Source organism: Mesorhizobium sp. AA23 (assembly GCF_001672435.1).
Classification (GTDB): Bacteria; Pseudomonadota; Alphaproteobacteria; order Rhizobiales; family Rhizobiaceae; genus Mesorhizobium.
This window is the reverse complement of record NZ_LYTP01000030.1, coordinates 106361-164031: the sequence shown is the minus strand read 5'-3', so window position 1 is coordinate 164031 and position 57671 is coordinate 106361. Positions and strand designations below refer to the sequence as shown.

Here is a 57671-nt window from a genome sequence, read left to right as displayed (position 1 = left end):
CCTGCCGCTGCTCGACTTCCCTGCCCTGCAAGGCCTCAATCTCAAGGGTGGCCTGCGCATCCCTCCCGAATTTTCCGCTTTGGCCATCGCGATCGCCATCTATGGCGGCTCCTATATCGCCGAGATCGTGCGTGGCGGCTTCAAGGCCGTCGGGAAGGGCCAGATGGAGGCCGCACTTTCGCTGGGGCTGAGCCCCTGGCGCGTGTTCACGCTGGTGCGGCTGCCGCTGGCGCTGCGTGCCATGCTGCCGATCCTCGCGAACCAATATGTCTGGCTGATGAAGGCGACGACCATGGGCATTGCGGTGGGCTTCACCGACTTCTTCATGATCGTGGCGCTGACCATCAACCACTCCGGCCAGACGCTGGAAGCGATCGGTATCCTGATGGCAGGGTTCCTGGCGATCAATCTCAGCCTGGCCGCCGTGTTCAACCGCATCAACAAAACCATTGCCCTCAAGGGCAATCAGTTGAGGGGGTGAGTGATGGAGATGGTAATTGTCGCTCCCCCTGCCCCTGGCAAGCTCGAAGACGTGAGGCGCCGTTTCTTCGCCACGCCGCTGCAGGCGCTGCTGTCGCTGATATCGCTGGCGATCATGGCTTTCGTTCTCTGGAAGCTGCTGAACTGGGCGGTGTTCGCAGCGGTGTTCACCACCAGCGGCGGGCCCGAGGCCTGCCAGGCGGCGGCAGGAGCCTGCTGGTCGGTCATTGCCGCCAGGTGGCGCATCATCCTCTTCGGCCTCTATCCCTTCGAGGAGCAATGGCGCTCGGCCTTGGCCTGTGTGGCCGTCGTGGTCATGACCGTGCTGAGCTGCATCCCGGCCTTTTGGACCGGTAGCCGCATCGCGCTCGTCTGGGGCGCCGGAACGGCGCTCTACTATGTACTGATGAAAGGCGGCGTGCTCGGCCTTCCCTATGTCGGCGAGGAAGCCTGGGGCGGGCTGGCGCTCACCCTTTTCATCTTCGTCACCACCTGCCTGATCGGCTTCCCGCTGGCGATCTGCCTGGCTCTCTTGCGCCGCTCGGAGCTGCCCTGGATATCCAGGACCACGGGCCTGATCATCGACGGAGTGCGCTCGCTGCCGCTCATCTCTATCCTCTTCACCTTCGCCGTCGTGCTGCCTTTCGCGCTGCCGCAATGGATGGCAGGCGACAAGCTGTACAGAGTCATTCTCGGCTCGGCCCTGTTCTTCTCGGCCTATCAGGCCGAGATCGTGCGCGGCGGCATGCAGGGCGTTCCGAAGGGCCAGGAAGAAGCCGCCATGGCGCTCGGCATGAGCTACTGGCAGCGAATCGGCCGCATCCTCCTGCCGCAGGCCATGCGCAACGCGCTGCCGGCGACGATCAACCAGTTCGTGATCTCGTTCAAGGAAACCTCGCTGGTGGTTATCGTCGGTTTCTTCGAGATCCTCGCTTCCGGCAATGCCGCCTACGGCACCGGCGAATGGCGCTTCGCCTATGTCGAGGTCTATGCCTTCATTGCGTTGATCTATTTCGTCTTCGTCTTCAGCCTGTCCCGCTACGGTGCTTACCTCGAGCGCCGCATGTCGGTCGGCGAACGGTAGGGAGGCGCGCAAAGTGAATTCGACGCAGTCATCTGGCGCCGCGGTTCATATCGAGAACCTGGACAAATACTACGGCTCTTTCCACGCGCTGCGGAACATAAACCTTTCCGTGAAGCGCGGAGAAAAGATCGTCGTCTGCGGCCCCTCGGGCTCCGGCAAGTCGACCATGATCCGCTGCATCAATCGGCTCGAGCAGCACAATGGCGGGCGCATCACCGTGCTCGGCACCGAGCTCAACGACGATGTCGGCAACATTGACGGGATCAGGCGCGAAGTCGGCATGGTGTTCCAGCACTTCAACCTGTTCCCGCACATGACCGTGCTGGAGAACTGCATGATCGCACCGATGATCGTGCGCAAGCGACCGCGCGCCGAGGCCGAGGCGACCGCCCGGCGCTATCTGGAGAAGGTCCGCATTCCCGAGCAGGCGACGAAATTTCCCGGACAGCTCTCCGGCGGCCAGCAGCAGCGGGTGGCGATTGCGCGCGCGCTTTGCATGCAGCCGCAGCTCATGCTGTTCGACGAGCCGACGTCGGCGCTCGATCCGGAAATGATCGCCGAAGTGCTGGACGTCATGGTGACCCTTGCTTCGGACGGCATGACGATGATCTGTGTCACGCACGAGATGGGCTTCGCGCGCCGCGTCGCCGACCGCGTCATTTTCATGGACAGCGGCGAAATCGTCGAGGAGGCGCCGCCGGAGCAGTTCTTCACCTCTTGCCGGAACGAGCGCACCCGGCAATTCCTGTCGCAGGTGCTGGGTCATTGAGCCAGGCGCCGCTGCTGTCTATACGCGGCGTGCCACACATCGCAGGTATCGCAAATGACTGACCCCGTCACCGCTTTGCGCGAGATTCTCGGACCGAAAGGCTGGCTTTCGGGCACCGACGCCGAGCCTTATCAGCGCGACTGGCTGAACCGCTATGGCGTCGCGCCTTTGGGCGTTGCCAGGCCCGCGAACACGGCCGAAGTTGCCGCAGTGGTCAAGGCATGCCGGGTGGGCGGCGTGGCCGTGATTCCGCAAGGCGGAAACACCGGCCTGTGCGGCGGCGCCGTCGCCGATCGGGCGGACGCGATCATCGTCTCGCTTTCGCGCATGACGGGAATAGGCGAACCGGATCCGGAGAGCGGGTCGATTGCGGTTGACGCGGGTGTTGTGCTCGCCGCGTTGCACGACGCGCTGGAGCCGCATGGCCTGATGTTCCCGATGCATCTCGGCGCCGAAGGCAGCGCCAGGATCGGCGGCCTGATCGGCACCAATGCCGGCGGCAGCCAGGCGTTTCGCTATGGCATGATGCAGGACCTCGTGCTCGGCCTCGAAATCGTGACCCCGGACGGCGCGATGTGGGACGGCCTTCGCGCGGTGCAGAAGGACAATGCCGGCTATCAGCTGCGCAAGCTGTTCTGCGGTGCCGAAGGCACGCTCGGCATCGTCACGCGCGCTGTCCTCAGGCTCTATCCCACCCCAAAACAACAGGCGAGCGCGCTTCTGGTGATGTCCGACTTCGCCGCGGCCGTTTCCTTCGGCACCTATCTGCGCGGCGAGGCCGGCGAGTTCCTTGCCGGGCTCGAATTCTTCTCCGATGTCGGCCTGACGCTGGCGCTCAAAAATCTGCCTGATCTCGCCTACCAGCTGGAAACACGAGGCGACGTCTACCTGCTCGTCGAACTGGCGTCAGGTTCGGCGCGCGTTCCGCTGGACGAGATCCTCGATTCGGCACTGGAATGGGGTATGGAGGAAGGTCTGGTCGTGGATGGCGCGCTGGCCAATTCGGGCGCGCAGCGGGCGCAATTCTGGCGGCTGCGCGAGGAACAACCCGAGGGGCAGCGGCTGGAAGGCGAACAGTTGAAGCACGACATCTCGGTGCCGCCGGGCGCCATCGCCCGCTTCATCGAGACCGGCGCCGGGATTTGCGACGACATCCTGCCCGGCGTGCGGATCAACCCATTCGGGCATCTCGGCGACGGCAACATCCACTACAATGTGTCGCCGCCGGAAGGCCGCGCCGATTTCGACGGCAAGGCGGGACAATTTGCCGAGGCGCTGGCTGCGCTCGCTACCGAGATGGGGGGCAGCTTCGCGGCGGAACATGGGCTTGGGCGCGCCAAGATCGCCGTGGCCGAGCGGAATCGCAGTTCAGTGGAGCGGGAACTCATGGCGCGGCTGAAGGGCGCGTTCGACCCGCAGGGCACGATGAATCCCGGCGTCCTGGTTCGAATTGCAGAATAAAGAAAAACTTTCGAATGGACCGCATTTCTTGATTTCGCGTCGGCCCGCCAGAGTGCAGGTATAAGTTCGAAAGGCAGGCTCCGTCTGCTTGCCACCAGCGTAAGAGGATGCCGAAGCATGGTCCGCAATGGCGGTCGCCTTCTTGTCGAGTGCCTGATCTCGCTTGGCGCGACCAAGAGCTTCGGCGTTCCCGGCGAAAGCTATCTCGCCGTTCTCGACGCGCTGCACGACACGCGTGGAAAGCTGGACTACGTGCTCTGCCGCAATGAGGGCGGTGCGGCTTTCATGGCTTCCGCCTACGGCAAGCTGACGGGCACGCCGGGCATCAGCTTTGTGACGCGCGGCCCGGGCGTGACCAATGCCAGCATCGGCGTGCACACCGCCATGCAGGACAGTTCGCCGATGATCCTCTTCGTCGGCCAGGTCGGCACCGACATGAAAGGCCGCGAAGCCTTCCAGGAAATAGACTACCGGGCGGTGTATGGAACCGTCGCAAAATGGGCGGTCGAGATCGATGACGTCGATCGTCTTCCCGAAATCGTGGCGCGGGCCTGGAACACCGCTTTGACCGGACGGCCCGGCCCCGTAGTGGTCGCGCTGCCGGAAGACATGCTGACGGCCATGACCGGAGCCGCGCCGCTCGGCGGACCGGCGTCTGTCTTCGAAGCGGCGCCGGCACAGGAGGCAATTGCGTCGGTATTGAAGATGCTTGCCGCCGCCGAAAATCCGGTGCTGCTGATGGGCGGCACCAACTGGACGGCTGACGGACGCGCGGCGCTTCAGGCTTTCGCTGAGGCCTCCGATATCCCGGTCGTGACAGCCTTCCGGTATCAGGACCAGTTCGACAACCATTCGCCGGTGTTCGTCGGCGAGGCCGGCGTCGGGATGGTGCCGCATGTGAAAAACCTGATCCGCGATGCGGACGTGATCCTCGCCGTCAATGTCCGCTTCGGCGAGATGACGACCGACGGCTACACCCTGCTGGAAGTTCCCGTACCGCGCCAGAAGCTGATCCACGTGCACGGCTCCGATCGCGAGATTGGCAAGATCTATGTGCCCACGGTCGGTATCCATGCCGGTCCGAACGCCTTCGCCAAGGCGCTCACCCCGATCAAGGGTTCTTGGGCCGACTGGCGCACGACGGCACGCAAGGCCTATGAAGGCACGTTCGCTGCGCCCGTGCAGCCCGGCCCGGTCGACATGGTCGCGGTCAGCACCTGGCTGCGCGAGACGCTGCCGCCCGACGTCATCCTCACCAACGGCGCCGGCAATTTCACCGTGTGGCCGAACAAGTTCTTCAAGTTTGGACCGCAAGCGCGCCTGCTTGCGCCGCAATCCGGCGCCATGGGCTATGGCCTGCCGGCCGCGATCGCGGCCAAGGTCGCATACCCGCAACGCACCGTGGTCTGCTTTGCCGGTGACGGCGATTTCCAGATGAACTGCCAGGAACTCGGAACCGCCATGCAGGCCGGCGCGCAGCCGATCGTGCTGATCGTCAACAATGGCATCTACGGCACCATCCGTGCCCATCAGGAGCGCAACTATCCGGCTCGCGTCTCTGGAACCTCGCTCGAGAATCCCGACTTCGTGGCGCTGGCGAAGGCCTATGGCTTTCACGCCGAGCGGGTCGAAACCACGGGGGATTTCGCGGCGGCGTTCGAGCGGGCGCTTAGCTCGACGACCGGCGCCGTCCTCGACATCACCATCTCGCCCGAAGCGATAACGCCCCGGCAGACCCTCTCTCAGATGCGCGACGCCGCGCTCGCTTCCCAGAAGGCCAAGTCATGACCTCCAGAACTGACGACATCCGCCTCGGCGCGGACATCGGCGGCACCTTCACCGACATCGCCCTTGATGTCCGAGGGACGATGTTTTCGACCAAGGTACTGACCAACTATGCGGCTCCCGAGCAGGCGATCCTCGACGGCATCGCCATCGTCATTCGCGACGCCGGAATTTCGCCGTCCGAGATCGGCATCATCATCCACGGCACGACACTCGCCACCAACGCGCTGATTGAGCGCCGTGGCGCGAAGACCGCGCTGGTCACGACGGAAGGGTTCCGCGACGTGATCGAGATGCGAACGGAAAACCGCTTCGAGCAGTATGATCTGAACCTGCAACTGCCGACGCCGCTGATTCCGCGCGAGGATCGCTTCACCGTCAAGGGCCGCATCGGCGCGGAAGGCCAAGAGCTGCAGCCGCTCGACGAAGCCGCCCTGGAGGACATCGCCGAGCGGATCGCGGCCGGCGGCTTCGGCTCGGTGGCGATCGGCTTCATCCATGCCTATGCCAACCCCGACCACGAGCGCCGGGCGCGCGAGATCCTCGCCAGAAAACTCGGCATCCCGATCTCGATCAGCGCCGAAGTCTCGCCGCAGATGCGTGAGTTCGAACGCTTCAACACGGTCTGCGCCAACGCCTATGTGCGGCCGCAGATGGCCGACTATCTCGCCCGCCTGCAGACGCGCCTGAAGGACATGGGCGCCGATTGCCCCGTTTTCATGATCCATTCCGGCGGCGGCCTGATCTCGGTGGAGACCGCTTCGGAATTTCCGGTCCGGCTGGTCGAATCCGGCCCGGCGGGCGGCGCGATCTTCGCCGCAGACATCGCCAGGCGCTTTGGTCTTGAGAAGGTCGTCTCCTACGACATGGGCGGAACCACCGCCAAAATCTGCCTGATCGAGGACTATGCGCCGCGCACGGCGAGAACCTTCGAAGTGGCGCGCACCTACCGCTTCTCGAAGGGCTCGGGCATGCCGATCTCCATCCCGGTTATCGAGATGATCGAGATCGGCGCCGGCGGCGGTTCCATCGCCTGGGTCGACGCCATGGGCCGTATCCAGACCGGGCCGGAGAGTGCCGGCTCGGAGCCGGGGCCGGCCTGCTACGGGCGCGGCGGCAAGCGTCCGGCGATCACGGATGCCGATCTCGTGCTCGGCAAGCTCGACCCCGACAATTTCGCCGGCGGGGCGATCAAGCTGGACAGCACTGCGTCCGAGCAGGCGATTCTGCGCGATGTCGGCGAGCGGCTGTCGCTCGATGCCATGTCGACGGCCTTCGGAATCTGCGAGGTAGTGGACGAGAACATGGCCAATGCTGCCCGCGTCCATGCGGTCGAGAACGGCAAGAACATATCCGACAATCTGATGATCGCCTTCGGCGGCGCCGCCCCGCTTCACGCGGCGAGACTGTGCGAAAAGCTCGGCATCGACCAGTGCATCGTTCCGCGCGGCGCCGGCGTCGGCTCGGCGATCGGCTTCCTCAAGGCGCCGTTCGGCTACGAGGCGCTGGCCTCGAAGCTGACGCGCCTGTCGCGGTTCCAGCCTGCCGAAGTGAATGCCCTGCTCGCCGATCTCAAGGCCTCCGCCGAGGGTTTTGTGCGCGGCGGCGCCAGCGGCAGGATCGTCTGCGAAATCACCGCCTTCATGCGCTATGCCGGCCAGGGCTGGGAAATCCCCGTGCCGGTGGCAGACGAGCCGTTCGGAGACGATGCCGTTGCAGAACTCAAGGCGTTGTTCGAGGAGAATTACCAGCGCTTCTTCGGCCGCGCCATCGAGGGGCTCGACGGACTGGAAATCGAGATCGTCACCTGGTCGGTCAAGGCGACGGATGTTCGTCCCGCCGTCGCCAGGCACGAGCTCACAACTGGCAAGACAACGAGCGAACTCAAAACGACCCGCGAGGTGTTCGATCCGGTCAGCGGCGCACCGCGCAGCTACGGCATCGTCGAGCGCGACTCGCTCCGCCCCGGCGATCGGATCGCGGGCCCCGCGGTCATCGTCGAGCGCGAAACTTCCACCGTCGTCACCACCAGCTTCGACGCCGTCATCCAGAGCGACGGCGCGATCCTACTGAGCCGCAAAGGCAGCCAGGCATGAGCGATATTGGCGAAATCCGCATGCAGGTCATGTGGAACCGATTGATCTCGGTGGTCGAGGAGCAGGCGCTCACCCTGCTGCGCACCGCCTTCTCGACTTCGGTGCGCGAATCCGGCGACCTGTCGGCTGGCGTGTTCGACCCGCGCGGCCAGATGCTTGCGCAGGCAGTCACCGGCACGCCGGGCCACGTCAACACCATGGCCGAGGCGGTGCTGCATTTCATGCACGAAATCCCGCGCGACCAGATGTTCGAAGGCGACACCTACGTCACCAACGATCCCTGGCAGGGCACCGGCCACCTGCACGACATCACCATGGTGTCCCCGTCCTTCCTCAACGGCGAGCTCGTCGCCTTCTTCGCCTGCACGGCACATGTCGTCGATGTCGGCGGGCGCGGCTTCGGCGCCGACGGCAAGTCGGTCTACGAGGAAGGCATCCAGATCCCGATCATGAAGTTCGCGGAAAAGGGCAAGGTCAATCTCGATCTGGTCAGGATCCTGCGCGCCAATGTCCGCGAGCCCAACCAGGTGGTCGGCGATTTCTATTCGCTCGCTGCCTGCAACGAGGTCGGGCACCGGCGCCTCGTCGACATGATGAAGGAGATCGGCCTGACCTCGCTGGATGGGTTAGGCAATTTCATCTTCTCGCGCACCCGCGACGCCATGCTGGAACGCATCGAGGCGCTGCCCAAGGGAAGCTGGTCGAACGAGCTGGTGACCGACGGCTACGACGAGCCGGTGAAACTCGCGGCCAGGGTGTCGGTCCGCGAGGACCATGTCGAGGTCGACTTCACCGGCACCGACCCGATGAGCCGCTGGGGCATCAACTGCCCGATCATCTACAGCAAGGCCTATGCCTGCTATGCGCTGAAATGCATGGTGGCGCCCGACATCCCGAACAATGCCGCCTCGCTCGCCTTCTTCACCGTGTCGTCGCCGGTCAACATCCTGAATGCCGTGCGGCCGGCCCCGGTGGCGTTGAGGCACATCTTCGGCCACATGGTGCCCGATCTGGTACTTGGCGCGTTCTCCAAGGCGTTGCCCGGAAAGATCCTCGCCGAAGGCGCCGGCGCGCTGTGGAACATCCACATTTCGGCGCGGCCCGTCGCCGGCGCGTCCGGCCGCCGCGCCGAAGTGCTGATGTTCAACTCCGGCGGCATGGGCGCGCGGCCTGAGCTCGATGGGCTGTCGGCGACGGCCTTCCCGTCCGGTGTCCATACGATGCCGATCGAGGCGACGGAGCATACCGGTCCGATCGTGATCTGGCGCAAAGAGCTGCGGCCGAATTCCGGCGGCGACGGCGAGTTCCGCGGCGGCCTGGGTCAGATCATCGAGATCGCCGCGACCGACGGCCACGAGTTCGACTTCTCCGCCATGTTCGACCGCGTGAACCATCCCCCGCGCGGACGCAATGGCGGCGAGCCCGGCGTCGCCGGCGTGGTCAAGCTCGACGACGGCACAAAGATGCGCCCCAAGGGCTGGCAGCACGTCCCCGCCGGGCGGCGGCTGATCCTCGAACTGCCGGGCGGCGGCGGCTATGGCGATCCGGCCAAGCGCAGTGCCGCCGCGCGGGCCAACGACCGATCCAAGGGTTACATCTCGGAGAACGACCAATGAGTTACGTTGCCTCGCGCCTCTCGGCGGTGAAGCCTTCGGCTTCCATGGCGGCTTCGCAGGCCGCCAAGGCGCTGCGCGCCAAGGGTGTGGACGTGATCGACCTCGGGTTGGGCGAACCCGATTTCCCGACCCCGCTTCACATCATCGATGCCGCGCATTTTGCCGCCAAGGCCGGACAGACGCTCTACACCGCTGCCGCTGGCACCATCGAAGTGCGCGAAGCCGTGGCCGGCAAGTTCCGCCGTGAGAACAGCCTGGACTACACGGCCGACGACATCGTCGTCGCCAACGGCGCCAAGCAGATCATCTTCAACGCGCTGATGGCGACGCTGGAGCCAGGCGACGAGGCGATCCTGCCGGCGCCCTATTTCGTCTCCTATCCCGAAATGGTGAAGCTGCTCGGCGGCACGCCCGTCGTCGTCGAATGCCCGGAGACCACAGGTTTCCGGCTGACGCCGGCGCTGCTGGAAAAGGCAATCACGTCAAGGACAAAGTGGCTTTTCCTCAACATGCCCGGCAACCCGTCTGGCGCGGTCTATTCCGCGTCCGATCTCAAGGCGCTGGGCGCGGTCCTGGCAAAACACCCGCAGGTGCTGGTCCTTTCCGACGAGATCTACGAGCACATCCTCTTCGACGGACGCGAATTCGTCTCCTTCGACAAGGCCTGCCCCGAGCTCAAGGACCGCACCCTGATCGTCAACGGCGTCTCGAAGTCCTATGCGATGACCGGCTGGCGCGTCGGTTACGCAGCCGGCCCCGCGCCACTCATCAAGGCGATGTCGACGATCCAGAGCCAGTCCTGCACCTCGGTGTGCTCGATCGCACAAGCCGCGACCGTCGCCGCCCTCAGCGGTCCGCAGGATGAAGTCGCGCGCTTCCGGCAGGCCTTCGAGGCGCGCCGCAACCTGGTAGTGGACGGCATCAGGAGGATAAACGGACTGACGTTGTCGCCGCCGGAAGGCGCCTTCTACGCCTACATCGGCTGCGCCAGCCTGATCGGCCGCAAGACGCCCAAGGGCGTCGTCCTGGAGGATGACGCGGCCGTGTCCAACTATCTTCTCAACGAAGGACGCGTGGCGTCGGTGCCGGGTGTCGCTTATGGACTGTCACCCTATTTCCGCATCTCGACGGCGACCGGCGAAGGGGTGCTGGCCGAGGCGATCTCGCGGATCAATGCCGCCGTCGCACAGGTGGAGTAAACGATGCCGCACTACGAACGTATATTGATTACCGGTGCCGCTGGCCGGCTCGGCTCGCAATTGCGCAAGGGACTGGTGCCGCTGGCAAGCAAGATCCGCCTGGCGGGCCGCGGGCCGTTCAGCGATCTTGCGCCTCATGAAGAAGAAGCCGTCTTCGATCTTGCCGACATGGAGGCGACCATCGCGGCCACCAAGGACTGCGATGCGATCGTGCATTTCGGCGGCGCGCCGCTCGAATGCGAGTGGCAGACCATCCTCGATTCCAGCATTCGCGGCTCCTACCACATCTATGAAGGCGCGCGGAAACACGGCGTGAAGCGCGTCGTCTACGCCTCCTCGGTACATGCCATCGGCTATCACGAAATCGAGGCGCATATCGGCGTCGACGCGCCGGTGCGCCCGGACAGTCTTTATGGCGTGTCGAAAAACTTCGTCGAAAGCCTCAGCCGGCTTTATTGGGACAAGTTCGGCATCGAGACGGTGTGCCTGCGCATCTTCTCGTCGTTCCCCGAGCCGGCCGACCGGCGCATGCTGTGGTCGTATCTTTCCTTCGCCGACTGCGTGCGCCTGGTCGAGGCATCGCTGACAGCGCCGCGCGTCGGCCACACCATCTCGTTTGGCCTATCCAACAACAAGCTGAAGATGGTCGACAACAGCGGCGCCGATCATCTCGGATTCATCCCGCAGGACAGCGCCGAGCCGTTCCGGGCCGCCGTCGAGGCGAAGACGCCAATTCCCGACCCAAAGAGGCCGTCGGTGAAATATCTCGGCGGCTGGTTCTGCGAGCTCGGGCATCCGGACGACAAGCCCGAATAACCATGCCTCGCAAGCAGGTCAGTTCGGAAATGCCGACCTGACCGAGCCGACACGGCGCTCCCATGGTGATCGATGGTTCAGCCCTGTGGCCGGACCTGCGGCAGCGCGGCCTCGAGCGACCGTTCGAACGCGTCGACCAAAGCGTCGACCTGAGCCTCGGTAATGATCAGCGGCGGACAGAAAGCGATCGCATCGCCCATGTTGCGCGAGATCACGCCGTTGTGCTGCATGAACCCATTGACCAGCGCACCGAGAGCCGCAGGCTTGCCCCATGGCGCCTTGCTCGCCTTGTCGGCGACCAGCTCGACGGCGGCGATCAGGCCGACGCCACGCACCTCGCCCACCAGTGGATGGGAACCGAGCTTGCGCAGCCTGGCCTGCAAATGCGCGCCGACCGTGCGCGCATTGCCGACAAGGTCGCGCTCCTCGATCAGCTTGAGGTTTTCCAGCGCGACGGCCGCGGCGACAGGATGACCGCCGCCGGTGAAGCCGTGGCCGAAGGTGCCGATGCGATCGCTCTCGTCGGCGATCGGTTCGAAAACCTTGTCGTTGATCAGCAGCGCCGAGATCGGCAGGTAGGACGACGAGATCTGCTTGGACAACACCATGATGTCGGGCTTGATGCCGAAGGTCTGCGAACCGAACATCTCGCCGGTGCGGCCGAAGCCGCAGATGACCTCGTCGGCCACTAAAAGAATGTCGTATTTCGACAGCACCGCCTGGATTTTTCCCCAATAGCCGGCGGGCGGAACGACCACGCCGCCGGCGCCCATGATCGGCTCGCCGATAAAGGCGGCGATGGTTTCCGGCCCCTCTGCGAGGATCAGCTTTTCCAGGTCGTCGGCCAGACGGCTGGAAAACTGCTCCTCGCTTTCGCCGGGCTCGGCATCGCGCCAGTGGTGCGGCGTCGAGGTGTGCAGGATATTGGCGATCGGCAGGTCGAAGGACAGATGATTGTTCGGCAGCCCGGTCAGGCTTGCGGACGCGATGGTGACGCCATGATAGCCGCGCTTGCGGCTGATGATCTTCTTGCGCGTCGGCTGGCCGAGCGCGTTCGACCGGTACCAGATCATCTTGATCGCCGTGTCGTTGGCCTCGGAGCCCGAATTGGTGAAGTAGGCCTTGCTCATCGGCACCGGTGCCATCTGCACCAGCTTCTCGGCCAGATCGATCAGCGGCGAATGCGCCTTCGAGCCGAAATCGTGGTAGAAGGGCAGCTTCGACATCTGCCGCGTGGCCGCCTCGACCAGTCGCTTTTCCGAGAAGCCGACGGCAACGCTCCACAGGCCGGCCATCGCCTCGATATAGCGGTTGCCGGCAATGTCCTCGACATAGACGCCGTCGCCCTTTTCGATGACCAGCGGTCCCGTTTCCTGATGCTTGCGGGCATTGGTGTAGGCGTGCATGTGGTAGCGGATGTCGCGGGCTTCAGGGGAATTCGGTCTGGCGTCCATGATGGCTCCTGTCTGCGAGTGTAGGACCATCTCGCTGGTCGAGAAGTCCGAAATTTGCCCTCGTGTCTGAGCTGTGATGCATCATCGCGGGTTCAAGCCGCAAGAGCCGCCCTGTCACGATCGATAGCGCCATGGGAACCTGGCGCATGGTCGGTCTCGGAAGCGGCGGCGGGCACATCATTGCCCGATAGCAATGGACAACAGCCAGATGATCCTTGAGAAAGGGCTGTGAGGCGCCGCTCGCGCAACCGAATGGACTGGGCATGGAACGGGTTGACTGCGTGATTGCCGGTGCCGGCGTGGTCGGCCTCGCAATCGCGCGCGGCCTTGCCGCGCAAGGTTTCGACACGCTGATCCTCGAAGCGGCGGATGCCATCGGCACCGAGACGAGCTCGCGCAATTCGGAAGTCATCCATGCCGGCATCTATTATCCGCAAGGCTCGCTCAAGGCGCGGCTCTGCGTGGCCGGACGCGAGATGCTCTATCGCTACTGCGCCGAGCGCTCGATTCCGCACCGGCGCTGCGGCAAGCTGATCGTCGCGACCGATGATGCGCAGGAGCCGGTGCTTGCCAATATCCGAGCCAATGCCGCGGCCTGCGGTGTCGGTGACTTGCGTTTCCTCTCTGCCGCCGAGGCTCACAAGCTTGAGCCGGCGCTGCATTGCACCGCTGGCCTGCTTTCGCCCTCCACCGGCATCATCGACAGCCACGCGCTGATGCTCGCCCTGCTCGGCGAAGCCGAGGGAGGCGGTGCGATGCTGTCGCTCAACACCCGCATCGTGTCGGGCCGGATCGAAGCCGACCGCATCGTTCTCCAGACAACCAGCACGGGAAGCGGCGAAGATTTCGAGATCGCCACATCGCGGCTCGTGAACGCGGCGGGGCTCGGCGCTGTCGCGCTTGCCGGCTCGATCACAGGATTCGATCGGCGGTTCCTGCCCGGGCTTCGCTACGCCAAAGGCAACTATTTTTCAGTGGCGACGCGAGCGCCCTTTTCGCACCTCATCTATCCCGTGCCGGAGCCCGGCGGGCTCGGCGTCCATCTGACGCTCGACCTCGGCGGCACGGCGCGCTTTGGGCCTGACGTCGAATGGACCGATGCGCTCGATTACCGCGTCGACCCCGCACGCGGCACCCGCTTCTATGCTGAAATCCGCAAATACTGGCCGGAACTGGCCGACGGCAGCCTGCAGCCGGCGTATAGCGGTATCAGACCAAAGCTTTCCGGTCCCGGCGAAGCCAACAGCGATTTCGTCATCCAGGATACCGGGACGCATGGCATCGCGGGCCTGGTCAATCTATTTGGCATCGAAAGCCCCGGGCTGACCTCGAGCCTGGCCATCGCCGAGCATGTGACGCGCATCTTGCTGGAGCATCGCTAAGGGACATCGGAGCTCGAGCGAAAGCATGACGCTGAGAAGCCGCCTCAGGCCTGCGGACCGCCCTGATCGCACCGGTCGCAGCAAACAATATCCTTGCGGGCCTCGCGGCCGCTGACCATAGTTCGGGTATGAAGTTCCCAGTTAGCTTCCGCAGCACGAAATGAGTTCCGCGAAAGACTCCCTCCTTGTCGTCGAGAGCCGCCCTGTCGAGAAGGTGGGGCTGGTCGAAATCAATCGTCCCGAAGTGCGCAACGCGCTCAACCTCGAAGTGCGGGAGAAGCTGGCCGCCGCCGTGACAAGCTTTTCCGAGGACACGGAAATCCGCTCGATCGTCATTGCTGGGCGCGGCGGCAACTTCGCTGCAGGAGCCGACATAAAAGCGTTCGAAAAGCTCGGCTCGGCCGACATGCTTCTGCAGCGCACCCACCGCTACTGGGACGCGATCGCCAGGTGCCCGAAGCCGGTCATTGCCGCGGTCGAAGGCTTCGCGCTGGGCGGCGGGTGCGAGCTTGCCATGCACGCCGACATCATCGTCGCCGCACGGACAGCCACTTTTGGTCAGCCTGAAGTCAAGCTCGGCTTGATGCCGGGCGCCGGCGGCACCCAGCGCCTGCTCAGGGCAATCGGCAAATACAAGACGCTGATGCTCCTTCTCACCGGCGACATGTTTTCGGCCGAGGATGCCGAGCGTGCCGGCTTGGTCAGCACCCTGACGGATGAGGGCCAGGCCTTGCAGCATGCGCTGCAAATCGCTGAGAGGATCGGCCGTCTTCCGCCGCTGGCCGTCGAGCAGATCAAGGAGGCGGTCGTCAACGGCGAAGACGCTCCGTTGGAAACCGCCTTGAGGCTGGAACGCAAAGCCTTCCAGCTGCTTTTCGATACCGCGGACAAACAGGAGGGCATTGCCGCCTTCCTGGAGAAGCGCGGACCCTCGTTCAAGGGGCGCTGACTTGGCAGGCGCGGGAGGGGAGCCCACCAGTCGGATCGGGAAAGCCGGTGTCGTAGGCGCCGGGGTGATGGGTTCCGGCATAGCGGAGGTCCTGGCGGCGGCAGGCATCGATGTGATGATGGTCGATGATGCCCCCGGAAAGGCGGCGGCGGCCATCGAGCAAATCGCGTCGCGTCAGCGCGCCAGGGCAGCCGCCGGCAAAGTCAGCTCGGAGGTAGTCGAGAAGCTGCTCGCCCATATCGAACCTGCCGAAACACTTGGGCGACTGGCAGGCGCCGATCTGGTGGTGGAAGCTATTGTCGAACGTCTCGAGCCCAAACGTCAGCTCATCGAGGCGCTGGAGACAATCGTCAGGCCGGACGCCATCATCGCGACCAACACCTCTTCGCTGTCCGTCACGGCGATCGCTTCCGCGGCCAAGCGACCTGAGCGGATTGCCGGCTACCATTTCTTCAATCCCGTGCCCGTGATGAAACTGGTCGAGGTCGTCTCAGGAGCTCACACGGCGCCTGAGGTGGAGCACACGCTGGTCGAGCTTGCGGCCCGCTTCGGCCACCGGCCCGTCGTCGCCAGCGACACGCCCGGCTTTATCGTCAATCACGCCGGCCGCGCCTTCGGCACCGAGGCCCTGGCCATGCTGCGGGAGGGCGTGGCCTCGATCGCCGACATCGATGCGATCCTGCGCGACGCCGCCGGCTTCAGGATGGGCCCCTTCGAATTGATGGACCTCACCGGGCTCGATGTCTCCCACCCGGTGATGGAGGGTGTCTACAACCAGTTCTATCAGGATCCGCGTTACCGCCCTTCCGTCATCGCGGCGCAGCGTGTGGCTGCGGGCCTGCTCGGGCGCAAGACCGGACGCGGCTTCTATGCCTACGACGGCAGCCGGCAAGCCGTTCCGCCCGCATCGACACAGCCGGCGGAGACCGCCGGGATTCCGGATCGCGTCACCGTTCTGGCCGACAATGACACCGGCGAAATGCAAAAACTGGTCGCGTCGGCCGGCGCCACTGTTTGCGGTCTCCAGGATCAGGCGCTAGGGCGGGACGGCCTCATCCTCGTAGGGTTGGAGGGGCACGATGTCGCCGGCGCCGCGATGCGTCTTGGCCTCTCATCTTCACTATGCGTCGGGTTCGATCCCTATTTCGGCCTGGACCGTCACGTCACGCTCGTCGCGTCGGCGGCGACATCCGATACGGCCAGGAGCGCCGCCCTCGCGCTTGCCAAAAGCGCCGGCCGCAAGGCGACCCTGGTGAGCGATAGTTGCGGCGCGGTCTGCCAGCGCGTGGTCGCGATGATCGTCAATATCGGCAGCGAGATCGTCGAGCAAAAGATTGCATCGGCGGCGGATGTGGACGCCGCCGTACGGCTGGGGCTCGGCTATCCCCACGGACCTCTGGAGTGGGGCAACAAGCTCGGCCCTGCCCGCATTCTGCGCATCCTGGATACGATCCATGACCGCACCCGGGATCCTCGCTACCGCGCAAGTCTTTGGCTGCGACGGCGCGCCGAATTGGGGCTTGCGCTGGAAGAATAGGCTGCCGGAAGGAGACGATTTGGCCCTAACGGTTTGGGCAGTTCAGCACTTCCGCGCGCTGAACTGCCCGTGCCAGGCGCCTTGCATCAGCTCGAAATGTAGGACCGATCAAATCCGGCTGTTTTGATCAGTCCCGGAAGATCGTGCAACTCGACGACCCCGTAACGGAATGAGGCCAGGGCGGTCTGTCGCAACGTTTTCAACACGCGACTCACATGCACAGCCGAAAGTCCCAATGCATCGGCCAGTTCGCCCTGGGTCAGCGGGCATTCAAAGCGGGCCGGATAGCTCGTTGCCGATCGATGTGAGCGGCAGGCCAGTTCGAGAAGGAAATGGGCCGTGCGCTCAACGGCACCCCTTCTGCTGACGCTTGCTAGGTGTTCCGCAACCCTTGAATATCGATCCGCCTCAGCCCGCAGGATTGCTTCGCAGATGGACTGCGGATAACGCGCAGAACATGTACGGACGGGGCCGGCCAGCTCAATCGCGATAACGTCCGAGAGGGCCGTCACCGTATCGCCCGCTTTTCCGGCGAACTCGATCACCGCAATTTCGCGAGGAAGCGCAAAATCGACGATGAGACGTGAGCCATTCGGCAATGTCTTCGCAAATGCCGCCCAGCCGGCGATCATAATCAGAATAGAGGATTTGGTGTGGTATTCGCCTGCAATAGTCGCGTTGGCCGCATAGGTGCGGCGCACGGCTCCTGGCAGTACAGAGATTCCCCTTTCCCAGCTTGCGTCAGCAAGCGTGGGTCCTTTCACCAATCCAACTTGCTTCGATAAGTTCATTTCCCCGAATCGCCCAAGCCCATGATCCACCCCCCCGGGTCAACCTGAAGCTGCAACTATCGACTAGGCAAAAAGTTCCATCTGTCACCTCATCCGAATTGCAGCGCAGTCTACCACCTTTTGGTACAACCCTACACCCTTGGTATATTAAAGTCGCTCAGGCAGCACAGCTTTGGCTTGCAGCGCACGATGACTTCGGAACAACAACTCGTGCCGCACCGATGCCAAGCAGCATGCCGCGGCGTGCCCGCATGCCGTCGAAATGCAGGCCCCACCGCACCGATCCCGCATACTGCGCCCGACAGTATCGTCTGGACCATCGCAAAGCCCCCGGCGAGAGGCCGGCAGGATCTCGTCGGAGCAAGGACATTACGCGCGACGCCGCGGATGCAGTGAAAAGTTGAACCGCGCTGCTGAGACTCGGTCCGGACAGGCCGCCCGGGAATCTGCCGCCGCAAAACCGATCCTTGTCTTCGAACCTTTGTTGTCAGGGGCTCCCACCCGACGATGAGGCAAAATTGCGCCCTACCGATTGCGTTGACGCCGGAGCCGCGGATTCCGGTCGCGGACCGGGCGCTTGCAGCTCTTGCCAAGGCGGCCCTGGGATATATCGCGTCTCGTTGTCTGGATTGTCCGTCGCGCCGACCGCGACGGTTTGCACCATTGCTCCGGCTTCCGGCCTCCGGCGCGAACGCCTGACGCTGTAGGTCTGTCGCCGCTCCTCGGCGACTTCCAGGCCGTCTATTGCCGACGCGACCAATGCGAGGCGGTCCTCGATTTGCTTCATACGCCTCCAGGTGGAAAGCAAGGCCAATGAAACGAGGACGCAATAGGCGAGAAGGGCGGCGACCGCTCCCGCCCAATTCTCGATACCCAACAAAAGCAACATGACAGTGCCGATAATGACGGCAAGGGTCCCGTAGCCCAGCTGCCGGCCCTTAAGAAGAAGCATCAGCGGCAGGGTTGCCGCCAGCAGAAGAATGACCCCGGGACCGTCGAGCACCCAACCTGCAAAACTCGGAACGACTTCGCTATAAGTGTCCATGTCAACCTCAGAACTGCCGAGGCCGGCCGCTTCTCTCATCGTCAGGAGCATCCTTGACGATCGTAGCGTTGTAGTGGACCTCCCTGAAGGGCGAGAGGAAGGTGTCTCGGCGACTTCTTAAAGCTCGGAGAGGCATACGGGGTAGACCAGATCGACCTTTAGCCGAGTTACTACTCAATAATGGTAATGGCGGCGATGTCCGCGAAGCTGATATGTTTCTGCCTTACCGGTGACGCGATCGGTGAGTGGGCGCAGAAGAGCGATTTGGACATGTCGGCGGGACACCAACCCTTACGATTCATGCGTTTGAGAGCGCATAACAGCTAGCTGCCCGACCCATTTTGAAATGAACGCCATTCAGCCGACGCTGAAGGGCTGGGAGTTGTGCTGTCGATCGTGAGGATTCGGGAAATGGCCAGTCCAACTGATAATCCGAGGATGATTCGGGAATTCCTGCCCCTCGACGTCAGGGAAGTCTTCGATTTCTTTCTTCGTCGGTGGAAGCTGGTGTGCGGAATTGCCATCATCACTTTCACACTGTTTATGGCTGCCGCATATATTCTTCCAACAACATACACCGGCGTCTCTCAGATATTGCTCGACGCTCCGATCGACTATATGACTCCACAGGATTACTCCAATTCCGATTTTTCTGACAACCCAACATTCATTGAAAGTCAGATCGCTGTCTTGAGGTCTGCGTCACTTCTTCAGCAGGTCGTCGACAGCCAAAAGCTGACGGAAGACCCCAAGATAGGACCGGGGGCATTGATATGGCTCCAGAACGCGCTGGGAGTTTCGCGCGTCGGGCTTGGCAACGTCATTGAGCTTGATGTAGGCGCCTACGATCCGGAAAAAGCGGCATCGCTCGCGAACGCGATTGCCCAGGCCTATGTGGCAGATCGAATAAGGTCCCGTTACGAAGGGGTCCAGAAGGCCTCCTCGTGGCTCAGCGATCGGGCCGCCTATCTGCGAGCGGAGCTCAGCCGTTCGGAGCAAGCTGTCCAGAAGTTTCGGATCGATCACAATTTAGTGGCGACGCAGGCGGGCAGCTTGACTGACCAGCAGCTGTCCGAGTTGAACGTCGCCCTAATCAATGCGCGCGCCGAGCTATCCGAGAAACGTTCGCAATATCAGCAAGTTAGCAAGGTACAGGCTGCCGGAGGCGACATCCAGTCGATTCCGGACGTGCTGCAGTCGGTGGTGATTAACGCGCTCAGGGCTCAGCTCTCCGGAGTGACCCGGCGGGAAGCCGACCTCAAATTGAAGTATGGCGAGCGGCATCCCGAGGTCTTGTCCGCTCAGGCCGAGCGCCGCGACATCGAGGGACAGATCGCCGCCGAAGTCCAGCGCCTGATCGGCAATCTCAAGAACGAGGTCGACGCGGCCGAAGCTCGGGAGGCTTCTCTGGCTCGCGCCCTGGACTCGGTATCCAACCGCTCCGAAATCGAAGGTCAGGTTGGCGTCCAGTTACGCGATCTGGAGAGGATCGCGGCCGCGAACAAGGAACTCTTTGAGACGTTCCTGTCGCGCGCCAAGCTCACCGAGGAGAAATCCACCCTCCTCAACAGCGGCGTGCGTGTAATCACCGATGCCAGCGTTCCTGGCGCTCCGAGCTTCCCAAACAGGCCTCTTTTTGCGGCTTTGGGTGTGGTTTTCGGCATCTTCTTCGGGGGCGCCGGCGCCGTTCTGCGTGAACTCTTCGCTTCTGGCTTCATGGCAAAGAAGCAGATCGAGGAAGAATTGGCCGTTCCGGTTCTTGCGTCGATGCCAAGGATGTCAGGCTGGTCGAAAGACGTCCATGCTCAGCCTGTGGCCTATCTCGAGCGCAAACCGCTCTCCAGGTACAGCGAAGCGGTGCGGCGGCTTCGCCTCGGTATCCAGGCCACGCCGGAACTGGACCGTTCGCCGCGCCTGGTGCTCGTGACATCGGCGATGCCCGGCGAAGGCAAGACAACGCTGGCATTGAGCCTGGCTTGCTCGGCGGCTGCCGACGGCGAACGGGTTCTGGTCATCGACGCGGACTTGCGTCTTTCGGCCGCCACGGCCTTCTTCGGCATGGCTGACAAGGTCGGATTGGTCGATCTCCTGACCTTGCCGGTGAAGGCCGCAAACGCGATCCATCTGGACGAACGCTCGGGCATATCCATGCTGCCCGCAGGAGCAAGAACCCGCAACCCGCCTGCCCTTCTTGCTTCGGCGCGAATGCGCTCGCTGCTTGAAGAAGTTCGGGGAAAATTCGACACGGTGATCATTGACGCACCACCCGTCGGACCCGCGGCCGATGCCTCGATCCTGGCCAGGCATGTCGACAAGGTCGTCTTCGTCGTGAGGTGGCGGGAAACCTCGCGCGAGGCCGTTGCCGAAGGAATTCGACATCTTGGCGATCGGTCCAAGCTTGCGGGCATTGCCCTGACGATGGTGGACGAACCAAAGCTGCCCAGATACGGCCGTTACACGTCGCTCGAAAGCAGTGTCTCGGACAGTTACTACCTCAATTAGGGAAAGACACAGTATTGCGTCATGCTGCACACTAACTTCTGCAACAACGGTTTTCCTGACTCGGCGGACAAAAGTCACGGCGGCGAAGCTGCGCGCTGGTGCGTGGTCCAGACGCACCAGCATTCCGAGAGCCTTGCCGAGCGGCACCTGCTATCGCAGAACTTCCGGACCTATCTGCCCAAGCGCATGCGAACCGTCCGGCACGCCCGCAGGGTCAGGACCGTCTCCAGCGCGTATTTCGACTGCTATCTGTTCGTCTCCCTGGCTGTCCATCAGCAGAGCTGGTACCCGATCAACTCGACCGTGGGCGTCCGAAAGCTCGTCATGAGCAAGGGCATGCCGGTACCGGCGCCTTATGGGGTGGTTGAATCCTTGATATCGGCTACCGATGAGGACGGGATTTTGCACCCGGACATCCTGTTGAGGCCGGGCCAGAAAATCAGGATCATAGACGGGCCATTTTCGGACCAGCTCGGGGTACTTGATCATGTCGGAAGCGCCGGAGCGGTCAGAATCCTTCTCGACATCATGAACCGGTCTACTCCTATCACTATTGATCGGGACAAGTTGTCGATAGTGTCTTGAAACTACCCGGTGAGTTTTTACTCACCGCTTTCGTTACACAGATGCCGAAATACTCGGCAGGGAGTGATGAGTTGGCACCCAATTCACCCTCGGTGCGGTAGCCTGCGAAGGTGATGTCAGAACCTGCGGGCCGGCACTGAGACGATTGATCGTTCCACATCCCAGGAACACCAGCCCACCGAGGGGCTTGGACTTACCGCACGCCAGTTCCACGACGTTTCCGGCGACGACGAGCGAGTGACGCTCGCCCGCGACCAATCACGAGAAATCTCTTGCAAACACCACGCAAGTCCAAATCGGCAGCCTTCCCTCCGGCCGCGGCCGGAGACCTTCGGGATCGTCTGCAGCCGCAGCAGTATCGACGCTGGGCTACGGAGGCCAAGGCGGAGATCGTGGCGGAAACGTTGGCGCCGGGAGCGAATGTTTCAGCGTCGGCGAAGACTGTTGGCGCGGGCGCATTGGGCAGCCACTCAGGTGCAGCGCCGTATCAAACTGACGGAGACGCTCCTTTCAGGCCGATCGAAACGGCGCCGGCACTGCCGATTGCCAGCGAACTGTTTCGAGCACTCAATGAAGCTGGCGTGAGGTACGGAATTATTCAGGATCTCGCGTCCGTGCACGACGGATTTGCCGGCCGGGATGATCTGGATGTCCTTTTGGACAAGCATGACTACCCGCTCTTCTGCTCTATCGTCTGTCAATTGCACGGCCGGCGCGGCGTGAGCCTCTCCTGCTACGATAATGTCTGTGCCGGCAGAGAAGACTGGTTCCTGCCTGACTTCACGCATGGCCGCTATCTCCATCTCGACATGCATATCGGTGCCCGCGTCGGCCGGGAATTTCGCAAGCGCTATCCGGCTTTCGATTATGCGGCGATCACGCGATGGGAGGCGATTTGCGTCGACGGAGTATCGGTTCCGGTGGTCTCTCCCGAAGACGAGCTTCGAATAGCGATTGCCCGCTTCGCCTTCCGCGCCTCGGCGCTTCCATGGAGGCAATGGATCACCCTCGACGAGGGTTGGAAGCAGCACTTTGCGCGCCTGCCGTCCACGTCGGACGAGCACGGCTTGCAGGTCGTCGACTGCACGTTTGACGGCGCAAGAACGGTGCGCTGCAGGTTCCTGCAAAGCGCCGACGGCTTGGCCGCCCACCGCGGAGATCTGGCCAGGCTGCGGCGTTCGATCCGGAAAATGTGTGGTTACACGGGACGCCCCCCTATCGCCGATGCGGCGGTGCATCTCGTGCGCAAGACCTGCTATCTCGCCCTGAGATCCCTCCACCGCTTGCTGCCGGGGCGCTTTCCACCGAAGAGACGGCCCGCAGCTGGTGGATTCGTGGTGGCCTTGATAGGTCCCGATGGCATGGGCAAGAGCACTCAGGCTGCCCGGCTGAGGCAGATATTCGGGTGGAAATTCGGGTGTGCCCAAGTCTATGTCGGAACTGGCGATGGCAATGGATGGCGGCTTCGCAAGGCATTGCAGACCGTCGTCTCTCCCCATAGACGGCGCCTGAAGTCCTTGGCCCAGAACGATGGCAGCGATTCCTCCGGCCGGGCTTGGTCGAAGGGAGGACTTGTCGCTGCCGCGTTGGCGTTTTGGGCGGTTTTGATCGCGTTTGAGCGATACGCTGTGGTGAAACGCGCACATCGATGGTCGACGCGCGGCATGATCGTCATTTGCGACCGGTGGCCGCAGGCGCTCGGCAGGGGATATCTGGACGGGCCGACCATTCCCGCTCGCCTGTTCTCCGTCCCAGGCCTGTCAGTTCTCGCCCGGCTTGAGCAGCGACTCTACGAGAAGATGGCGGAACGCCGCCCACACCTCGTTTTGCACCTCGTTTCAGACTTTGCGGTCTCCGAACAGCGAAAGCCCGGGGACATCAGGAAAGAAGCGTTCGACGCGCGGCTATCGCTGATGGCGGAACTGCGGGCGAAGGACAAGGATATCCGGACCGTTGACGCCAGCGCCGGCATAGAGGCCGTCGGCCAAAAGTTGTTCAGGCATATCTGGCTGTCTCTCTGAGAGGCAAATCGGGCGGTCCAACCGCCCCGCATCATCCCCGACGTGCAGCTTTTACGCGATCGCACCGAACCACAGGCGAGCCCGGCCCGTGCCCCGAAAGCCGCGGAAGGCGCCCGGCGATACTCCCGCTCGATCCCCTCGATCTCCCGCCGCTTCGGATTTCATGTCCCTGAGGTACAAGCAAATGAAGATCGTCCATGTGATCACCAGACTGCTTCGAGCCGGCTCCGAGGAGAACACGTTGGCTTGCTGTCTCGCTCAGGCGCGGCACGGCCATGAAGTGCTGTTGGTTCACGGCGCGGAATACGACCCAAGGTTACGGGCATCCCTTGCCGGAGCCCTGCGAGTGGTGACGCTGGAAAAACTCATCAATCCGATCTCGCCATCCCGCGACGTTTCCGCCTTAAGGCAGCTCACCCGCCTTATGCGTGATTGGCGGCCCGACATCGTGCACACCCATCAAAGCAAAGCCGGCATTGTCGGCCGCCTCGCTGCCAAGGAAGCCAATATCCCCGGCATCATACACGGTGTCCACATCTTGCCTTTCGTGCATGTCGGCCGCGGGCAGAGGCTGGTGTTCCTGGCCGCCGAACGCCTGGCCGCGAGGTTCACGCGCGCTTTCATCGATGTCAGTCAGGCTATGCGCGACATCTGCATCGCCAATCATCTGGGCAGCCCCGATCAGCACCATGTCGTCCATTCCGGCTTCGATCTGGCACGCTTCGCGAACGCGCGGTGGCCGCAAGATCCGCATCTGCTCCTGGGGACGGCTGCCGGGGAGCCAAAGCCGCCGGTGGTCCTGATGTTGGCCGCGCTGGAACCGAGAAAACGCCACGTCGAGTTCATTGAGGCATTCGGCAAAGTCGTTGACCGAGTTCCAAACGTGCGACTGCTCCTCGCCGGTGACGGACCGGCGCGTTCGGACGTTGAATCGGCGATTGAACGATCCCGGTTCGCAAACAACATTCGCATGATCGGCTACCATAGCGAGCCCGAACGACTGATCAGTCTGGCGGACGTGTGCGTGCTGACCTCGATGCGAGAGGGATTGCCTCGCGTCATGATGCAGTATTTGGCCGGCGGTCGAGCCAGCGTGGTCTCGCATTTGCCGGGCGTGGAAGAGGTTGTCCGCCATGGCGTGAACGGAATTGTGACCCCGGCCGAGGATGTGGGCGCCGCGGCGGCGGCTGTCGCCGGTCTTCTCGAGAACCAGCAGCACCGCACTCAACTGGCCGACGGCGCGAAACGCACCGACCTGTCGTCCTGGGGGCTGGACGCCATGTGCGAAAGCGTCGAGCAGATTTATCAATCGGTGCTCGAGCCCGCCCCTTCGGCCGCGAGGCCAAACGAGGCGAGAATTCGCGACCGCCTCGCCGGGCAAACCTTCGGGCTGCACGGATTTTGATCAGCCTTCGCTGCTCCGATGGAATTCGGAATGCAGGCTTACTTCTCGAACCATAGGAAGAACCTCTTGTCACGCTCCCGCCGGCGAATGTCGACGGGCCCCGATGGCAGCAGGCTAGACAACCGGAGTACCGACGATGCGTATGCGTATTGACCAGCAATTTCCTCCCAAGCCTCTGCGGATGAAGGGCTGGTGCCGACGGCTAGTTTCCAACTTCGAACCCACGGTCGGCAGCATGCTCGCAATGATCGGTGGACTTGCCGTTGCCATTGTACTGCTCACCGCAAGTGCATCGCGCGCGGATGGATACACCTTCGACACCGGTGACATCCTGCGTGTGTCCGTGATCGGCGAACAATCCTATCCGCTGGAGGTCGTGGTCGATGATCGGGGCTCGATCTCACTGCCAATGTTGGGTGATATCAAAGCGCGCGGCCTGACCACCGTTGCCCTCTCGCAGGCCATCCAGCAAGCATTTCAGCAGCAGAAGCTGATCCTCCAGCCGTTCGTGAAAGTGGAGATCGGACAATACCGGCCATTTTTTATCTCCGGAACGGTGGCCCACCCCGGATCCTATCCGTTTCAACCCGGAATAACGGTTCGCCATGCACTCGCTATAGCAGGCGGGTTTCGCGCCAGCGCTGTGGGCAACACGGAGCCCGCCCTGGAAATAGCTGATCTGCGAAGCGCGCGTTCAAACCTGGCGCTTGAAGAATATCGCCTGAAGGTCCGTCTTGCTCGGCTCCAGGCGGAAAATCGACTGGAAAAGTCCTTCGTCGCTCCTCCCGATTCGCCGGTCGAGTTTGGCGGGCAATTGATTGACGGCATCATCGCGTCTGAACAGCAGCAGTTGGACGCCCGGCTTGCCGCGTATCGGGATGACGTTTCCTACCTGGAGGCCTCGCTGGATCGGGCGAAGAAGGAAGCGGCCATGCTAGCCGCGGCCAGGGAAGAACGTGAAAAGACCGCGAACATCCAACTGCAAGAACTACAGTCTGCCCGGTCTCTGCGGGAAAAGGGTTTGATAACGAACTCGAATGTGTTGACGGCGGAACGAGCACATACCAGCTATCGGGCTGAACTGGCGCAGACGGAATTGCAGCAGGAACAGGCGCAGCAGGCGATGCTGAACGCTGAAAGCGAGCTGCGAAAGAAGCACCAAAGTCACGAAATGGAATTGATCGGCCAGACCCAGGACGCGCAAGTTGAGCTCGGAAAAATCCAAAGTCAAATCAGATACGTGGCCGACAAGCTTCTCTTTATCTTCACTTACGGCGAACAGAGAACCTTCGACGACCTGCAGGGCTCGGTGAGGATTTCCATCTTCAGGCGCGACCAGAAGATCGCCCACGACATCGTCGCCGATCAAAACACGGAAGTGAGAGCTGGCGACGTCATCGAGGTTTCCGTCGTGGCCAACAAGGGGTTCTACGCTCCGGACTCTGGTACCTCTCCCAAAGTGCAAAATCCGGCCGTCCAGCGCAGCATGGTCGGCCAATAGAGCAGCAGATATCTTCGGAATTTTGACGTGATCTTTGGCACAGTATTGACGGCCTTTGGAGCGCGTCCCCGCCGGGCGAATTTCCATGCCAAGACGAAGCAGCGGCCGCCAAAGCGCCCCCGCACAACTGCGCGCCGCAAGAAGTCGAGCAAGGCCCCGCGCCGCCGCCTCATCGTCCGACTTCCCGCTGCAATCCTGCTCCTTCTCGCCGCCGCGCTTGCGGGTGCGGAGTTTCTGCCACGCTTTGTTGATCTCGCCAGGGTTTCGCAGACGCGACCCTGGACGGACCTCGTGGCTGGCTGGCGCTATTTTTCCGATCCGCGGGCCTTGCTAGCCGGTCCGGGTGCCCTCCAGGTTTTCGTGGCGGTCGCGGCCCTTGGTCTGCTCATGGCAGCCGTCCGCAGCGCAAGGCGGAGACGAAGAAACGACTTGCCCGGCGCATTCGCGAACGCCGGCGCCCCGTCCTCGACCAAGGAACCGGCGCCCGGCTCCGAACTGGCCAGTTCGTTGCGCTCCTGCAAGGCAGCCTTCGCGGGCGTTGCAGTTTTCAGCGGCGTGAGCAACATCCTCATGCTGACCGGCGCAATGTTCATGTTGGAGGTCTACGACAGGGTGCTGCCGAGCCGCAGCGTCCCCACTCTGATCGCCATGGCAATACTGGCCGGCGTTCTGTTTGCCGGGCAGGCGGTCATCGACCTCGTGCGCGGCCGCATCATGAACCGGATCGGTGCTGAGTTGGACGAAGCGGTTGGGGGACGCGTATTCACCGCCGTTTCGAAATTGCCCCTGTACATCGGCCAGCAGGGAGATGGATTGCAGCCGCAACGCGATCTCGACAACATCCGTACTTTTCTGTCGAGTGCCGGGCCTGGCACCCTGTTCGATCTTCCCTGGCTGCCCTTCTATCTGGCGATCATCTGGAGCCTTCATCCGACCCTCGGGACAACCGCCGCTTGCGGCGCGTTGGTGCTGGTGACGCTGACGGTCGCGACGGAGATCCTCACGCGCAGACCGATGGGCGCCGCGGTTCAAAGCAGCGTGAGGCGCAACAGCTTGGCCGAGGCCAGCCGCCGCAACGCGGAGGTGCTTCAGGCGATGGGCATGGGCAGGCGCCTGCACGACCACTGGCGCGAAGCGAGCCGCGAACATCTTGCGCTGCAACAGCGTGTCAGCGACATCGTTGGCGGTTTCGGCAGTTTCGCTCGCGCGTTGCGACTGATGCTTCAGTCGGCGATGCTGGGTGTGGGCGCCTGGCTCGTGATCGAGGGCGAGGCGACCTCCGGGATCATCATCGCCGGCTCCATCCTTGTAGGCCGTGCGCTGGCGCCCGTCGATCTTGCCATCGCCCATTGGCGCAACTTCGTCGGGGCGCGACAGAGCTGGAGCAGGCTGAGCAAATTGCTCGCCCGGTTGCCGCAGGACGCTCAACCGATGGCGCTTCCGGTGCCCGGGTCGAAGTTGACTGTGGAGCGCATCGCGATCGGTGCGCCGGGCGCGCAACGCATCATCGTGCAAGGTGTGGAATTCAGCCTGGATGCCGGCTCGGTGCTAGGCATCATAGGACCAAGCGGTTCCGGCAAATCGAGTCTGGTTCGCGGGCTGGTCGGCGCATGGCGACCGTTGGCGGGCCGTATCAAGCTGGACGGTGCCGCTCTCGACCAGTGGTCGTCGGAGCGGCTGGGCCGCTACATAGGCTACCTTCCGCAAGACGTCGAACTGTTCGCGGGAACGGTTGCCGACAATATCGCGCGCTTCGATCCCGGGCCGGACCCGCAGGCCATTGTCGCAGCCGCCCGCGCCGCGGGCGTCCACGAGCTCATCATCGGTCTCCCCAATGGCTACGAGACGCAGATCGGAGAGGGCGGAGCCGCGCTTTCAGCCGGCCAGCGTCAGCGCATTGCGCTGGCGCGCGCGCTCTATGGCGATCCGTTCCTGGTGGTCCTCGACGAACCCAACTCCAATCTCGATGCCGAAGGTGAAATAGCGCTTGCCGCGGCCATCCTCGCAATCAAGGCCCGCGGCGGCATCTTAGCGATCGTGGCGCATCGGCCGAACATTCTCAGCACAGTGGATTTCCTGCTCGTGATGAAAGAAGGCCAGACGCAGATGTTCGGCACCAGGGAAAGCGTTCTGTCGACATTCTTGCCCGCGCCACAGACCGTGACCGCAGGCCTGCAGCCGGTTTTCAAGCTCACTCCGACACCGCGTTGATGGCTGACCCGGATTGGAATGGGGAAATGACAGCTGCCCTTTCGAACGTGTCGCTTTTGAACCGACGGTCGATCCGTCGCAATCTGCTGGGCGGCACGACCATCGTCGCATTGCTCGTCGGCGGAATGGGAGTCTGGGCCGGGACGGTGGATATTTCGGGAGCGGTGATTTCGCACGGCACGGTGGTCGTCGACAGCAGCGAAAAGAAGGTTCAACACCCGACCGGCGGTGTGGTCGGCAAGATTTTTGTGCGCGACGGCGACCACGTCAGGGCCGGAGACGTTCTGGTCCAGCTCAGCGACACCGTTCCGCGTGCCAGCCTGGCCTACGTGACGAAGAACCTGGATGAGCTCTATGCGCGAAAATCCCGGCTCGAGGCCGAGCGTGACGGCAGCGAGCGCATCACGCTTGCTCCGATGCTTGTCGCGAGAATGAACGACCCTGAGATAGCTGCCACGGTGGCGAGCGAACAGCGGCTGTTCGAGCTTCGTCGAACCGAGGTGTCTGGCAACAAGGCGCGCCTGCGCGAACGCATCGAGCAGTTCGGGAAGCAGATCGAAGGCTATTCGGCGCAGGAATCGGCAAAGACGAAGGAGATCAAGCTGATCAACGACGAGCTCGTCGACATACGCAGTCTTGTCGAAATGAAACTCACCCTCAAATCGAAGCTGACCGAATATGAACGTGAGGCAACGCGCATCGAGGGTGAGCGGGCGCAACTTGTGTCGAGCATTGCGCAGGCAAAGGGAGCGATCGCCGAAATCGAGCTGCAGATCCTGCAGCTGGACAAGGAGTTTTCCAGCGAGACCGGGAGCGATCTGCGCGATGTCGAGGCCAAGATCGCCGAGTTCGAGGAGCGCAAGGTCGCCGCCGAGGACCAGCTGTCGCGCATTGATATTCGCGCCCCCGCCAGCGGCACGGTCCATCAATCCGCAGTCCATACCGTTGGCGGCGTGATTGGCGCGGGGGATCCGATCATGCTGATCGTGCCCGACACCGATGCTCTCGCGGTCGAGGTAAAGGCCGCACCTCAGGACATCGATCAGCTCTCGATCGGTCAGCGCGCGCTTCTTCGCTTCACGGCTTTCAACGTCCACACCACGCCCGAAACGGAAGGTATGGTCTCCATGATCGCGGCAGACGTGACGCGCGATCAGCATACCAACGAAATCTACTACACGGTGCGCATCACCCCCGACCCCCACGAGCTGAAGAAGCTTGGAGCGCTCTCGCTGGCGCCCGGCATGCCGGTGGAAGCGTTCGTACGGACTGGCGACCGCAAGGTGCTCTCATACCTGATGAAGCCTTTGACGGACCAGATGATGCGTGCGTTCAGAGACCAGTAGCAGCGCGTTGTCGTGCGCATCCGTGCATCCTGGTTGACCTTTAGCGATAGGGGCTTGTCATGACGACAGCAGAGTTGAAACCTCCGATTTTTCTGATTGGCAACTACCGGTCGGGCACCACCATCACGCAGAAATTGATCGGGCTGCACCCGGATGTCGTCACCTGGTACGAGCCAAAAACATTGTGGCTCTATGCCGATCCGGCGCGCCGGCATGACGAATTTGTCAAAGCCGATGCCAGCGAGAAGGTCGTGCGCTACATTCGCAACCGGTTCCTCGACTATCAGCTGCGGAACGGCAACCGGCAAATCATGGAAAATACGCCCGCCAACGTCTTGCGCGTGCCATTTATCCACCAGATATTCCCAGAAGCTATATTTCTATATATTACAAGGAATCCGTTTTCCTATATAAGCTCCATGGAACTTAAGTGGCAGCGCGCAAAAAGTTTCAAAGGTCTTCTGCGACTATTGAAAGAAACGCCGGCCACACAAGTCCATTACTACGTGGGAGACGTCGTAAAGCAGATAGTCGCCAAGAGGATATTACACAGAAAATACACGTCGATCTACGGACCGCGCTACAAGGGAATAGATCGGGATTTGCAGGAGCATCAAAAATTGACAGTGATCGCGCGCCAGTGGGCGCGCGGCAATCGAATGGCCCGAGAGGATCTCGCCAGGCTGGGCGAAGGCCGCGTGCTGTCGTTTCGCTATGAGGATCTGATACAGGATCCCGAGTTGGTCTTGCGCCGTATCTATGAACATTGCGGGCTGCATTGCTCTGACGACATCCTTCGCGTGGCGAAGGAGATGATCGATCCCGGCCGCCAGCAGAAGTGGCTGCGCCTGGATGCGAACGAACTGGCGGCGATCATCCCCGAGGTGCGGGATGAGATGGGATTCTACCGCTACGAGATCCCCCCGTCCCTTCTCGTCGGGCATGGCTCGCGGCCCACGCGGGCGCCGTTGGCGTTTCAGCATGGCCATCCGAATATCCCCTCCCCCCGCTGAGCGGTTCCGGGGAGATGCATGGCCGCCCTTCTTTGGTCGGTCGAGTAAGCAAGGCGGCATGTGGAGATTGGCGTGAGCGACATCCGGCGCGGGCTGGCAAAACGCAGTGTCGTAGGCATGTTCTGGACGGGCCTGTCCATGGGCGCCTTGGCGGTTGCCGAGCTTGTCGCCCTCGTCCTCCTGGCCCGGTTGCTCTCGCCCAACGAGTTCGGTCTCTACTCCGCGGCACTGATCGTCATCAAGTTTTCGGCCATCTTCCAGGGCCTCGGCATCACGCCTGCGATCGTGCAGCGACCTGTACTGGAGGAGCGGCATCTCCGGGTCGGATATACCCTGTCGCTCTTCCTTGGGCTTACCGTAACCGCTCTGGTATGGGCGTTGGCACCCGCTATTGCCGGTCTTCTTCGCCTGCCCGAGCTCACTCCGATCGTGCGTGCGGTCTGCTTCATCTTTCTTTTCCAAGGAGCCTCCATGGTGGCCCTGGCCTCGGCCCAGCGTGCCTTGCGGTTCCGTTGGCTCGCGCTTGTCGACGCGGTCGCTTTCGCCATCGGCTACGTGGTCGTCGGTCCAGTGCTGGCTTGGCTCGGCTTCGGTATCTGGGCACTTGTCGCAGCGATCCTGGTCCAGCAGTTGTTCCGCACGATCGTGCTGCTCGTCGGCCAGCGGCACCCGATGCGGCCGTTGCTCGAGCGGAGCGCGATTTTCGAACTGCTCTATTTTGGCGGCGGCTTCACCATTGCGCGGGTCTGCAACTACCTTGCCACTCAGGTGGACAGGCTTGTCGTGGGCCGCTATCTCGGCGCCGATGCGCTCGGTGTCTACGGTTTGTCGTCCCAACTCATGACCACTCCGGCGGTGATCGTCGGCCAGGTTCTCGATCGCGTGCTGTTCCCCACCATGGCGCTGGTCCAGGAAGAGCCCGTCAGGCTTGCGCGCGCTTATCGCAGCGCGGTCGCCGGTTGCAGCCTGCTTGTCCTGCCGGCCAGCGTGGTGGTGGCGATCGTCGCACCCGAATTGGTTCGGGTCATTCTCGGACGGGGCTGGGAGGGCGTGGTCGGCCCCCTCCAGATCCTGGCGTTCAGCATGCTGTTCCGCACGAGCTACAAGCTTAGCGATTCCGTCTCGCGGGCAACCGGAACGGTTTACGCCCGGGCCTGGCGCCAGGCTGTTTTCACCGTCGGGGTCTGCATCGGAGCCTTCATAGGGCAATTCTGGGGCGTGGAAGGGGTGGCGTTCGGTGTCGGCCTGGCATTCGGGGCCAATTTCTTTCTCATGGCGCAGCTGAGTCTCCGCGTGACCGGGATGACGTGGGCAAATTTCTTCCTTGCGCACCTGCCTGGCGTCGCGCTCGCCGGCGTTGTCGGAACCGGTATCTGGGCGTTCGTGGACTGGCTTCGCGCCCTCCATCTATCGCCTCTTCCGCTGCTCATCGATACGGCATTGCTGGCCTCTGTGGGGGGCTTGCTGTTGTGCTGGCTCCTGCCGTCGCTGTTCCTTGGGCGGGAAGGCCTGTCACTGTTGCGCCTGCTCGCGGCAGTCGTGCCCGCATGGCCAAGACTGAGGCAGGCAACAGACTGATCAGCGGCGGAACTCGAGGTCAGTTCCCAGGATCACGTTCTTCACGCGCAACGACGCCATCGCCTTGCTCGATCATGGGCTCAGCCTGACGCCCGATCGGGCACCGGGAGATTCCGTCGTTGCGGAGGAAATTTACGAGAGGAGACCGACTATGGCTGAACTATTCGAAGCGCGGCTGGCGGCCGCGGGCGATGATGTCGAGGAGAAAGGTTCCGGCTCGATTTCGACCAATGTCGACGATCTGGAACTGGGCTTTGCCAGCACGACCCGCCAGACGGTCGGCCTACGCTTCACCGGTATCGATATCCCGCAAGGCGCGATCATCACCAGCGCCTACATCCAGTTCCAGGCCAATGAGGTGAAGACCGGCGCGACCTCGCTGGTGATCAAGGGCCAGGACACCGACGACGCAAGCGCCTTCACCAGCACCAGCTTCAATGTATCGTCACGGGCAACGACCGACGCGTCGGCGACTTGGACGCCGGCCCCGTGGACCACGGTGGGCGAGCAGGCCCTGGCCGAGCGCACGCCCGACCTGACGGCTATCGTCCAGGAGATCGTCAGCCGCTCGGGCTGGGCGGCGGTCAACGATATGGCGTTCCTGATCACAGGCACCGGCACGCGCACAGCCGATTCCTACGAGTACAATCCGACCAGCGCGCCGCTGCTGCACATCGAATATGTCTTGCCCGGATCCGGAAGTCCGGTGGCCTTCAACACGCCTGCCGATGCCGATCCCACTGCCAACCAGATCGCCGAGCTCGCCGCGGCGGGAGCGCCGACCGGGATCACCGCTTCGGCCACGGATCCCGACGCCGGTGCGACCGTCACCTACAGCCTCAACGACTCGCGTTTCGACATCAATGCCAATACCGGCGTCATCACGCGCTCGGGCACAGGCACGCTCGACTTCGAAACCCAGTCGTCCATCAATCCGACGGTGACGGCAATCTCTTCCGACGGCAGCACCGCCACCACGAGCTTCACCCTCGATGTCCTCGACAGCCCGGAGCCGATCGCGTTCAACACGCCGCCGGATGCCAACACCGCGGCCAACCAGATCGGCCAGAACGCTGCCGCCGGCACCGCCGTCGGCATCACCGCTTCGGCCACGGATCCCGATGCCGGCTCGACTGTCGCCTACACGATCGACGACACGCGGTTTGCCATCAGTTCCAGCACCGGCGTCATCACGCGATCAGGTACCGGCACGCTCAACGCCCAGTCCGAGCCGTCTGTGAACCTCACCGTCACCGCCACCTCGTCGGACGGGAGCGTCGTCACGCACCCCTTCACCGTCGCCGTCACAGCCGGCCAACAGCCTGTGGCCTTCAACACTCCGCCCGACTCCAACCCCGGTGCCAACCAGATCGCCGAGCTCGCCGCGGCGGGAGCACCCACGGGCATCACCGCTTCGGCCACGGATCCCGATGCCGGCTCGACGGTCACCTATAGCCTCAACGACACGCGCTTCGCCATTGATGCCAGCACCGGCGTCATCACGCGCTCGGGCACAGGCACGCTCGACTTCGAAACCCAGTCGTCGATCGACCTGACGGTGACGGCAACCTCTTCCGACGGCAGCACGGCCAACAAGGTCTTCACCCTCGCCGTCCTCGACAGTCCGGAACCGGTTGCGTTCAACACGCCACCCGATGCCAACACCGCGGCCAACCAGATCGTCCAGAATGCTGCCGCCGGCACTGCCGTCGGCATCACCGCCTCGGCCTCGGATCCCGATGCCGGCTCGACGGTCACCTACAGTCTCACCGACCCGCGCTTTGCCATCAATCCCAGCACCGGTGTCATAACACGCTCGAGCACCGGCACGCTCAACGCCCAGTCCGAGCCGACGGTAGCGCTCACGGTCACCGCGACCTCGTCGGACGGCAGCACCAACACCCACGCCTTCAATGTTGACGTCACCGGCGGCAGCACGCCTGGGACTTTCGAGGCCAGGGTGGCGGCCGCGGGCGACGATGTCGAGGAGAAAGGTTCCGGCTCGATTTCGAGCAACGTCAGTGATCTGGAACTGGGCTTTGACGGCTCTACCCGCCAGACGGTCGGTCTCCGCTTCACCGGTATCGATATCCCGCAAGGCGCGATCATCACCAGCGCCTACATCCAGTTCCAGGCCAACGAGGTGAAGACCGGCGCGGCCTCGCTGCTGATCAAGGGCCAGGACACCGACGACGCAAGCCCCTTCACCAGCACCAGCTTCAATGTATCGTCACGGGCAACGACCGACGCGTCGACGGCTTGGACGCCGGCCCCGTGGACCACGGTGGGCGAGCACGTCCAGGCCGAGCGCACGCCCGACCTGACGGCTATCGTCCAGGAGATCGTCAGCCGCTCGGGCTGGGCAGCGCTCAACGACATGGCCTTCCTGATCACCGGCACCGGCACGCGCACCGCCGATTCCTACGAGTACAATCCCGCCAGCGCGCCGCTGCTGCACATCGAATATGTCTTGCCCGGATCCGGAAGTCCGGTGGCCTTCAACACGCCTGCCGATGCCGATCCCACTGCCAACCAGATCGCCGAGCTCGCCGCGGCGGGAGCACCCACCGGGATCACCGCTTCGGCCACCGATCCCGATGCCGGCGCGACCGTCACCTACAGCATCAACGATGCACGCTTCGCCATTAATTCCAATACCGGCGTCGTCACGCGCTCGGGCACAGGCACGCTCGACTTCGAAACCCAGTCGTCCATCAATCTGACGGTGACGGCAACCTCTTCCGACGGCAGCACCGCCACCAAGAGCTTCACCCTCGGTGTACTCGACAGCCCGGAGCCGATCGCGTTCAACACGCCGCCGGATGCCAACTCCGGGGCCAACCAGATCGGCCAGAACGCTGCCGCCGGCACTGCCGTCGGCATCACCGCTTCGGCCTCGGATCCCGATGCCGGCTCGACAGTCACCTACACGATCGACGACTCGCGCTTTGCCATCAATTCCAGCACCGGGGTCGTCACGCGCTCGGGCACCGGCACGCTCAACGCCCAGTCCGAACCGACGATCAATCTCCAGGTGACAGCGACGTCGTCCGATGGCAGCAGCGCCACGAGCACCTTCACTGTCAGCGTCACGGCCGGCCAACAGCCCGTGGCCTTCAACACTCCGCCCGACTCCAACTCCGGCGCCAACCAGATCGCCGAGCTCGCCGCGGCGGGGGCACCGACAGGGATCACCGCTTCGGCCTCGGATCCCGATGCTGGCTCGACGGTCACCTATAGCATCAACGACACGCGCTTTGCCATCAATTCCAGCACCGGTGTCATCACGCGTTCGGGCACAGGCACGCTCGACTTCGAGACTCAGTCGTCCATCAACCTGACGGTGACGGCGACCTCCTCCGACGGCAGCACCGCCAACAAGAGCTTCACCCTCGCCGTCCTCAACAGCCCCGAACCGATCGCGTTCAACACGCCGCCCGATGCCAACACCGCGGCCAATCAGATCGTCCAAAATGCCGCCGCCGGCACTGCCGTCGGCATCACCGCCTCGGCCAAGGATCCCGATGCCGGCTCGACGGTCACCTACACGATCGACGACTCGCGCTTTGCCATCAATTCCAGCACCGGCGTCATCACGCGATCGAGCAGCGGCACGCTCAACGCTCAGTCCGAACCGACGATCGATCTCCACGTGACAGCCACCTCGTCCGACGGCAGCATCGCCACGCACACCTTCACCGTCGGCGTCACCGCCACCCAGTTGCCGACATCCGTGACCTTGGCGCACACCATTCTGACTTCACAGTGGTCACCGCCGAGCCCCGACCCGACCGATATCGTCTATATCTCCCACCTCGGCAAGCTGCTGGTGACCGATAGTGAGGTGGAGGAGATGTCGATTTTCACCGGCAAGAATCTCTTCCAGATGAATCTGAACGGCACCCTGACGGGCACGCTCACCACCATCAATTTCTCGGATGAGCCGGCCGGGGTCACCTACAATCCGGCGAACCACCATCTCTTCTTCTCGGACGATACCGGCACGAAGAGCGTCTACGAGTTGAACCCGGGCAACGATGGGCTTTACAACACCTCCGACGATATCGTGACCTCGTTCAGGACCGCCGCGTTCGGCAGTACGGATGCGGAGAGTATTGCCTATGACACAAACCGCGGCGTGCTCTATCTCGAGGATGGCACAACCCATAACATTTACACCATCGCTCCGGGCCCGAACGGCAGATTCGACGGCGTGCCAAGCACGGGCGGCGATGATGTCGTGACGAGTTTTTCTGAAGAGGCGCTCGGAACCCCTTCTGACGGGGGCATCGCGTATGATCCGGTCCACGACCTGCTTTACGTCATCGTGTCACGCACCTCCGTGGCAATGGTGACGCCAACCGGGGATCTGCTGGGCACACTCGACATCTCCGCCGCCAACGCGAAAAAGCCGGCGGGACTTGCCCTGGCGCCGAGCAGCGACGATCCGAGCCACCAAATGAGCCTCTATGTCGTCGATCGCGGCGTGGACAACGACTCGAATCCGACCGAGAACGACGGCAAGATCTATGAATTCCATTTTAACGATTGGCTGCTCGCCTGAACTGACTTCTCAGGCTTTTGGCTCACCGGGCGAATAGATCAGCGGCCGGCGACAGTCGAGGCATCCGCTCGGGACCGACATGCCAGCGTCGATCACCCGTTGCAACGTCAACCCGCCATGTTGGTGGTTCAAGCGGGGTTCGACCTTTGGCTGAATTTCAATTTATTAGCAGATGCGAATATATTCGGTCGCCGGTCATCTGTGTCTCCTGCCGGCCAAGGCCCGGTGGCCGCGCCCAAACGCCACACCCAAAGGCTACCGGGCCGCAACCCGTGCGATTCACGGCCTGGCATCAGGAATATGAGGTTGGCTACTTCGCTAGCAAATTCGGGCTCTCGATCCCTCAGGGGTCCGGGAACTGATCGCCAAGCATGGAAATGACCGCGAGACTTTAGAGCGTGAGGCAAAAGCGTTGGGCACTCAATGAGCCGCTCGACACGTTCAACGGCTCACTCGGTGACGCGCCATATTCGAAATTTTCGAGGTAACCTCGAAATTTAGCCCTGCATAGTCGCCGCTCGTTCACCACATCGCGGCATCGACGTTGAAGGCCCACCGTGGGCCCAATCTGATCCACGCCTAGGGCGACCCGCTCCGCCCGCGATCTGAGCTCACGGGCTCACGAATATTTGAGGACCCCTGACGAAGCCGGCGGCATATTTTAGGGACGTTGAATGTTCAACGCCCATGCGCAGACGAGCCCTACTGTCGGGGGAACAATCAAAAGCCGCACGAGCTCTATTGAGCTGGTCGCGAGTGCGGCTCGCTGCCAAAGCGCATATTAGCGAACCAACGGTCGTCGATTTCGAGAACGGGTCGAGGAACCCGAATCCACGCCATGTTGCCGCTATCCGCCAAGCCTTGGAGGATGCGGGAATTGCCTTTAGCCCCGAAGGGCCATTGCTAACTCGCTCTGAGATCCCGAACGGTGATCGACAGACGGACAATAGGATGTGGCGGCGGCGGCAGACGAAACGCACGCCCTAGAAACTTCACACTCCTTTGCGGCGAAGGTCTTTCGGGCTGATGTCTGGGGAATATGTTAGGGTAATGCGCTTGCCGCCGCAGACCGCGCATTTCATCTTGGGTCGAAGATCCCACTCCATAGCAGGAGCATCGGCGCCGAAGCGGTCGCGGAGCGCCGGCCGCGTTTCCGTGAGACGCCGAAACGCTCTGCGAGAAGCTTATTCTTCCTCGTCGAGGCGGTGCAGGATCTCGCGATAGCGGCTGCACACGGCGGGATCCGCATAGTAGTCCACTTCCGTCTCAACGATCTCGTCAAGGCCTAGTCCGGGAAAGTGTGCCTTGACCCTTGCCAGCACGTCTCGCGCCTGCCTGACCTCGCCGAGTTCGGAATGGCACACGATAACACGAATGAGCGACCACGGCGGTACACTCGCCATTTTCGCGTAGCAGGCCGTCGCCTCGCGATAGCGTCCAGCCGTCGTCAGGATGATGCCACGAAAATCGTCATACCATCCCACGGCGTATGGGTCTCGGCGCTGGGCTTCGTCTATTTCAACCAGCGCCTCATCCGGCCTGTCGGTGTAGTTCAGGTGGATCGCCCGGATACTGAGAATGAACGGATCGTTCGGATTGAGCGCCACCGCCCGGTCGAGACTGATTTCGGACTGCCTGAATTGGCGCAGGTACAGAAGCGCAAAGCCGCTGGCGAGGTGCGCATAGGCTTCGTTCGGGTCGAGCTGCAATGCGGTTCCTGCGATCTGAAGTCCGGAATGCAGGTGACCGGGATTGGTGGAGATCCAATAGAACTTGATGGACTCCACGAAGCCGAGCATAGCGTGGGCGGCAGCAAACTGCGGATCGAGCTTGACCGCCTGGCGCAGAAAGGGCTCCGCTTCGAGCGCGGTTTCATAGACGGCCGCGAGCTGCAGCGCCCGCAAGTAGAACTCGTAGGCCGACATGTTGCTCGTCGGCCTGGCCCTGGCGCGCGATGCAATCGCGGTTCTGGCCTGTCGGGCCAGGCGGGCCGCAATCATATGGGTGACTTCATCCTGGATGGCGAAGATGTCGTCGAGTTCCCGGTCGTAGTGCTCGCCCCAGATATGAGCCATGGCGGACGCGTCGGTCAGTTGCACGGTGATCCGCACGCGGTTCTTCATCTTCCGCACGCTGCCTTCGACGACGTACTGGACGCCAAGGTTCTTTGCCACCTCGGCCAGATCATTCGCCTTGCCGCGGAACTGGAAGGAGGAGTTTCGCGCAATGACCAGGAACTCCTTGAACTTGCCCAGCTCAGCGATGATGTCCTCGGTGATTCCGTCGCTAAAATAGTCCTGCTCCGGGTCGCCGCTCATATTGTCGAAGGGGAGTATGGCGATGGAGGGCTTCGACGGTGCCGCAGTGTCTGCCGCAGCCACGAAAGGCCTGGGGCCAGCATATTTATAGCCGCGACCATGCACGGTTGCGATCATCTCGGCAGGCAAAAGCTTTCGAAGCGCCGAAATGTGGACCTGCAGCGTGTTCTCCTCAACAACCAGGCCGGGCCAGACCGTATCGAAAAGCTCGGTCTTGCCGATCACCTCGTCGGGTCTGTCCAGCAACATGGCGAGGATATCGAAGGAACGAGCCGAAAGCTCCACGGGCCCATTCGGTCCCAGCAGCCGCCGTTCGGCGCGTTTCAAACGATAGTCCCCAAACTCTAGGTCCATCGGCCAAGCCCCCTCCCTCGCGGACACGATAATCCAAGATGACCCTGAAGGCGAACTTCAGGGCTGTTCAGGACTCTTCAGGTCCCAGCCAAGGACCTGACCGGAAAGCGGTGTCATTCTCACCGTCAGAGGAGGACACCATGACCGATACCTCCACCACCGGCCGCATGATAAATCGACCCCTTGCCCTGCCGCGGCTGAGCTTTCCAAAGCTTGCAATCGGCGCATCGCTCAAGGCCATTTCGGTTCTGGTGGGCAATTCGGTCAAAATGAGCTACGTGGACCCCTACACCAGTATTGGCCGCCAACCGCAGATCGTCCCGAACGACGATCTCCAAGGCCGCGATCCCAGTTGATGATCCGCAAGGTCTTGCCGGGCGGTCCGCCGCAACCTTCCGGGCGGCGCGGGACACTTGCCGCCGCCGCAAGATCCTCGGCTTCAGATCCCATTCCATTGCAGGAGCGTGAGGCCCGAACCGATCGCGGAGCTGCGTCAGATCGAGCCGCTGATGCCGATGGCAATCCAGGCAGCCGCCGCTGACAGACATGCCCGCGTCGATCAGTTCCTGAAGCGCCCACCCGTTGCCCATACCCAGTTATGTAGGCTGGTTGTGTCTCGGTTTAAATTTGAGGCGCAGCCTTCCCCGAACTCCTGTATGCTCAGCGCTGCTATGGATCACAGGAAAACGACCCTTGAGCGCGCATTCGAACTCGCCAAGTCTGGCGTTTACGCCAATTTTGGTGAGGTGCGTACAAAGATCAAAAGCGAAGGCTACGACATTCGTCAGATGATTGGTGGCTTGAGCCTTCGCAAGCAGATCAATCAACTAATTCAAAGTGCGAGAGCGAATGCCGACTGTGAGGTTGGAATCTCAGAGGCAAGAGCCCGCTCGCCTGAGGGGGTCGAACGGGCTCCCGTGGGGGAGCGCCCCAGCGCGGCGGGTGAACCTCGTGCCGGAGACACACGCCGCGACGCTTAACCGGGACACTGGTAGGAATGTTCCCTTCTGCCCCGATGCGACCGAAGTCGCAGGAGCCGACGCTTTGGTCCCTACGCTGAAACAAAAGGCCAATTGCCTAGTTTGATCGATGCCGGCGAGCGTGTGTGTGTTCCCTATCTCGGCGGCATGAGAGCTGTGGATAGATGCCCGCCATCCCGTTGCCTGGGGTGGCGGGCGTCTGTTTGAGTGTTGAGTACCGCGTAACCTGCCAAGGCCCCGGCGCTGATCACCGCTCAGTGCTGGCGCGCTTCGTTCTCTTCGCTGACAACCGGCGCGCCCGATTCAACCTTGATCTTCATAACCGGACGCCCGGCTAAGTCGCGGATCGTGCAGAGCAGATCACGGCTCTCGTCATCGCGCCTGTGCGTTCCGGTCATGAGTCTGCTTACGATTGCGAAGGCGCGAACCTTCGCCGCATCTTCGCTTGGGAGGATCACCCCACGTGCATCGTGGTAGACCTCACCGGCGTCTGAGACATCGAAGAAAACTTGGGCATGGTGCCTATAACCCCGCATATATGCGGGAAAGGTCCACCTGCTAAGTGACGAAATCGTAAAAGGGCCTAGTGAAATGCAATTGCCATCGGCAGCTATGACGCTATCGTTAACGACGTCCGGGGGTTTGGCCACCCCTGTCCCCGGATCAGGCCCGGCAGATCGTCACCACTTCCCCCCGAAGCAAGATGAGCTGCCGGGCCGTCCCCAAGTCGTGCTCGGCCTTTTGGCTAAATTTCCATTTATTAGCAGACGCGCATATAATGGCTCGCCGGCACTTACCCCTGCCGGTCAAGGCCCGGTGGCCGGCCCCCAAAGCCACACCCAAAGGCTACCGGGCCACCCTCATATAGGGCGCGAAATGAGGAGGGAAAAGCAGAGCCCACTCGCTTTGAGGGGGACGAGCGGGCTCCGGGGTCTGCGCAACCCCAACGGCGCGACGTCGGGCAGAGATCGCGCCGTGAAACCCAACCTGCCGCCAGGCGGAATGTTCCCCGATGCGACCGAAGTCGGAGGATCTGACGCTTTGGTCTGTACGCTGAAACCTTCGCCTCGCAGCATCATTTGATAGAGCCGGCGAGCATGTGGTCCCTTCGTTCGTCGGCAGTCGAGAGCAGTGACGGATGCCCGCCATTCTGCCAGGAGTGACGGGCATCTGAGTGTTAACCCGCCAAGCCGCCCTCGCGATGCTTCATTGCGTCGAAGATGACTTCGAACACGCTATCGACCTCTTCATGGATCTCTTTTGCCGAGATGCCTTCGCGCTTCGCCGCCGCCATCAGTTCATCGACAAGATCGTTAATGGCAAGGGCATCATCAGTAACGACGACGTTGGGCAGATGCTCCGCCATCCACATATCTAGGAATGCCAAGGCTCGGGCGCTCATGCTTAGTCAAGCTGGCTGGCTATCTTAGGTTCCTTCCTTGAAATCCTGCAGCGTCGCATGGCGTAGCGTGTGCTCGCCGCGAAGGAACTTCACCCGGCCGGTGATGCCCGGCTTAACCCACTCCACGTCATCGGCAAAGGCGCTCGGCACCCGCTGCGCTGGCTTCGCCGCCCTGGCCTGTTTGACACGCTTCCACAGCCGTTCCCTGAGGCCGTTGGTGAGCGTGATGGACGCCGTGCCGGCATATCGGCCACCGCGCGCCATGATCGCCGCAGCGGGCTTCCCAGGCTCTCGCTTGATACCCAGCAGCTCGAAGTCGCCGATATCCCAACATTTGGTCTTCACCCAAGACTCAACCCTGCGCTTCGGTATGGGCTCCCGCGTCGTTTCGACACCATGCCTTCCAAGCCCATCCTCTCGACGGCTTCGAAGAACGAGGCGCCACCGCCCTCAACATGGTCGCTGTATTGGATGATGTCCTTGGCTGGCTTGACCAGATTCCAGAGCTTCGCCTTGCGCTCGTTCAGCGGCAACGAGCGCAGATCCTCGCCATCGATGTACAAGATGTCGAAGGCTACGAATGCTAGTTGCTCCGCGTTCCATGTCATGCGGGAGTGCATCCGCTGGAAGTTCGGCCGACCATCCGGCTCCGGCGCGATCATCTCGCCATCGATGATGAAGGACTCGGCGGGAAGCTTTTCAGCCGCGGCAACGATAGGCCAATACCGCTTCGACCAATCGTGCCCATTCCGAGAGAAGGCCCGCGCGCCGGCCCAGTCGAGAATCGCTTGGGTGCGGTAGCCGTCGTATTTGATCTCGTGCACCCATTCGTCGCTGACCGGCGGCGTCTCGACCTGGATGGGCTCCAGCGGCTTGATGAACTTCAGCCGCTCTCTGGCGTTACGCATGCACATACCCAACAACCGCGATTCAAGCCGCGCGTGCCTGATCGGTTCCAGGCATTTTAGCGAATTTGTATGTAGTATCCGTTATTCGCGATCTACCCCGCCAAGCTTCCTTAGCGGTGCTCCATCACTTCGAAGCGCTGTCGACTTCCTCGTTGATCTCGGCGGCCGGGATGCCTTCTCGCTCGGCCGCCTTCATCAGCTCGTCGGCCAGGTCGCTCACCGCGACGGGATCGTGAGTGATCGCCTTCGGCAGGTGCTCTGCCATCCATTGTCGACGAAATTCACACCGCGTGTGCTCATGAATGGAATAGGACGGCCGAGACGACGGCGATGCCAACCGACAGAGGCACGGCTACCAGCAAACAAGCTTCGACGACGATTGTCTCTTTGTCACTGAACATGGAAAGGCAATGCCTTTCCGGGGCTTAAGTTCCGGAGCCTGTCAGGCACGGACTATTTTTCGGCGCCTCGCCTCTGTTCCGCTTGGCGTCTATCGATCGCGACCTGGAGCCGGATGGCTGCAAGCAGAAGGGCGACCGGAATTGTGTCGAATCTGGCTTCTGGTTTCTGCATTCCGCCCATAACAAATGTTAGTGCGGCCGGTTCCCCAGAAAATCGTGGAGCGGTTAACGCAACGGACGCCGCGGGAGAGCGTCGCGCTAATAGGAACGGCGGAGCGATCAGCAATCGTCTCCTGCCGGTATCAACTCCAGCTCCGAAGGCGATATGCCTGCGCGCAACTGGCTCAGCCGCAATTCATCGACCCAATAGACCTCGCCGTCGACCAGCACCCGAGCTTCGTAGGTGCCACCTGAGAAACGCTGCGCGGTGATGTAGACCTTGTGGCGGTCAAGCGCTTTGCGTACTGCGGCACGCTTTGCATTCTGCCTGGAAACGGAACTGGCCATATCGGAACGCGGAACTCTTGACGCATGCACACGCGATTCAATTTGCTCGCGCTCGAATCGTTCCCACCTGCGCCGGCAGCAGAAAAGCCCGCTAATGCTAAGTCTGGCGGCTAAGTCGATCCGCTTGTTACTTGACGCACAAACCGCTTACATTTGACGGGGCAAAGCTGCGGGAGGGCCGAATTGGGGAAGTTGGTGGAAGGTGATGATGGACTACCCGTCGAAGAAGTCGGCGCGTGGTCGAAGGAAAAGATCGCCTTACTTTGCAAGTACGTCTCTATCTCGCGTGCCGTAAGGGCAAAGTGGATCGGTCCAGGGAAAGCTGGCGCGACCTACATCGACCTGTTTTGCGGGCCTGGTCGTTCTAAAATTCGCCGCACCGGTGAGTTTATAGAGGGAGGGTGTGTAGCAGCTTGGAATGAAAGCGTCCGGTCAAAGACGCCCTTTAGTTCGGTTTACATTGCTGACGCAGACCCCGATCGGCTTGAATTCGCAAGAAGGCGTCTGTCTTTGGCTGGTGCGCCTGTTGAAGCATTCCATGGGGAAGCGGTCGACACCGCGAAAACGATCCGAGCCAAACTGGACCAGTATGCTTTGCATTTCGCATTCGTCGATCCCTACAATCTGGGGGCGTTCGATTTTTCAGTGATTGAGACACTGTCAAAGCGGAAGCGCATCGACATGATGGTGCACATCAGTAAGATGGATCTGCAGCGCAACACCGGGCTCAACGTTCGAGCGCAGAAATCGGCCTTCGACAAGTTCGTCCCTGGCTGGCGATTGGTTGTTGATACCAATCAGCCATTCACGACCGTCCGGCGCGCTGTTTTTGATCTTTGGAAGGCGAAGGTAATTAAGCTCGGCATGGCGGCATCGACCGACATGCAACTGATCACAGGAAGCCGAGGCCAGCACCTTTATTGGTTGACGTTGGCTGCTCGCCACGAACTCGCGCTTGCCTTCTGGAAAGCGGCGACCGATAGCGGCCAAGGGCGACTATTCTAATTTGTCGCCGGCATCTCGTCGTAGGTTTGACCGTTCAACATGCGTCCAGCGGCCTTCTTGTTGCGGCCGCCCCATTGCTTGAAGAAGAATGCCGTTCGGCTCCGCCTGCACATAGCTTCGATCTCATCAACCCAACGCGGATTCATCTCCCGGGCGCCAGACCCCGACTCGCCTCCGACGATCGCCCAATGAATATCATCAAGGTTGGCGCCAGCTACGGAGCCGATCAAGGGTTCAAACGAGATGAAACGGATGGCCGCAGGAACACGTCGCAAATCGTCGAGACGATTAAGCACGCGGCTATCCTCAACACTGGTCCCAAGCCACACGTTTGAGAGCAAAGGGAAGTCTCCTCTCGTGAGGACTTCGGCCATCACTTCCGGCCGCTTGGTGAGGATTTGATAGGTATGCCTGGGCGTCTTCTCCATCACCGCCCAGACTTGGCGGATGAAATCCGGGGGCACATCAACATGGAACAGGTCTGACATAGAATTCACAAAGACCCGGCGCGGCTTTGACCACGTTGCGGGTATTGCGAGCGACTTCGGGTCGGTTACCACCTTGCCGGTCCACTTCGCACGCCCTGCACTTTTGCGAGTTAGGCCATGGTATTTCTCCATTCCGATGGCTTCCAGCCGAGCGGCCATTCTCATGGCATAGCAGTTCGTGCAGCCTGCGGTAAGGATCGTGCACCCTGCGACCGGGTTCCAAGTGGCGTCCGTCCATTCAATGGTGGTGTCAGCCATATGAAAGTCCTCCTGGGCGACGCTGCGCGGCATGATTGCGCACAATAGCTGATAAAAACTTTCAGATGAATCCCGTCTTCCTGGGCGCGTGCCCCCGGGCGGGGCGAGCCCGGAAAGCAAAAAAGACCCCCACCGGCCGAAGCCGATGGGGAGACTGGAAGTGATGTGCAGGGAATTACAGGGGGAGCGCCTGCGCTATTTCCAGGTAGAGCAGCACCCCGAGAGCGCCGGCCAAGAGAAAAATCAGACCGGTCAGAACGTCGGACGAGGTGCGCGGGAACCTCACGGCCGGGGCCCTTCCAGCTGGTCGATGATCTGCGTCAATGCCAGTAACAACCCCGCAACCGTGAGAATGATCCACATCGATGTGGAGCCCAGCCAGCGCAAACGCGTCCAGAGTTGAACGACGGCGAACCCGGCTTCGAAATGGTCCTCGTCCAGATCGAGGAATTTATCGAGCCGTTCGCGCCGCAGAGGATCCAGCCTGCCAGCCCAGATAAGGGCCTCGCGCTGCTTGCTGTCGAGGCGATCGAGCCAGAGGATCGTTTCCGGGTCGAGTTCGCGAAGACGCTGGGGGAACCCTCCGCTCATTTCACGAGCGCCTGGATGGTATCGCCCTTGGCGTGGTTGAGCCGAACGCAGTCCCCAAGACGGCGGCGATCTTCCGCGTGTAGCCGGGTCTCCTCCTCCGTCGAGACGAAGCGATGGGGGATATCGACCACGCCGAGGCAATCCTGCATCACGCTTGGATCGACGTGTGCCGTCGGCTTCGGTACCAGGCTATCGACCGATGGCGTCGAGGCGCTCTGACACCCCTGCAGAGATGCCATCAGGCTTGCAGCCAGAAGCATTGGTCCAAACGGGCGGTGCATTGTCTTGGTCCTTCTGCGCGCGCACCAGCTCGGCTATGCGGCCGGCGTCGCTATGCTGCTTGTCGATGTAAGCCTGTGCCGCGGCGTCGATGTCCTGCTGCCGCGTCTTGTTGTCGGCCGCTTGGGCGATGGCGGCGAGCTTGATCTTCTCCTCCCAAATCGCGTCCTCGGCCTTTTGGCCGGCGGCATATTCTCGATCGACGCGACCGCCGACGAGGCCGATCAGCTTCGGACCGACATAGGGAATGTCGCGCAGCGGGCCGAGCGGCAGGCCCTCGTAAAAGAGGATGATGCCGCCGGCCAGGACCAGCGGCAGGCCGATGCGGCTGGTGCAGAAATTCCAGACCGGGTCGAGGGGGGCCAGAACCGGTGCGAGGAAAGCGAGCATCATCGGCTTGCGCCAATCATGCAGAGCGCCTTCTCACGCTGGCGCCGTTCGAACAGGCCGCGCAGCACGCGCTTGCCGGCTCTATCGAACCAGGTGAGCGCATCGCAGCCGCCGGCGACATCACCAGCGTTGAGGCGGCGCGTTGCGGTGCTCTTTCCCGCGCCGGCGGGACCGACGTTGAAGGCAAGCGACGTGTAGGCCGCGTCCCGTGTCGCCGGCAGGCGAATGTCGATTGTCGACGGCGTGAAATAGCGGTGTAGGCCGGTGCGATGCTGGGCCACCTCGATCGTGAGAAGGTCGAGGCACTCCTGGTCGGTCAGCACCATGTTGGCGCGGACGTCGCGTGTCGAGCCGTAGCAAATCGTCCAGATGCCGACGGCATCACGGTAAGCGCGGTTGCTCTTGCCCTCTTCCTTCGCAATGAACGGCACCGCGATTTCGAGCGCCTGCGCCTCGGTCGCCGGACCATCTGGAAGGCTTGCGGCGCTGGACGGCCATGCGAGCAGAAGCGCCAGCGCAAAGACGATTGCCGCAACGGCGGCGATGCGCAGCCATTCCTTCCACGGGGAAATCCCCTGCTGGAAGACGCGGCCAATGATGCCGGCAAGCAAAAGGCCGACAGCGAGCCACCATGCGATGTTCGGATCATAGTCCTGGCCGGTCCAGCCGTACCAAAGCTCGGGCACGATGAGCACGGCGAGGCCGAACACCTGCATCCAGAAGCTCAGAGACAAAAGCACCACACGGCGCACGTCAGGGACGAGACGCATTACAGTTCCTTTCGGAGAGAGGGGATGTGCCCGACGGTGGGGGGCCGTCAGAGCAGCGCGGCGGCCGTGAAAAACGCGTCGATCTGATCGGAGGTGTAGCCGAGGGCTGTGAAGCCGGTTTCCATCATCGGCTCGCTGCGCACGAAGCTTCCACTGTATTCGAAGGCGTCTTGCACCTCGACAGGCTGCGTTCCGATCCAGGCGATGACCTGGGCGCGCAACCCGGCAACGCTTAGCTGGAGGTGGAATTGCCGAGCCGACACGCTTTCCGGCACAACGGCAGGGGGTGCCGGGGGAGCACTGAACACGCCATTGCTATAGGTGCCGCCGATATAGCCCGGCTCCGCGAGCGGGACGATCGTGAAGCCGTCGAGCGTGAAGGTCGGGTCGCCCTCGATGATGTTGACGACGTCGGTGCCTTGGATGACTGCCAGTTGCATGAATGCGGTCCTTATTTGAACTCGAGTATGAGAACGACGCCGGGCGCGCCAGCACCGCCAGCGCCAGCGCTGTACGAACCGCCGCCGCCGCCAGCGCCGTATGCCTGCGCGGCCGCGCCGGCATTGTGGCTGTTAGCGGTCTGGCCGCCCGCGCCGCCGCCGCCCCAAAAACTTGCGCCGCCCTCGCCGCCTTGAGAGTTGCCGGTCGCATTGGTGCCGGAGCCGCCGTCGCCGCCGCTGAGGTTGAGTGTGCCGTTGGCTGCCGTGCCGCCCCGGCCACCGAGGCTCTGAGAGGCTGCGGCAGAGCCACCGTTCGCAGTGACAGTGCCGAATGCGGATGATCCACCTGCGGCGCCGGCAGCGCCGCCCGAGCCAATTGTAACGGTCTGTGCCGAGATACCGTTCATGAAGAAGATGGCCGTGCCACCAGCGCCGCCGCCGCTTTCACTGCCGCTGCCCGTGCCGGTCGTGCCACCCGCGCCGCCGCCAGTGACGAAGACGAGTGCGCGACTTGCGCCTGCGGTCGGCGTATAGGTGCCCGAGGCAGTCTTTACCTGGACGTTGACAAGCGTCCCGGCAGCGGCGGCTGCTGCAGCGGCCGCCGCAAATGCCGTGCTGGCGATCTGCGCGCTGCTCGTGCCGGCCCCTGCAGTCGGCGCGGTGGGCACGCCGCTGAGTGCCGGGCTCACCAGCGTCTTGTTGGAGAGCGACTGCGCCGACGTCAGGTCAGCGGTGATCGTCGTGTCGATCGCGAACTGCGTGCCCGCCAGGACTAGGCCGTTGCCGGCTGTGTAGGAACCGACGCCCGCCGTCTGGGCGAACGTGATCGGGTCGGTGCCAATGACCGGGTTTTCCTTGGCATTCTGCGTCCAGGTCGTGGCGCCCTGCGTCGCTCCACCCGTCACGAACGTCTGGTCGCCAAGATCGATGTCGGCGGAGAGATTGTAGTAGATCGCACGCGTCAGGACGAAAGGCGCGCCCGCGCTACCGGTCGCCGTCACCGTGTAGATGCCGTTCTGAAACGACGAGGCCTGGTTCTTGACCAGGATCACGTCGTTGAGGTTCGCGGCCACGCCATCGACCGTCAAAGCACCGGTGGCAGAGGCGGTGAGCGTGGCACCGACGCCGGATGCTCCGTTGGCATAGGTGACCGCCGGAAGCGCGGTGGTTGTGGCCAGCCTGGTCGCCGGCAGCGTCGTGGTGGCGAAGATCGCTGCCTGCACATAGGCCGTCGTTGCCAGCTTGGTCGAATTGTCGCCGGGCGTCTGGGTGACGGCGGTCGAGGCCGAGCCAAGGGCAACGGTCGGGTTTGTGGCGAAGACAAGCGGACCGCTACCGGTCTCGTCGACCATCGCCGCGGCGAGCTGGGCGCTCGTGCCGCTGGCAAGAAAGGCCAGCATGTTCGCGGCAAGGCCCGAGACGTCGCTGATTGCAGGCTGCGCAAACGTCGGGTTGCCGCTGGTATCGACACCCGTCCCGAACTGATGGGGAGGAGCGGCCGCAGATTTTACGCCACCAAGGGCCACGGGCTGCGGCGTGGGTAGATCAGCCCCGATCAGCCCTCGGAATGCGGGCACTCCGCTTCCGAAGGCCGGAGTAGCCAGGATGAGGTTGGGGAGCTGCGAAGCGAGTGATATCCCGCTGTCGGCAAGGGCAGTGCCGCCGGTCGCCGAGAAAACGGGAATGTCGCCCACCACGGAGTTCGACGGCCCGACGATGGTGCCGTTGGCGATCGGTCCGATCGTTTGCCCGCCGATCTGGAAGAAGAGCCCAAAGATGGTCATCCAGATCTGGCCGTCGACCGGCACTCCCGGAGCAGCGCCAGGAGGGATGCTGAATCCAGCGCCGTTGGCCGTGGAAGCCTGGGTGTTGAGCGGCCCTTGCATCGTGTCGCCGCCCCGGTTCACCGGGGTATAACCGAGCGCGTCCTGCTTCTGCGAGAACAGGTAGCTCCACTGGCCAGCGGTCAGGACGTTGCCGTAGCTGAAGGGATTCATTTGCCCCAATCCGAATGTGTGTGAGTGGTCGGCTTACGAGAGGGCGACGATGCGGCGATCAGTCGAATTCGAAGATGACGACCACACCGTTGCCACCGGCCCCGCCTGCGCCGCCGCCGTCGCCACCACCGCCGCCGCCGCCGAGAGTGCCCGGACCGCCGGGCACCTGGACACCGGTCGAAGGAGTTGCGCCGCCGTAGCCGCCGCCACCCCAGAACGAGGTGCCACCGCAACCGCCTTCATGGCCGGAACCAGGCGATCCGCCGCCGCCGTGGATCAAGAGGGTCCCGGCGGTTCCGGTCCCCACCCCTTGGCCGCCCGCGCCAAATGAATTGGTGCCGCTGGAAGAACCGCCAATGCCGCCGGTAGCGACGGCAAGAGCGCCGAAAGAGGTTGTCCCGCCGGAACCGCCGATGAGATCGGAACCAGACGATGGATTGGGGACGCCGCCGGCGCCGATGGTGACGGTCTGCTGAGAGACGGCACCGAAATAGACCGCCGTTCCGCCCGCGCTTCCGCCGCCGCCAGTGAAGCCGTTTGCCGTGGCATTGCCGCCGCCTGCGCCACCTGCGCCGGTGGCAAAGACGAGCATGCTCTTGGCGCCAGCCGTCGGCGTGTAGGTTCCGCTCGCTGTCATGACGCGCATGGCCTTCATCGCGCCAGGGAGAATTGCGGCGAGCGCCGAGAGCGTGACCTCGCGGTCCGCACCGTCCGCCACCACATGCAGTGGAAGGCTGTCGTTCAAGGAAAGTGCGCCGGTGGGTGCCGGCAAAGTCGTGATGCTCAGCGAAAGGACCTGCTGATCGGTCGCGGCAAGGCCCGCGTTGGCCGCCACGGTCACCGCCGGGTTAAGCAGACGGAACGACGTCGTCGCGTTGTTGAACTCCAGGATGCCGGTGGCACTCGCTGGCCATTGCTTTGCCGTCAGCGCGGTCCCGTCCATGTTGACGATAGGATGGGTGCCCAGCCCGTCAATGTTGCCCGTCATGGCGCCGTTGTTGTCGAAAGCGGACTTCTGGACGACGAAGATCTGGCCGTCGACGTAAGCGCTCGGCGCCGGCAGGACCGCGGCGGTGCAGACATTGGCCGAGCCCGCATCGGTACCGACCATGATGGGCGCGGATGCAGCTCCGATGTTGACCCAATTCGCGCCGCCCGTATCGGGGTCAGACGTATTGTCGTCGGCCGTGCTCAGCCAAACCACGCCAGTCGCCGCGCCAGCCAGCAACGCGCTCTTGGGATACCCGCCGATCGCTGCCGAGAAGGCCGGATCGTAGGGGACCAGACCGCCTGCATTCTGCCACTGCGACCATTGCGTGATCTGCTGCAGAATGCCGTTCATGTCCTGGCCGAACGGCGGCACGCCGCCCGATCCGACCGGCAGGAAGTTGAGTGGCGGAAAGCCGTCGGTCAGTGAGGCCGCGCCATTCACAATCCCGATCTGCGAGCCGAGCGGGATGGAGCGGATGTAGCTCGGGCTCGCCGAAGCTCCCCAAGCTACGGGGAACTTGGCAGGCAAGGCGGAAAGCTTCATGGAGGGATCCTTAGATGATGACGACCGACGCCTTGACGCCGGTCGGCTTCGGCAAGACGCCGGAGTTCTGGACGATCGCGAGTTCGACAGGGGTCAGCTGGAAGGCGAAGGTGTAGGTCATCGTCATCGTCTCGATCGGCGAGCCCGCGTAGAACGATGCCTGGTTGAAGCCGACGGAGTTCAGCGATTCCTCGAAGCCGAACCATGTCCCGTAATTGCCGCCCTCGGTAACATAGGCGTTGCCCCTGTTGGGGAAGAGGCTGAGCAGGATCTGGTTGATCGCGGGGATCGAGCCGTTAGTGATGTTGGCTGCCGCCTTGGCGAAGATGAGCCGGCGGTATGCCTCGTCCGACAGCGCGAAATTCGAGGTGAGCGGAGCGCCGGAATAGAACGCGCCTTGCCCGAACGGATCGGCTCCCGGCTTCGCCTCATCGAAGCCGAACCAGTCCCCGGTCGTGACCTGCAAAACCCGGCTGACGCCGACGATGCGGCCCCAGACGTCGAGCCCATAGCCCTGCGCCGTGTCGACGTTCCAGATGTAGTCAAAGAACGCATCGAAGTTGGCAGTCTGGTCGAGATACGAGAAGATGTTGCCGATCAGCTGCGTCAGCGTGGGCGCATTCGCATACTGGCTGATGACAGTGCGCCAGACGTCGAAAGGCGGGAAATCGCCGATGGGACTGATGCCAATGGCGAATTGACCAAAGCCGTTCGGTATCCCGGCCGGCGGCCTGGGATAGGGAGGTCCTGTGTCTTCCATGATCGATCAGGTCAGAGTGACGAAGATGTCGTTGGGGGAGATCGTCGGCACCTGGTCGATGTCGACGGCGATGTCGAAGCGATTGGGGATCGCGGCCGTCATGGTCTCGATTGACACGTTCTTGTTGTTGGAGACGACATAGGTACCGGTGCCGCCCGTCCCGGTGCCGAGCGCGGTGATGGTGGTGCCGACGGTCAGCGCTCCGGTGGTGTCGGAGATGATCTGGCCGACCGCCAGCGCCCCGGAGGCAACGGCGGAGACCGTCAGTACCGTTCCGGCGATCTGTCCCGTGAAGACGGCGCTGGGGTTGTTGTTCGAGCCTACCTCGATAGAGATGATCTGTGCCCACGAGCCAAGGGCGGCCACGGGCGCGTAGAAGCGGCTCGCAAATAGCGTGGTGCCGATCTTCGCACGCGGCCCACCATCGCCCCCAGCAAAGGCGCTGACGATCGCATTCTGGATTTGCGTCGCGGCATCGGCGGGGACGAGATGCGTGTTGACGATGTTGACCGCGAACAGGATCGCCAACGGATCGGGGATCTCGAAGCTCACCCGATAGGCAGGGTACGGCGGGACATAGCCGGGGCTCTGGTCGTAGACCGTGACCGTCGTATTGCCGTTGTAGGCGCAGCCGGGCGCTTTGCGCGACCAGATCGCTTGCGCGACGTCGTCAGCGTCGCCGCCGACCACCGCGACATAGAGCGAGTTCGGATAGATCGAGACGCCGCCAATGGTCTGGACGTCATTGCTGGCGTTCTCTGTCACGAACGCGTCGATGACGTTCGGCACCGCCAGCACCGCGCCCAGGACCGACGGAAGCGAGCCCTGCGAATTGAACGCGACGGAGGCAGCACGGCGTGCCTCGAAAGCCGACCGGCTCTCGACATTGTTGCCCAGCACGCCGTCATCCGGGTTCGTGATCGAATCCCATCCGGGGATCGCTCGAAAAATCTGGTCGAGGCTTCCGGCAGGGCATGGGATCGGCCCGACCACCAGGCACTCGAACGGCAAGGTGACAGTGCCGTCGACGCCGATGACGCCATCCTCGGTGCACAGATACTGGTTGCCATCTTCGGCAAGGGCCAACGAGCCCGTCGGGATGGCGACGCCCGGCAAGCCACTGCAGAGCGCCTGCACGACGGTCGGCTGGGCCGGGTTGCGCTCGATGAAGTAGATGCGCGCGATCGCATCCTGCATCCGGCCGGTCGCATAGGCGGGATCGACCTGGTTGGTGAAATAGAGGAACGTCGAGTTGACCTCGTCGATTACCGCCGTCTCGCTGCTGGCGAGCTGCCCCTGCGGCGTGTTCAGCGCGGGATTGAGGACGCCGCCGAACGCGCCGTTGATGTCCTCGGTCACGCCCGCCAGCACCTCCGCGGCCGACGGGATCAGGAACCCCGTGTCCGTCCATTGCGGCGGGGGAACGTTGGTGGTGTCGACCATGTGCTAGAAGCTCGTTGCGATGGTGTTGCCGGCCGCGTCCGTCACCTGCACCTGGCCGGTGACGGTCCGATCGGTCCAGGACTGGATGAAGGTCTGCGCCGAGACCACGCCGGGCACCGTCAAGGCGGCACGATTGAAGTACGCCTTCATGAGCGAGACCGGCGGCGCCTTGCCCAGGATCTGGTCGAAGTAGGGAATGCCCTGCGTGGTGTCGTAGTAGAGCTCGCCCGCGAAGAGCCTGATCGCGCTCGCCGCGTCCTGCGCCAGCGCGTAGGGCTCGTCGGCGACAGCGATGTTGCCCGACGCGTCCGCCACTAAGTCCCAGGTGTCGGTGTCGAGAAGGAGCGTCTTCATGTTCCGGGCTCCGGTGGGCCTGACGTGTCGCCGCCGGGCTGGACGTTGGTGTGAAGATGGTTGAGCACGCTGATGTTCTCGCCACCGGCTCCGGCGATGACGTCGCCCGTCACCCGCAGCTGCGCGGTGGTGATGGTGATGGAGCCGGCCGCGAACTCGATGATCTGCCCGTTCTTGTCGAAGAGCTTGATTCCGCCCTCGGTGAACTGGACGGCCTGGTCCTGGTTGGCCGGATTGGCGATGGCCCCCTGATAGATGCCGTCCGACATGTTGCCGCGCCGGAAGCTGCCCGGGTTTGACTGCGCTCCGCCGTTGGCTTTCAGCGCCGAGATGTCGCGGTCCGAGATCGTCATGTGGCCGATGTCGCCGACCTTCGGATCGTTGATGATGCCGTTGGTGCCGCCCTGGTTGCGCATCGTGGCGATGCCGTAGATGACGCCGTGGGGCGTCTGGTTGCCTTGCCCGTCCGTCTGATTGATCAGCGGCATCACATCCACCGTGGGCGGCGCGCCGACGCCGCCACCATGCACCGCGACGACCTTGACGGGGATGCCCGTGCGCGCCTGCGCCAGCTCCTGGCGAATGAGGAAGCGCAGCCGGTTGATCTCGGCGGTGTCGTCAGATGTGGTCTGCTGACCGAAATAGCCTTGGCCGCTCATGCCGGCGCCGAGGCATCAACGGCGATGCATTCGAGGAGCATGAACCACTTTGCGTGGGGCATCATTGCCTCCAACTGATACTCGAGGCGGTTGACCTTCCATGTGCCGTTGGCCGGCGTCAGGTCGCTCTGGATCTGCACCTTGCCCTGATACTTCACCGCCGGATTGTAGAGCGCGCGGACCAGCACGAAGGCCTGCTGGAAGAACGGGTAGCCGACCATGCCGGTGTCTTTCGAAATCAGCACCGTGTCACTGTTTCGCGCCTTGCCGGGCGGCGTGATGACCATCGTGCCGCGATCGATGCCGACGTCGAAGCCGCCGTCGCGCGCGATCGCCAGCATCTGCGTCCACGCCGTGCCCGGATAGTAGGGGTTGGCGAACTTGACCTTGACGCCGGCGTCTTCGAACGCCAGGCCCATCTGCCCCGCGAGAGATTTCATCATCTGCGAGGCGTCGCCGGAGCCCTTGATGCTCAGCGGCGGGATCGGCTTTGCGGCATGGAAGACGCCCGGGAGCGAGCTGATCCGGAAGCACACGTCTGGCATCGCCTGCGCGTCGACATAGGCGTAAACGATGGTGCCGGTCCACACGACGTTCTGGCCGGTCTCGTCATCTCCAGCGAGCACCGAAATGCCGTTCTTGTACATCTGGAGATACTGTGAACCGACGGTGGATAGCTGGTTCATCAGAGCCAGCGGCAGGCCCCAGATCGAAATTTCCGCTTGCCCCGAGCCTTGCCCGGCATTGACGATGTTGCAGGCGACGCGCAGCCCGAATACCTCTGCGGTGTTGCCGCCGCCTTCAAACTGACCGTTTGCCAGCTCGAACTCGACGGAAATTCGCTTCTGGCTGAACGCCATCTCGATCACCGCCTCACATGAAGAAAGTTACGCCCATGCCGAAAGTCCTTGCCGCCGCAAGCGCCGCCCTCCTGCTTTTCACCGTCGCGCCGGCGCTGGCGAAGTCGAACAAGGCCGCGCTCGAGAAGTCCTATCTCGACCTGAATGAGCAGTGCCGCGGCGGCTCTGGCGATGATCCCGACACCATCAAGGCCTGCGATCAGCGCGAGGCGGTGGCGGCGCAACTGAAGCAACTGCACTCCTGCTTTGCCGGCGACCGGTTCAAGCGCTGCAAGTGATCAGCCGACGCCCGCCGGAAGCTCGCTCGCCGACACGAAGGCGAGGCTGTAGCGCGTGCCAAGCCCCGTATAGTAGGGGTCGGTATCACCCTGGTTGTCGATGAAGAGCAGATCGCCGGAGAAGCCAAGGTAAAGCGACCGGACGATCCGGTTGAGACTCTGGCAGATCACGCCGCCGATCACGAGCACGTTGTCGACATAGAGGTCGATAAACAGGCCCGTGTTCTTCTGATAGAGGCTGATCTGCGAGACCTGCCCGTCCAGCGTCACGCCGACCGCCTGGTTCGGCACCGCCTGCAGAGGAATGATGACCATCAGAAGCCCCCGGCTGGCAGGCCAGACGATGTCTTGAATTGCTCGAGCTGCGCGCTGCTCGCCGGCGCGGTCTGCACAGTGCCGCCGTTGACCTGAGAAGCGCCGCTCGGATCCTGGGTGTTCGACATGGCGGCGCTGACGGCCTGCCGCACTTCGATCAGCCAGATATCGACCGAGAGAAGCCCCATCCCCTCATTCGAGCGCCGGCTGTAGTCGTAGTGGGTGATGTTGCAGGAGAGGTAGACAGCCTCCGGCGTGACCACGTCATAGAGGTTGGTGTCGCCGGCGACGGCCGCGATCGACGCCAGCATCGCGGCGCGGTTTGCGGCCGATCCGCCGGCGGTGAAGCGCAGCCGAGCGTCGTAGGGTATCTGGACCTTGTCGTAGCTCTGGAAGGCCCCCTGTTCGACCGGGAAGTCAGAGATCGACCATTGCTGGCGATACTGCACCTCCACGATGTTGTCGGCGATGATCACCGGCACTCCGCCGAAGTAGATACCCCATGGCTGCAGGCCGAGAGCGCTCGACAGCAATCCGAGGGCGTCCTGCGTCAGAAGTTCAAGAATGCCGGCCATCACGCCAATCCACTATTTGCCTGCGCGGTGAACAGACGCCGGCTGAGCGCGTCGTTGATGTCGGCCGCAACGCCGTTGGCATCGGTGGCCTGACTGTGAACCTCGACCTTGCCGATGTGGGCCTCGACCGAGCTGTTCGACGTCGTGGCCGTGTGCGTGCTCGAGATGTTCGACAGCGCCGCCGATGCGGCGCCGGTGTTGATCGCCTTCATGCCCCGGTAGGTCCGGCCGGTGTAGGCGTCCATGCCGCTCCAGGCATTGTAGCCCTCGGCGCGCTCGAACATCGATGCGCCCGTGGCGCCCTGCGCGTCGGTCTTGGCATTCCGCAGCATGCTCCCGGCCCGACTCTCGGGGCCGTTTAGTTCGGACAGGACGAACTGATATTGCGTGTCAGCATCGTTCCAGTCTTTGCCGCGCGCCTTGGCGAAGGCCATGAGGCGCGCCTTGCGGGACCCCAGCCATTGCGCCACGCCAGACGCGCCGATGCTGTTGACGGTCGAAGGACCGCCGGCCGCCTCGACGTTCATCCAGCGCGAGATGAGGCCGCGCGCGCCTGCATCCGACAGGCCGCCGCTCGTGAGGGTCTGGTAGGCCTGCGCCTGACGTTCGGGCGTC

General features: G+C 62.8%; 51 protein-coding genes (2 of these 51 running past the window's edge). 26 read left to right on the top strand and 25 right to left on the bottom strand.

All coding sequences use genetic code 11. The features are described 5' to 3' along the window. The 9 genes from A9K66_RS24725 to A9K66_RS24685 all read left to right on the top strand — a co-directional run. On the top strand, positions 1 to 481 hold the 3' portion of the coding sequence (locus A9K66_RS24725) for an ABC transporter permease subunit (protein WP_245307678.1). Its footprint begins 686 nt before the window's first position; only the last 481 of its 1167 coding nucleotides appear in the window; the start codon falls outside the window, past its left edge; the stop codon is at positions 479 to 481. 3 nt (positions 482 to 484) lie between these two features. Continuing rightward, complete coding sequence (locus tag A9K66_RS24720; protein ID WP_067328783.1) at positions 485 to 1564, top strand: amino acid ABC transporter permease; 1080 nt, start codon at positions 485 to 487, stop codon at positions 1562 to 1564. Between the two features lie 13 nt (positions 1565 to 1577). After that, a complete protein-coding gene (locus A9K66_RS24715) occupies positions 1578 to 2333 on the top strand; it encodes an amino acid ABC transporter ATP-binding protein (protein WP_067328781.1) in 756 nt (251 codons plus the stop codon). A 54-nt stretch (positions 2334 to 2387) separates the two neighbouring features. Beyond that, positions 2388 to 3794 (top strand): FAD-binding oxidoreductase, encoded by a 1407-nt coding sequence (locus A9K66_RS24710; RefSeq protein WP_067328779.1) that lies wholly within the window; start codon positions 2388 to 2390, stop codon positions 3792 to 3794. A gap of 117 nt (positions 3795 to 3911) precedes the next feature. Beyond that, complete coding sequence (locus A9K66_RS24705; protein WP_067328777.1) at positions 3912 to 5582, top strand: thiamine pyrophosphate-binding protein; 1671 nt, start codon at positions 3912 to 3914, stop codon at positions 5580 to 5582. Continuing rightward, the gene (locus A9K66_RS24700; protein ID WP_067328775.1) at positions 5579 to 7675 is read left to right on the top strand and encodes a hydantoinase/oxoprolinase family protein; all 2097 of its coding nucleotides are present in this window, start codon (positions 5579 to 5581) and stop codon (positions 7673 to 7675) included. The genes A9K66_RS24705 and A9K66_RS24700 overlap by 4 nt, the downstream gene beginning before the upstream one ends. After that, the gene (locus A9K66_RS24695; RefSeq protein ID WP_067328773.1) at positions 7672 to 9291 is read left to right on the top strand and encodes a hydantoinase B/oxoprolinase family protein; all 1620 of its coding nucleotides are present in this window, start codon (positions 7672 to 7674) and stop codon (positions 9289 to 9291) included. The genes A9K66_RS24700 and A9K66_RS24695 overlap by 4 nt, the downstream gene beginning before the upstream one ends. Next, positions 9288 to 10490, top strand: a complete 1203-nt coding sequence (locus tag A9K66_RS24690) for a pyridoxal phosphate-dependent aminotransferase (RefSeq protein ID WP_067328771.1) — start codon at positions 9288 to 9290, stop codon at positions 10488 to 10490. Before A9K66_RS24695 ends, A9K66_RS24690 begins: the two co-directional genes overlap by 4 nt. A gap of 3 nt (positions 10491 to 10493) precedes the next feature. Further along, positions 10494 to 11306 carry an NAD(P)-dependent oxidoreductase gene (locus A9K66_RS24685; protein WP_067328769.1) on the top strand — a complete coding sequence of 271 codons (813 nt, stop codon included), beginning with the start codon at positions 10494 to 10496 and terminating at the stop codon, positions 11304 to 11306. A 77-nt stretch (positions 11307 to 11383) separates the two neighbouring features. Here the strand turns inward: A9K66_RS24685 and A9K66_RS24680 are convergent, their stop codons facing one another. Then, entirely contained in the window at positions 11384 to 12760 is a 1377-nt protein-coding gene (locus A9K66_RS24680) for an aspartate aminotransferase family protein (RefSeq protein WP_067329130.1), read from the bottom strand. Positions 12761 to 13023: 263 nt separating this feature from the next. Between A9K66_RS24680 and A9K66_RS24675 the strand changes: the two genes are divergently transcribed. From A9K66_RS24675 to A9K66_RS24665, 3 genes are all read left to right on the top strand, one after another. Beyond that, a complete protein-coding gene (locus A9K66_RS24675; protein ID WP_067328766.1) occupies positions 13024 to 14142 on the top strand; it encodes an NAD(P)/FAD-dependent oxidoreductase in 1119 nt (372 codons plus the stop codon). A 160-nt stretch (positions 14143 to 14302) separates the two neighbouring features. After that, positions 14303 to 15091, top strand: a complete 789-nt coding sequence (locus A9K66_RS24670; protein ID WP_067328764.1) for an enoyl-CoA hydratase-related protein — start codon at positions 14303 to 14305, stop codon at positions 15089 to 15091. Position 15092: 1 nt separating this feature from the next. After that, a complete protein-coding gene (locus tag A9K66_RS24665; protein WP_067328762.1) occupies positions 15093 to 16628 on the top strand; it encodes a 3-hydroxyacyl-CoA dehydrogenase in 1536 nt (511 codons plus the stop codon). An 86-nt stretch (positions 16629 to 16714) separates the two neighbouring features. Here the strand turns inward: A9K66_RS24665 and A9K66_RS24660 are convergent, their stop codons facing one another. Beyond that, positions 16715 to 17329 (bottom strand): Crp/Fnr family transcriptional regulator, encoded by a 615-nt coding sequence (locus A9K66_RS24660; protein WP_067328760.1) that lies wholly within the window; start codon positions 17327 to 17329, stop codon positions 16715 to 16717. A 577-nt stretch (positions 17330 to 17906) separates the two neighbouring features. Then, complete coding sequence (locus tag A9K66_RS24655; protein ID WP_197507517.1) at positions 17907 to 18503, bottom strand: hypothetical protein; 597 nt, start codon at positions 18501 to 18503, stop codon at positions 17907 to 17909. Positions 18504 to 18875: 372 nt separating this feature from the next. On the opposite strand from A9K66_RS24655, the gene A9K66_RS24650 reads away from it, so the two are divergent. The 11 genes from A9K66_RS24650 (at position 18876) to A9K66_RS29860 (ending at position 38177) form a co-directional block, all read left to right on the top strand. After that, positions 18876 to 20966 carry a polysaccharide biosynthesis tyrosine autokinase gene (locus tag A9K66_RS24650; RefSeq protein ID WP_067328756.1) on the top strand — a complete coding sequence of 697 codons (2091 nt, stop codon included), beginning with the start codon at positions 18876 to 18878 and terminating at the stop codon, positions 20964 to 20966. A gap of 21 nt (positions 20967 to 20987) precedes the next feature. Beyond that, positions 20988 to 21551: a transcription termination/antitermination NusG family protein gene (locus A9K66_RS24645; RefSeq protein WP_067328754.1), complete on the top strand. Its 564-nt coding sequence runs from the start codon at positions 20988 to 20990 to the stop codon at positions 21549 to 21551. Between the two features lie 272 nt (positions 21552 to 21823). Next, positions 21824 to 23572, top strand: a complete 1749-nt coding sequence (locus tag A9K66_RS24640) for a hypothetical protein (RefSeq protein WP_245307676.1) — start codon at positions 21824 to 21826, stop codon at positions 23570 to 23572. Positions 23573 to 23756: 184 nt separating this feature from the next. Further along, a complete protein-coding gene (locus A9K66_RS24635) occupies positions 23757 to 24977 on the top strand; it encodes a glycosyltransferase (protein ID WP_082954066.1) in 1221 nt (406 codons plus the stop codon). A 136-nt stretch (positions 24978 to 25113) separates the two neighbouring features. Further along, entirely contained in the window at positions 25114 to 26478 is a 1365-nt protein-coding gene (locus tag A9K66_RS24630; protein WP_245307675.1) for a polysaccharide biosynthesis/export family protein, read from the top strand. 387 nt (positions 26479 to 26865) lie between these two features. Continuing rightward, positions 26866 to 28689, top strand: a complete 1824-nt coding sequence (locus tag A9K66_RS24625) for a type I secretion system permease/ATPase (RefSeq protein ID WP_082954081.1) — start codon at positions 26866 to 26868, stop codon at positions 28687 to 28689. Next, positions 28689 to 30035 carry an HlyD family type I secretion periplasmic adaptor subunit gene (locus tag A9K66_RS24620; protein ID WP_245307674.1) on the top strand — a complete coding sequence of 449 codons (1347 nt, stop codon included), beginning with the start codon at positions 28689 to 28691 and terminating at the stop codon, positions 30033 to 30035. Before A9K66_RS24625 ends, A9K66_RS24620 begins: the two co-directional genes overlap by 1 nt. 59 nt (positions 30036 to 30094) lie before the next feature. Continuing rightward, a complete protein-coding gene (locus A9K66_RS24615; RefSeq protein ID WP_082954065.1) occupies positions 30095 to 31048 on the top strand; it encodes a sulfotransferase in 954 nt (317 codons plus the stop codon). A gap of 72 nt (positions 31049 to 31120) precedes the next feature. After that, entirely contained in the window at positions 31121 to 32626 is a 1506-nt protein-coding gene (locus A9K66_RS24610) for a lipopolysaccharide biosynthesis protein (protein ID WP_245307672.1), read from the top strand. A gap of 151 nt (positions 32627 to 32777) precedes the next feature. Further along, entirely contained in the window at positions 32778 to 37190 is a 4413-nt protein-coding gene (locus tag A9K66_RS31355; RefSeq protein WP_245307671.1) for a hypothetical protein, read from the top strand. Positions 37191 to 37877: 687 nt separating this feature from the next. Beyond that, positions 37878 to 38177, top strand: coding sequence for a helix-turn-helix transcriptional regulator (locus A9K66_RS29860; protein WP_082954064.1), 300 nt, complete (start codon positions 37878 to 37880; stop codon positions 38175 to 38177). Between the two features lie 197 nt (positions 38178 to 38374). Here A9K66_RS29860 and A9K66_RS24600 read toward each other — a convergent pair whose 3' ends face one another. Then, the gene (locus A9K66_RS24600; protein WP_245307669.1) at positions 38375 to 39835 is read right to left on the bottom strand and encodes a winged helix-turn-helix domain-containing protein; all 1461 of its coding nucleotides are present in this window, start codon (positions 39833 to 39835) and stop codon (positions 38375 to 38377) included. Between the two features lie 167 nt (positions 39836 to 40002). On the opposite strand from A9K66_RS24600, the gene A9K66_RS24595 reads away from it, so the two are divergent. After that, positions 40003 to 40218: a hypothetical protein gene (locus tag A9K66_RS24595; protein WP_067328747.1), complete on the top strand. Its 216-nt coding sequence runs from the start codon at positions 40003 to 40005 to the stop codon at positions 40216 to 40218. An 878-nt stretch (positions 40219 to 41096) separates the two neighbouring features. On the opposite strand, the gene A9K66_RS30550 is transcribed toward A9K66_RS24595, so the two are convergent. From A9K66_RS30550 to A9K66_RS24570, 6 genes are all read right to left on the bottom strand, one after another. Next, the gene (locus tag A9K66_RS30550; RefSeq protein WP_156751152.1) at positions 41097 to 41240 is read right to left on the bottom strand and encodes a hypothetical protein; all 144 of its coding nucleotides are present in this window, start codon (positions 41238 to 41240) and stop codon (positions 41097 to 41099) included. Between the two features lie 779 nt (positions 41241 to 42019). Continuing rightward, a complete protein-coding gene (locus tag A9K66_RS24580; RefSeq protein ID WP_245307667.1) occupies positions 42020 to 42208 on the bottom strand; it encodes a hypothetical protein in 189 nt (62 codons plus the stop codon). Between the two features lie 60 nt (positions 42209 to 42268). Continuing rightward, on the bottom strand, positions 42269 to 42589 hold the full coding sequence (locus A9K66_RS31345; RefSeq protein WP_245307666.1) for a hypothetical protein: 321 nt from the start codon (positions 42587 to 42589) through the stop codon (positions 42269 to 42271). Next, the gene (locus A9K66_RS31340) at positions 42586 to 43152 is read right to left on the bottom strand and encodes an RNA ligase family protein (RefSeq protein WP_245307664.1); all 567 of its coding nucleotides are present in this window, start codon (positions 43150 to 43152) and stop codon (positions 42586 to 42588) included. The genes A9K66_RS31345 and A9K66_RS31340 overlap by 4 nt, the downstream gene beginning before the upstream one ends. Positions 43153 to 43276: 124 nt before the next feature. Then, entirely contained in the window at positions 43277 to 43417 is a 141-nt protein-coding gene (locus A9K66_RS29855; protein WP_082954062.1) for a DUF768 domain-containing protein, read from the bottom strand. A gap of 415 nt (positions 43418 to 43832) precedes the next feature. Continuing rightward, positions 43833 to 44060 (bottom strand): hypothetical protein, encoded by a 228-nt coding sequence (locus tag A9K66_RS24570; RefSeq protein ID WP_067328738.1) that lies wholly within the window; start codon positions 44058 to 44060, stop codon positions 43833 to 43835. A gap of 183 nt (positions 44061 to 44243) precedes the next feature. Between A9K66_RS24570 and A9K66_RS24565 the strand changes: the two genes are divergently transcribed. Then, on the top strand, positions 44244 to 45065 hold the full coding sequence (locus tag A9K66_RS24565) for a three-Cys-motif partner protein TcmP (RefSeq protein WP_067328736.1): 822 nt from the start codon (positions 44244 to 44246) through the stop codon (positions 45063 to 45065). Here the strand turns inward: A9K66_RS24565 and A9K66_RS24560 are convergent. The 12 genes from A9K66_RS24560 to A9K66_RS24505 all read right to left on the bottom strand — a co-directional run bounded on the left by A9K66_RS24560 (position 45062) and on the right by A9K66_RS24505 (position 55888). Then, positions 45062 to 45811, bottom strand: a complete 750-nt coding sequence (locus tag A9K66_RS24560) for a DUF5131 family protein (RefSeq protein WP_067329118.1) — start codon at positions 45809 to 45811, stop codon at positions 45062 to 45064. The genes A9K66_RS24565 and A9K66_RS24560 overlap by 4 nt on opposite strands. A gap of 282 nt (positions 45812 to 46093) precedes the next feature. Next, on the bottom strand, positions 46094 to 46402 hold the full coding sequence (locus A9K66_RS24555; protein ID WP_067328734.1) for a hypothetical protein: 309 nt from the start codon (positions 46400 to 46402) through the stop codon (positions 46094 to 46096). 189 nt (positions 46403 to 46591) lie between these two features. Continuing rightward, complete coding sequence (locus A9K66_RS24550) at positions 46592 to 47074, bottom strand: hypothetical protein (protein WP_067328731.1); 483 nt, start codon at positions 47072 to 47074, stop codon at positions 46592 to 46594. Beyond that, positions 47071 to 47841: a lysozyme gene (locus A9K66_RS24545; RefSeq protein WP_082954061.1), complete on the bottom strand. Its 771-nt coding sequence runs from the start codon at positions 47839 to 47841 to the stop codon at positions 47071 to 47073. Before A9K66_RS24545 ends, A9K66_RS24550 begins: the two co-directional genes overlap by 4 nt. A gap of 47 nt (positions 47842 to 47888) precedes the next feature. Beyond that, positions 47889 to 48281, bottom strand: coding sequence for a hypothetical protein (locus tag A9K66_RS24540; RefSeq protein WP_245307662.1), 393 nt, complete (start codon positions 48279 to 48281; stop codon positions 47889 to 47891). A gap of 11 nt (positions 48282 to 48292) precedes the next feature. Further along, on the bottom strand, positions 48293 to 50278 hold the full coding sequence (locus A9K66_RS24535) for a hypothetical protein (protein ID WP_067328728.1): 1986 nt from the start codon (positions 50276 to 50278) through the stop codon (positions 48293 to 48295). A 58-nt stretch (positions 50279 to 50336) separates the two neighbouring features. After that, positions 50337 to 51620, bottom strand: coding sequence for a hypothetical protein (locus A9K66_RS31550; protein ID WP_156751151.1), 1284 nt, complete (start codon positions 51618 to 51620; stop codon positions 50337 to 50339). 202 nt (positions 51621 to 51822) lie between these two features. Then, on the bottom strand, positions 51823 to 52572 hold the full coding sequence (locus A9K66_RS24525; protein ID WP_067328724.1) for a DUF2612 domain-containing protein: 750 nt from the start codon (positions 52570 to 52572) through the stop codon (positions 51823 to 51825). A 6-nt stretch (positions 52573 to 52578) separates the two neighbouring features. Then, the gene (locus A9K66_RS24520) at positions 52579 to 54015 is read right to left on the bottom strand and encodes a baseplate J/gp47 family protein (RefSeq protein ID WP_067328722.1); all 1437 of its coding nucleotides are present in this window, start codon (positions 54013 to 54015) and stop codon (positions 52579 to 52581) included. A gap of 3 nt (positions 54016 to 54018) precedes the next feature. Further along, on the bottom strand, positions 54019 to 54369 hold the full coding sequence (locus A9K66_RS24515) for a hypothetical protein (protein ID WP_067328720.1): 351 nt from the start codon (positions 54367 to 54369) through the stop codon (positions 54019 to 54021). Next, positions 54366 to 55028: a hypothetical protein gene (locus A9K66_RS24510; RefSeq protein ID WP_067328718.1), complete on the bottom strand. Its 663-nt coding sequence runs from the start codon at positions 55026 to 55028 to the stop codon at positions 54366 to 54368. The genes A9K66_RS24515 and A9K66_RS24510 overlap by 4 nt, the downstream gene beginning before the upstream one ends. After that, the gene (locus tag A9K66_RS24505; RefSeq protein WP_067329107.1) at positions 55025 to 55888 is read right to left on the bottom strand and encodes a hypothetical protein; all 864 of its coding nucleotides are present in this window, start codon (positions 55886 to 55888) and stop codon (positions 55025 to 55027) included. The genes A9K66_RS24510 and A9K66_RS24505 overlap by 4 nt, the downstream gene beginning before the upstream one ends. A 35-nt stretch (positions 55889 to 55923) precedes the next feature. Here A9K66_RS24505 and A9K66_RS24500 point away from each other — a divergent pair, with 35 nt between their 5' ends. Beyond that, positions 55924 to 56166: a hypothetical protein gene (locus A9K66_RS24500; protein ID WP_156751150.1), complete on the top strand. Its 243-nt coding sequence runs from the start codon at positions 55924 to 55926 to the stop codon at positions 56164 to 56166. Here A9K66_RS24500 and A9K66_RS24495 read toward each other — a convergent pair whose 3' ends face one another. The 3 genes in view from A9K66_RS24495 to A9K66_RS24485 are tightly spaced (each overlapping or abutting the next) and all read right to left on the bottom strand, a layout consistent with a single transcriptional unit that may run on beyond the window. Beyond that, complete coding sequence (locus A9K66_RS24495) at positions 56167 to 56481, bottom strand: hypothetical protein (protein ID WP_067328713.1); 315 nt, start codon at positions 56479 to 56481, stop codon at positions 56167 to 56169. Next, the gene (locus tag A9K66_RS24490) at positions 56481 to 57056 is read right to left on the bottom strand and encodes a phage baseplate protein (RefSeq protein WP_067328711.1); all 576 of its coding nucleotides are present in this window, start codon (positions 57054 to 57056) and stop codon (positions 56481 to 56483) included. Before A9K66_RS24490 ends, A9K66_RS24495 begins: the two co-directional genes overlap by 1 nt. Beyond that, a protein-coding gene (locus tag A9K66_RS24485; RefSeq protein ID WP_067328709.1) for a phage tail tip lysozyme crosses the window boundary here: on the bottom strand, positions 57056 to 57671 show its final stretch. The gene runs 1487 nt beyond the window's last position; the window shows 616 of its 2103 coding nt (coding positions 1488-2103); its start codon lies off the right edge, out of view; its stop codon occupies positions 57056 to 57058. Before A9K66_RS24485 ends, A9K66_RS24490 begins: the two co-directional genes overlap by 1 nt.

Coding starts and splice junctions, on each gene's coding strand:
- A9K66_RS24680 (WP_067329130.1), bottom strand. CDS start 12,760: ATGGACGCCAGACCGAATTCCCCTGAAGCCCGCGACATCCGCTACCAC.
- A9K66_RS30550 (WP_156751152.1), bottom strand. CDS start 41,240: ATGACCGGAACGCACAGGCGCGATGACGAGAGCCGTGATCTGCTCTGC.
- A9K66_RS24625 (WP_082954081.1), top strand. CDS start 26,866: ATGGCAGCCGTCCGCAGCGCAAGGCGGAGACGAAGAAACGACTTGCCC.
- A9K66_RS24520 (WP_067328722.1), bottom strand. CDS start 54,015: ATGGTCGACACCACCAACGTTCCCCCGCCGCAATGGACGGACACGGGG.
- A9K66_RS24685 (WP_067328769.1), top strand. CDS start 10,494: ATGCCGCACTACGAACGTATATTGATTACCGGTGCCGCTGGCCGGCTC.
- A9K66_RS24645 (WP_067328754.1), top strand. CDS start 20,988: ATGCTGCACACTAACTTCTGCAACAACGGTTTTCCTGACTCGGCGGAC.
- A9K66_RS24495 (WP_067328713.1), bottom strand. CDS start 56,481: ATGGTCATCATTCCTCTGCAGGCGGTGCCGAACCAGGCGGTCGGCGTG.
- A9K66_RS29855 (WP_082954062.1), bottom strand. CDS start 43,417: ATGGCAGAGCACCTGCCGAAGGCGATCACTCACGATCCCGTCGCGGTG.
- A9K66_RS24690 (WP_067328771.1), top strand. CDS start 9,288: ATGAGTTACGTTGCCTCGCGCCTCTCGGCGGTGAAGCCTTCGGCTTCC.
- A9K66_RS31340 (WP_245307664.1), bottom strand. CDS start 43,152: ATGCGTAACGCCAGAGAGCGGCTGAAGTTCATCAAGCCGCTGGAGCCC.
- A9K66_RS24510 (WP_067328718.1), bottom strand. CDS start 55,028: ATGAGCGGCCAAGGCTATTTCGGTCAGCAGACCACATCTGACGACACC.
- A9K66_RS24630 (WP_245307675.1), top strand. CDS start 25,114: ATGCGTATGCGTATTGACCAGCAATTTCCTCCCAAGCCTCTGCGGATG.
- A9K66_RS24555 (WP_067328734.1), bottom strand. CDS start 46,402: ATGAGCGGAGGGTTCCCCCAGCGTCTTCGCGAACTCGACCCGGAAACG.
- A9K66_RS24515 (WP_067328720.1), bottom strand. CDS start 54,369: ATGAAGACGCTCCTTCTCGACACCGACACCTGGGACTTAGTGGCGGAC.
- A9K66_RS24560 (WP_067329118.1), bottom strand. CDS start 45,811: ATGGCTGACACCACCATTGAATGGACGGACGCCACTTGGAACCCGGTC.
- A9K66_RS24490 (WP_067328711.1), bottom strand. CDS start 57,056: ATGGCCGGCATTCTTGAACTTCTGACGCAGGACGCCCTCGGATTGCTG.
- A9K66_RS24655 (WP_197507517.1), bottom strand. CDS start 18,503: ATGAGAGAAGCGGCCGGCCTCGGCAGTTCTGAGGTTGACATGGACACT.
- A9K66_RS24720 (WP_067328783.1), top strand. CDS start 485: ATGGAGATGGTAATTGTCGCTCCCCCTGCCCCTGGCAAGCTCGAAGAC.
- A9K66_RS24635 (WP_082954066.1), top strand. CDS start 23,757: ATGAAGATCGTCCATGTGATCACCAGACTGCTTCGAGCCGGCTCCGAG.
- A9K66_RS24595 (WP_067328747.1), top strand. CDS start 40,003: ATGACCGATACCTCCACCACCGGCCGCATGATAAATCGACCCCTTGCC.
- A9K66_RS29860 (WP_082954064.1), top strand. CDS start 37,878: ATGCGCAGACGAGCCCTACTGTCGGGGGAACAATCAAAAGCCGCACGA.
- A9K66_RS24545 (WP_082954061.1), bottom strand. CDS start 47,841: ATGCGTCTCGTCCCTGACGTGCGCCGTGTGGTGCTTTTGTCTCTGAGC.
- A9K66_RS24500 (WP_156751150.1), top strand. CDS start 55,924: ATGCCGAAAGTCCTTGCCGCCGCAAGCGCCGCCCTCCTGCTTTTCACC.
- A9K66_RS31550 (WP_156751151.1), bottom strand. CDS start 51,620: ATGAACGGCATTCTGCAGCAGATCACGCAATGGTCGCAGTGGCAGAAT.
- A9K66_RS24620 (WP_245307674.1), top strand. CDS start 28,689: ATGGCTGACCCGGATTGGAATGGGGAAATGACAGCTGCCCTTTCGAAC.
- A9K66_RS24570 (WP_067328738.1), bottom strand. CDS start 44,060: ATGGCCAGTTCCGTTTCCAGGCAGAATGCAAAGCGTGCCGCAGTACGC.
- A9K66_RS24615 (WP_082954065.1), top strand. CDS start 30,095: ATGACGACAGCAGAGTTGAAACCTCCGATTTTTCTGATTGGCAACTAC.
- A9K66_RS24670 (WP_067328764.1), top strand. CDS start 14,303: ATGAGTTCCGCGAAAGACTCCCTCCTTGTCGTCGAGAGCCGCCCTGTC.
- A9K66_RS31355 (WP_245307671.1), top strand. CDS start 32,778: ATGGCTGAACTATTCGAAGCGCGGCTGGCGGCCGCGGGCGATGATGTC.
- A9K66_RS24525 (WP_067328724.1), bottom strand. CDS start 52,572: ATGGAAGACACAGGACCTCCCTATCCCAGGCCGCCGGCCGGGATACCG.
- A9K66_RS24550 (WP_067328731.1), bottom strand. CDS start 47,074: ATGATGCTCGCTTTCCTCGCACCGGTTCTGGCCCCCCTCGACCCGGTC.
- A9K66_RS24700 (WP_067328775.1), top strand. CDS start 5,579: ATGACCTCCAGAACTGACGACATCCGCCTCGGCGCGGACATCGGCGGC.
- A9K66_RS24505 (WP_067329107.1), bottom strand. CDS start 55,888: ATGGCGTTCAGCCAGAAGCGAATTTCCGTCGAGTTCGAGCTGGCAAAC.
- A9K66_RS24580 (WP_245307667.1), bottom strand. CDS start 42,208: ATGGCGGAGCATCTGCCCAACGTCGTCGTTACTGATGATGCCCTTGCC.
- A9K66_RS24695 (WP_067328773.1), top strand. CDS start 7,672: ATGAGCGATATTGGCGAAATCCGCATGCAGGTCATGTGGAACCGATTG.
- A9K66_RS24705 (WP_067328777.1), top strand. CDS start 3,912: ATGGTCCGCAATGGCGGTCGCCTTCTTGTCGAGTGCCTGATCTCGCTT.
- A9K66_RS24675 (WP_067328766.1), top strand. CDS start 13,024: ATGGAACGGGTTGACTGCGTGATTGCCGGTGCCGGCGTGGTCGGCCTC.
- A9K66_RS24710 (WP_067328779.1), top strand. CDS start 2,388: ATGACTGACCCCGTCACCGCTTTGCGCGAGATTCTCGGACCGAAAGGC.
- A9K66_RS24535 (WP_067328728.1), bottom strand. CDS start 50,278: ATGAATCCCTTCAGCTACGGCAACGTCCTGACCGCTGGCCAGTGGAGC.
- A9K66_RS24650 (WP_067328756.1), top strand. CDS start 18,876: ATGGCCAGTCCAACTGATAATCCGAGGATGATTCGGGAATTCCTGCCC.
- A9K66_RS24540 (WP_245307662.1), bottom strand. CDS start 48,281: ATGCAACTGGCAGTCATCCAAGGCACCGACGTCGTCAACATCATCGAG.